The sequence below is a fragment of the Rhodospirillum sp. A1_3_36 genome (assembly GCF_047263945.1).
Lineage (GTDB): Bacteria > Pseudomonadota > Alphaproteobacteria > Rhodospirillales > Rhodospirillaceae > Rhodospirillum.
Genome location: NZ_JBLAVB010000001.1, coordinates 918,836 through 976,506 on the forward strand (window position 1 = coordinate 918,836; position 57,671 = coordinate 976,506).

Below are 57,671 nucleotides of genomic sequence, written 5' to 3' on the forward strand. Positions count from 1 at the left end.
CGATTTCATCGCCGTTTCCAGCGGCGTCTGGACCCACCCGGAAGGCCCCGCCGCCGCCGTCAAAGCCTTTAACGCCCTGTTCGAGGCGGTCTACGCCGAGGCCCAGGCCGCCCTGTAAGGGGGGATCGGGTGGCCAGGATGGGGGAGGCGCTCCCCTTTCGTCTCTCGATCCGGCTGCCGCTTATCCGTCATTCCTGCGAAAACGCGAACAAACGAACGTGTCTGTATTTGGCTCTCAAGTTTTTTTACGTCGTCATTCCCGCGCGCGCCAAGAGATGCACGTTTCTCGAGTTCACTGTGGCGCGGGCATAACGTTTTGTTTTTACTCGTCATTCCCGCTTACGTGCTAAGGGATGCACGTTTCTCGAGTTCACTGTGGCGCGGACGTAACGTTTTGTTTTTACTCGTCATTCCCGCGCACGCGGGAATCCAGGGTGGGAAGAACCAGCGGCGGCGATTGACGCATCCTGACGCGCTAAGCGCCAATACCAGAGAAATCAACCCTGGATGCCCGTTTTCACGGGCATGACGAAACAAAAATGATCAGTCCTAAATAAAAGATATGTGCATCCCTTAGCGTTTTCACGGGCATGACGATAAAGCGATTGAGATGAAGGAGAGACGTTGCAGGTTGGGCTCTCAGCGTCCGCGAGGGATGCTTCCATCCCCCCTCAAGAAGGGCAGAATCCGATGACAGATCAGTGGAACGTCGATAACAGGCTGTATTTGATGACTTATTCTGCGCTTTCATGGAAAACTGAGGAGAATTTTGCGTCGCAATCTCAATACAATACCCTCCATCAGTGGAATTCGGCTCAAAATCCCAGCCTTGCGCAATCCCTTCCAGAGGGGTAGGGTGAACACCCTTCCGCTTATCCACGCGGACTGAAACCCAAAGAGGGTTTTTCTGTTCTCTTTCGGGACAGGTGAACACCCTTCCGCTTATCCACGCGGACTGAAACTCGACCGCGGCGGAGTTGGCGCGGATACCCGCGGTGAACACCCTTCCGCTTATCCACGCGGACTGAAACGTGGCCGTAGCGCATGCCCTTGTACACCACTAGGTGAACACCCTTCCGCTTATCCACGCGGACTGAAACTCGATGGCCTTGGCCGCGGCGGTCAGATGGTTGCTGGTGAACACCCTTCCGCTTATCCACGCGGCCCGAGACTTACGCTTACTCCACCGAGCACGCAGCCACGAAAAAACCCCCGGCCATGATGACCGGGGGTTTTTTCGTGGGGCGGAGCGGACCCGCCTAGACGCCCACCGCAGCGCGGTAGAGGGCCAGGATTTCCTCCTCCTCCGCCAGCTCGTTGGGTTCCTTTTTACGCAGGGCAACGACCTTGCGCATAATCTTGGCGTCGAAGCCATTGCCTTTGGCCTCGGCGTAGACCTCTTTGATGTCGTTGGCGATGTTCGCCTTTTCCTCTTCCAGGCGCTCGATCCGCTCGATGTAGCTCCGCAGTTGGTCTGCGGTGATGCCCCCGATGTCGCCGCCGCCGCTGGCTTCGGCATGCCCACCTCCGGTGGGGCCGGCGGGGATATCGTCCTCAAGCACGTCCATGCCCGAATTCTCCAAAGTCTGTATCACGGAAAACCGTCCTCCCGGTCCATTACACAAGTCAGGCAAACGGACGGGTGCGGAAGGTCGAGCAAAGTACACGGGCCGTCCGCCCCCCGCAACCCCTCGGGTGCCGAGACCGCCAAGCCCCTGATATGCACCCCCCTTCCCCGTCCCGCCAAGCCCCGCGCGGGCCGGGTCCCCCCAAAAAGAAAGAGACTCGGAACAGCCCCAGAGTCTGAGCTGGGTGCGGAAAAGTCCGGACTCTCCTCAATATCGTCATTCCCGCGCATGCGGGAATCCAGGGTGGGGACAACGGACCTATGCGGTGGACGCGACCTGAACAGGCTTCACGGACGACACCGAAATCAACCCTGGATCCCCGTTTCCACGGGGATGACGAAGAAAAACACCGTGTCATTTAACTTCGGAGCAGCACAGAGAAACGTGCATACCTTAGCGCGAAAGCGGGAAAACACAAAACCTGGGTCACTGCCTGCGCGGGGGCGACGGTAAAAAGTCTTTCACCCCAGGCTCTTAAACCAGTGCCGCCCGCCCCGCCTGGACCACAGCGGCCTCCAACCCCGGCAGCAGGTCCGAAGACAGGCGCCGGGCCTGCCAATACAGGGGCGTGTCCAGGAACCGGCCGGGGATCAGTTCGACCAAATCCCCCCGCGCCAGACCATCGGCCACCAGGGGCAAGGGGTTGAGCCCCCAGCCCATCCCCGCCAGCGCAGCCTCGACAAACCCCTGGGTCGAGGGCAGCCAATGGGTGGGATAGGACACCTCCCGCCCCAGGACCGACGCGATCCAGGCCGCCTGGAGTCCATCCTTGCGGTTATAGGTCAATCCCGGCGCACGGCTCAGACTGTCGGCGGTCACGCCCTGTGGAAAATACCGCTCGACAAAATCCGGCGAGGCCGTGGCCAAATAGCGCAGGCTCCCCAAAGGCGTGGAGCGACAGCCCTGGACCGGCTCCGCCAGCGCCGTTACCGCCGCGAGAACCCGCCCCTGGCGCAACCAATCCGCGGTATGCGCCTGATCGTCCACGGCGATATCCAACAGAAACCGGTGCTCCCGCGCGAAAGCGGCCACCGCCCCAAGGAACCACGTCCCCAGGCTGTCGGCGGGTGTGGCGAGGGCGAGCGTGGGCCACTCCCCCTCCCCCAGGCGGGCGCCGGGCAACTGCGCCATCAGGTCCCGTTCCAGGATCCCCAGGCTCTCCATATGGCGGTGGATGGCCTCCCCCTCCGCCGTGGCCCGGCACGGCTGGCCCCGGACGACCAACACCGCCCCCAGGCGTTCCTCCACCTGCTTCACCCGCTGGGAGACGGCGGAGGGGGTCACGTTCAGCACCCGGGCCGCACGGTCGAAACTCCCCTCGCGGATCACGGCGGACACGGCCTGAAACCCGGCGTAATCAAGCATGGCATTAGCCCTCCTTCATTAACTTAACTGATCTTAATTTGGCTAATGCGTCAAGGGAGCCTAAGACATCCTCCTGTTTGACCGGACTGTGGAGGCCCTTGGATATGGACAGCGCGTTTCCTGCGGGATTTGGATTGGGGTTGAGCCTGATCCTTGCCATTGGGGCACAGAATGCCTTTGTGCTGCGCCAAGGCTTGCGCAATGAGCATCTGTTTGCCGTCTGCGCCGCCTGTGCCCTGTCGGACATGCTGCTGATTACCCTGGGGGTATCGGGCTTTGGTGCCATCCTGGCCTTGGCACCCTGGATCGACCCGGCCTTGCGCCTGGGGGGCGGGGCTTTCCTGCTGTGGTACGGGACGCAGAGTTTTCTCTGCGCCTTCAAGGGGAGCGGCGCCTTGGTGGCGGCGGGAGCGGCCCCGGCGCCCTTGGCCAGAACCATGGTGACCTGTTTGACCCTGACCTGGTTGAACCCCCATGTCTACCTGGACACGGTGGTCTTCCTGGGCACCCTGTCCACCCGTTTTCCCGGTGCGGAAGCCCTGTTCGGCGCCGGGGCGGCCACGGCCTCCCTGGTCTTCTTCTTCACCCTGGGGTATGGCGCGCGCCTGCTCGCCCCGATCTTTGCCAAGCCCGTCGCCTGGCGGATCCTGGACATGGTCGTCGGCACCACCATGTGGGTCATCGCCTTTGGATTGGTGATCGGTCCTTATACCAAGGTGCGATGAGTTTGATTGACCGCACCTTGGAAGCGGCCAAGTGGCCGCCCCATTGCCTTCGCCATACGAATGGGGAAAAGCCCGATCGTGCACTTGCCCTGCGGCAAGCAACTGTCCTGTACTGGGGAACGGACAACCGGTTTTCCGCAACCTGTCACCGCTCAGCCTTGACCATGCCCACCCTCTCCCCTTAACGTAAACGTCAATCTCGAGGAACGCTCCTCACCATCAAAAAAAGCAGTCATGGGAGAAAACGGACATGGCGCTCGATCCGAGCCTGGGGTCCTACGAGGCCATCGCCCAGGGGTTCCAATGGACCCTGCCCCCCCGCTTCAACATTGGCGTGGCCGTCTGCGACCGCTGGGCCTTGGATCCCGCCACGGCCCAGTCACCGGCCCTGATCGTCGAGACTGCCGACGGCGCCACCCAAGTCACCAGCTTCGCCGCTTTGAAGACGGAAAGTGACCGGCTCGCCAATGGATTGACGGACCTGGGAGTGACCCGAGGGGATCGGGTTGCCATCCTGTTGCCCCAACGTCGGGAAACAGCCGCCGCCCATCTGGCGGTCTACAAAATGGGGGCCATCGCCGTGCCCCTGTTCACCCTGTTCGGCCAGGATGCCCTGACCTATCGCCTGGGCAATTGCGGGGCAAGCGTTGTGCTGACCGATGGGGCCAACGCCGTCCGCCTGATGGAGGCGATCGAACCCCTCTCCCCGCAACCCAAGGTAATTGTCGTCGATCCGGATGGTCCTGCCGGCACCATTGATCTGGCCGAACTGCTGGCCCGCTCGACCTCAGCCTTTACACCGGTGGATACGGCAGCCGACGATCCGGCTCTGATCATCTACACCTCTGGCACCACAGGAAAACCCAAGGGCGCGCTGCATGCCCATCGGGTGCTCTTGGGCCACTTGCCCGGCGTAGAGATGCCCCACGACTTCTTTCCCAGGGATGGAGACCTGTTCTGGACTCCCGCCGATTGGGCCTGGATCGGTGGGTTGCTTGACGTTCTGCTTCCCGCCCTGTTCCACGGCAAGCCGGTTCTGGCCCACCGGGCTGCCAAGTTCGAAGCCGAAGCCGCCCTGGACCTGATGGCCCGCCACAAGGTCCGCAATGTCTTCATGCCACCGACGGCCCTGCGCATGATCCGCCAGCTTCCGGACAAAAAGGTCCGGGGTCGGGTCGCGCTCCGCTCCCTGGGGTCGGGCGGGGAAACCCTTGGTCGGGATCTGCTCGATTGGGGCAAAACCATCCTGGGCGTGACCATCAACGAGTTCTATGGCCAGACCGAGTGCAATCTGGTGGTGGCCAACAACGCCGCACTCTTCCCCACCCGACCCGGCGCCATGGGCAAGGCCGTGCCCGGCCACCGGGTCGCCATTATCGGTGAGGACGGTCAGGAGAAACCGGACGGCGAATTGGGATTGGTAGCCATCGCCCGCCCCGATCCGGTGATGTTCCTGGAATATTGGAACAACCCGGACGCCACCGCCGAAAAGTTCATCGGCGACTGGCTGGTCACCGGGGACATGGGCCACCGGGATCCGGAGGGGTATTTTTGGTTCAAGGGGCGGGATGACGACGTGATCACCTCCGCAGGTTATCGCATCGGTCCAGGCGAGGTGGAGGACACCCTGAGCACCCATCCCGCAGTGGCCCAGGTGGCTGTGATCGGCGTCCCCGATCCGCAACGAACCGAGGTGGTCAAGGCCTTCATTGTGCCCAAGAACCTCCGCGTGTTGGAGGATCCGGAGCTGTCGGCCCGGCTGATGCGGGAAATCCAGGACTTTGCCAAGGCCCGCCACGCCGCCCATGCTTATCCCCGCCAGATCGCCTTCCTCGACGCTCTGCCCACCACGGCGACGGGAAAAATCCGCCGCAAGGATTTGCGGGACTTGTCATAATCCCGTCGTCTCACGTCCCCCGGCATCCCAGCCAAACAAAAAGGCCGCGTCCCCATGAGACCATCGGGTCGCAGCCTTTTTTTACTTGATCACCCGAGCGCTCCACGCACCCGCTTTTCCAGCTTGCTTCGCTGCCCGATCAAGCAGCAACCTCAACGGCCCGGACCTCGGTGATCACGAAACCATCGGCTGAGGGATAAAGACGGGAGGCCAGACGCCGGGCCTGCTCCGCGCTTTCCGCAACCACTTCCTCATGCTGAAGTTCTGCCCAATGGGATCCCAGATCCCCGTCGAGTTGTGCAGACGCCTCGTCCTCTCCATCCAGGACGCCACCGCAATCCCGAAGCAGAGCCCGAACCATAGCGTTATAGACACCAACACTATACCGGTTCGCGTTGGATCGCCGCCGAGTGGCTGCGATCCCACCACACCCTTCCATGACTTTACCTCCCAACGCCCTTCGGGCGCTTTGTCTCCCAACGCACGGAAGGCCCCCTTAGCTGGGTGGTCTCTTCCGCAAGGGCTTTTTTACCCACGATACTGCTTTTCGGCTTTTCCAGGATGCCACTTGGTGGCGAAGCCCACTTCACCCGTGCCATGGCCCCTTGCTTGGACCCAACGCCATTGCGTACTGATACTTGCATAGCCACCACACCATATAAACATTTAAATTGGGACTATGAAAAAAAGACCAATGATTTCAAAGTATTGATGGTGCACTGCAAAACGCACCGGTTGATGGCCTTTTCCCCACTGCCCCCCGATTGGGAGTTGACGGTTTGTATCAGGCCTTCGATGACGGTGGCGTGAATTCTTCCGGAAACCGGCCCCCCTCTCTCAAGCAAGGTTCTCTGATACCACACCCTTGGCTCGCCGCCCCAGGGTTTCCAGGGTTCTGACCAACCGGACCTCTCCAGAACGACTTTGCGGAAGGCCCAGTCGCAACCAACTGGGGTGACCGATGAAGGGACGGGTCAGGATGCCGTGACCGGCCAAGGCCTCCCACCACCAATAGGCAGAGCCGACGCCATGCGGCCAGGGAGGAACCTCCACCAACTTGAACAAATCCGTCCCCCCCAGAATGGTAAAACCTGCCGTGGAGAGGATCCGTTCCAGGGCACCAGCCCTTCGTCGCAGGCGGCGCAGCTGGGCAGCACGCCAGGGCATATCACCCTCGGCCCTGGCACCGATTTCCAGGGCTGGGCCAGACACAGCCCAAGGGCCCATGCGCCGGGTCAACGCATCAATCAGGCCCGGCGGTCCTGCCACCCACCCCATGCGAGCGCCTGGCAAGCCAAAGAATTTCCCTAAGGATCTGAGAATCACCAACCCCGGCGCTCCCGCATGCGTCAACAGGGACAGGTCCGGGGTGAGCTCGCAAAAGGCCTCATCGACGATCAGAAGGCCACCGATTTCGGCTTGACGCCGCGCGGCCTCCAGCAGACGCGGGGGAGACCATCTTCGTCCGTCGGGGTTATTGGGATTGATCACAACAAGAACCGGAGCCCTCCCCTCTCCTACGAGTGGATCGGCGACGGGTTCGACGGTGAACCCCGCCGTGTTCCAGGCTTCCCCATGGCCACCATACCCCGGATCGGGCACGAGAACAGGCCCGATCGGCTCGGCCCCGCCTGTGGGAAATTGACAATAGGGCAACCATTGAAGGGCCACCTGTTCGCCGGCAACGGGCAAGACACCCGCATCCGTTGGCAGTCCATGGACGGAGCGGACCACCCGCTCAAAAGCAGCAACAGCTCCCTCATCAGGTAACTGAGTCCAGGAGCTTGGAGAGAGTCGTGCAAATGGATAGGCGATGGGGGCAATCCCCGTAGACAAGTCCAACCACCCCTCAGGCCCCGGATCCCCGAACCGCTCCGTTGCCAGAGACAAGGCACCGCCGTGCCAATGGAACCGGGTATCACGCATATCCTGGGAAGCCTCCCTTCGGGCAGGGAAAAGGCCGAGTGATAAATCCATCATCAACGGGTCAGGGGTATCAGGAGAGGACAAGGAAAACCATAATTCTGCCCTGGATCATATGGTTAGAGTGGAATGGACGGAAAACCGCGCGACACACTGTGCCTCATTCCGCTCCCGTTCTCCATCCCCCTATGGCCAAATCCTCGATCATGAGGCGCCCTTCCTCACCCCCATCACCGCACAAACGATTGGCGACAATAGCCCGCATAGCATCCATGTGCTTACGAATATGCACCAGATGGTCCGTGCTGGGCCGACCATCAAGGGCTTCAAGAAACCGACACAGCTGATTGCCAATTCGGGTCATCAAGTCGAAACCGAAGCTGCCTCCTTGCCCCTTAATATCATGGGATATGCGGAAAATCTCTGGGAGCAGAACGTCATACTTGTTGGGATCGGCTTCCAACTCGTGGAATATCGCAGCAAGAACAACCAGATCATCTGCCGCCCAACGCAGATAATCTTCCCGCATATCCTTAATCATGTTTTCAGCCATTTCGATGGTCTCGTCCTTGACATCATCAAGCGGGCCTTCTTGCGGCGATTGCTCCGGCCGATCGCCCCGATACCCGTCCCGATCTTGTCCCACCACCAAATCACCCTTGCCAAATTTCACTTCGGTCGGCACCATAATTCCGACGCATCATCCAAAATTTTCCTTGATGATCGTTGTCTCTCACCTCCCATATCCTGGTCAAGCCCAAGGTATACAATGGGGCGAGAAAGCTCCGTTCGAACCATCGATTTTCCTCATTTTCCGCCCATCGCCAGACATCAACCCGTGACCAAGAACCAACTCGTCGACGCACTGAATAGTAATAATTTTTATAATGTTTGCGGTATTTTATTCCCTTCTTATTTCCACATCTCTATGGTACTCACGCATCGTCAGGAGTGGGACAAGGGCACTTCATATTCTTCCGAGTCAGATCACCATAATTCAGTTTATTATAACGGCACGCCAACGATCTGGCGGTGTCAAATGGTATGGTTGAAGTCATGACCAAGAAGAAACCAGAAGATTGTAACGGCGTTGACACACTTCAGCCAAAGAACGCCAGACCAATTCCAGAAGAGGAAAATTCGTTTACGGATAATAGAGACACTGGCGCTGGCACTGGTCTAGAAAATGACGAGTCCACCTTAAATCAATTGGCGACCCTATCGATTTCCGACACTCTGATGTCGGCGCCGTCCATCAACCGCTGGAGCAGGAGACAGGCCTTTAGCCTCTTCGTCCCGATCATCGACGCCCTTGTGATCATTGGCTCGGCCTTCGCCTCGCGGCATGTCCATTATCTGTTCATGCCTGAAGCCACCCATGGTGTCGTCAATGCCCTTCCCCTCGGGGTTCTGGGTACGATCCTCCTATGGATCGGCATGAACAGCACGCATCAATTTCGCTTCGTGGAGCTGGCCAAGGCCACGCGATCGGTGGTGAGTGTGGTTCTGACCTGGGGCGCTTGCCTGGTGGTCATGATGGCCTTGGGCTACATGTTCGACTACGGCGACAAATATCCGCGATCCCTGACCATGCCCTGGTCAGCCGCAGTGGCGGTTTTGCTCGCAGCCAACCATTTTTCGGCGGCCATGGTCATTCGCTGGGCCACCCGCTTGGGTATCTTCCGCCAAAGAGTGGCCATTGTCGGAGCGACGCCCAGGGTGATGGATCTATTGGCTCGCTTCACAGCGTCAACTCAATCCTTACATTATGACGTGGTGGGTATCTTTGATGACCGGATCAACCGTGTTCCCAAGGTGGTTGGGGGGATTCCTGTGGTTGGCACCGTGCCCGATTTGATTTCCTATTGTCGGCGCAAGTTGCTTGACGTCATCGTCATCGCCCTTCCTTGGGCCGCAGAGGACCGGAACGTCCAGATCATCCGCCAGTTGCGTGAATTGCCCGTCGACATATCCCTGGTGCCTGATATGGATATGAACCTGTTACCACCCCGGGGCATTCTCTGGCTGGGGGGCATGCCCACGGTCCTGGTTAACCGCCGCCCGTTGTCCGAACAACAGATGGTGGTCAAGTGGTTTGAAGATAAAATAATAGCCTTCGCTGCCCTTCTTATCACCGCGCCCATCATGGTGGTGGCGGCCATCCTGGTAAAAGCCACCAGCAAAGGCCCCATCCTTTTCACCCAGGACCGCTTCGGCTTCAACGGTCAAGCGATCAAGGTGCTGAAGCTTCGGACCATGTACACCGGCCTGGGGGATTCCTCCGGTCGCCAGCGTACGGTGAAGAACGATGCACGCGTCACCCCCGTTGGCCGCGTTTTACGCCGTTATTCCATCGATGAGTTGCCGCAGATTTTCAACGTCCTAATGGGTGATATGTCCATTGTTGGCCCCCGCGCCCATGCGGTGACCATGGCCGTGGGCGAACGCTATTACTACGAAGCTGTGGCAGAATATCAATCTCGCCACAGAGTCAAACCCGGAATTACCGGTTGGGCGCAAGTCAACGGATCGCGGGGCGAAGTGGAAACTCAAGAACAGGCCGAAGAACGCTTGCGCCTGGATATTTACTACGTGGACAATTGGTCCATGGTTTTGGACATAAAGATCATTTGGCGTACTGCAAAGCTGATCTTAAGCGACCCGCAGGCCTATTGATCTTCCCACCGATCCGGAATCAGGGGCCCGCAGCTCTTTGGAACGCCTCCAATGACAGATACTTCTGTGACCCTGACCCTGATCACCCCCTCCTATCGAGGGGACTTCCCCCTATTTGAACGTCTTTCCAAAAGCGTAAAGCGTCACGCGGGACCGGGCGTTCGACATATGGTGATTGTCCCCCCCGACGACCTTGATCTCTTCCGAACGGCCTGCCACTCCCGAACCATCCTGGTCTCGACAGAAGACGTTATCCCTGTCCGCTTTCATCGCATTCCGCGCCTGCTCAACCCCCTGCGCACGCGCCAAGACCTGTTCCTGCGCCCCGGCATTTGGATACCGGTGCGGGGCTGGATATTACAGCAATTGGCCAAGTTTGGAGCCGCCATCACGGCACCATCGGAGTCCATCGCCTTCGTAGACAGTGATGTCATGTTCGTTCGACCCGTGACCGAGGACAGCTTCAAGACACCCGATGGGCACCTGCGACTCTACTACGAGAAGGGCGTCTGCGGCCATTTTCCGACCCATCAAAAGTGGTACCACAACACCGCGAAACTCCTCGATCTTTCCTCCGTCACCCCTTTCTGGGGGGATAACTATATCAACGACCTTGTCACATGGAAGCGAAGCCACGCACAAGCGACGCTGGACCGGATCGAAAAGGTTACCGGCCAACCCTGGTGGAAACCCATGGCGGCCAGTCGAACTCTATCCGAATACACCCTATACGGAGTTTATGTGACCAACGTCCTTGGGGGGATCGACGATCAAACCCCCACAGACGCATTGCTGCACCACACAAGCTGGTACGGCGATGTCCATACCAACGAAGGTCGGGCGGCTTTCATCGAAGCTTTAGGCCCCGACAAGCTGGCCGTTTCCATCCAGTCCTACGAGCATTTGGATATTTCAATCCGCAATACCCTGCTCGATGCCCTGCAAGCCCGGGCCATTGAGCAGGATGCGATCCAGATGCCCCAAGGCGTCGGGAACTGAGCGCGCGCCTTTCCCCTAAAGACAAGGCCTGGAATTTTTTTCTAGATCAAAATTCTAAACGGACATAGAGTGCTCCGCAATCAAGTTGGGTTGGGTCGCTTCCCGACCACGGTACACGATAGGGGGTATTGTCTCGTCACGGGGCTTTGCCCCGTCCCCCACTGGGGCCGAAAGGCCCCGGACCCCAAGCCATAAAAAAAATGGGGGTTTGGGGGCATCTGCCCCCAAATGGGCTTGGGCTATCGCCCCAAAAAACACGAGACACTGTCGTGTGCCCTGCATCACGACCAAACTTGGCCTCGAAGATACCCTAGTTCCGGGAAGGCAGTCGGTCGAAGGTTGTTGTCATGGTGAGCGGCATGGCCGTGCCCGGGGGCATTTGCAGGGCCAGGACCACTTCTGTCACATGCAAAGCCATATCCGTGGGGAGCTGATCGGGACCACCGTTCAAATGGCCTGCCAGAACCGCAATCCCCCGGGAGAAATCCATCAAATGTCCTCCCCCTTTGGGTCTGCTCGCCACGACGGGACGGACCGGCACCAGGGCGCGGCCCAGCATCAGGCCGGGAAACCAGCGATTCAGTTTCTTCTCAAATTTGCGAACAACCTTGTGCTTGATCGAGGCTCCAACCGGCGCAATCCGCACCGGCGCATCGTATTCCCAAACATCATGAACCCAAGCCGTCGCCGTCTCCCCCACCACCCGCAGAGATCGATCCTGGGGCGCAATTATACTACTGGTTAAACGAGCCACCATCCCGTTGTCGAATTCCAGTAACCCGATGGACAGGTCCGGAGAATGGAGGGTCACACCGATATCCTTCCCCTTATCGGGCAAGCGGCAGGCGTTGAGGGAAGTCACCTTGCGCACGGGGCCGAACAAGTAGACCAAAGGGACAATCTGGTAGCCCGCGTGCTCCATGGTGCATCCCACTTCGAATTCATCACGCGACGGCCAGGGAGCACCGGAGATGCTCCGCCAATTGACGTGGTCCAAAGCCGGGATCATGCCGTCATCCATTTCCGCCTGGGCCAGCAGGGCACGCCCCACCCACCCCTTGCGCAGGGCCTGGGCCAGAGTCTGAATAGATTCCGACAGGTGATTGCAGGGAGCTGCGGCCAACAGACACCCTCTGTCCCGAGCCAGAGCCGCCAGCTCCCTAGCCTCCTCAAGGGTCATGGCCAAGGGTTTTTCCGAATAGACATGCTTGCCCGCCTCCAATGCAGCTCGGGAGACCTCCACATGGCTTCTGGGGTTTGTCAGATTGACAACGATGGTCACCTTCGGATCGGAGAGCAGAGCCTCCAGACTGTCATAGGCCTTGAGGCCATGATGGTCCGTGAAGGCCTTCAGGCGCGCCGGATCCCGGTCATAGACCCCTTCCAGAGTCAGCTCCGGATGGTCCCCCAGGGTTTGCATATACAGGTCAGCGACATAGCCCCCACCGACGAAGGCTATTCCTGTGCCGTCCCGCGCCCTGGTGGGGAGGATGCCCTCGGCCTTCACCCAGGCTGCGGAATCCGTGATACCTTCTTCCATTGGGATGGCACCGGTCCAGCCCAACTCCCGCGTCACCTTGTCGGATTTATAAACGGCCTTCCGCTTGAACAATGCCATTTCCGACAGGGCTGGAACGCCCAACAGGAATACCTCAGCCCTTTGCCTAATCTTAGGAAAGCCCTTGCACAGGGCTTTCAAAGGCAGACCCAGGCCCAGTCGCACCATCAGCGCTACCGATGAGACCTGCCCCAGGGGAGGACGGCCCAGGGCCATATTCAAGGCCCGAAAATAGGCATTCCAGCTAGGGTTATCCGGACCGGTGACCGTATAGGCGCTTCCTGGTGCCACAGGCGCGGTCCCAAAGGCATTGGCAATGGCTGAAGCGCAGGCCTCGGCCATATCCCGGGCGTGGATCAGGGCGCAGATGCCCTCTCCCCCCGATCCGAAGGTACCCCAACGGCCCGAGGCCAGACGTTTGGCCAAGGATGTGACCCACAGGTCACTTCCCGGCCCATAAACGATGGTCGGCCGCAGGATCACCACATCCAGCCCCCCCGCAACAGCGTCGCGGCAAACGGCCTCGGCTGCGGATTTGGCGGCGGCATAGGTCCCACCCTTGGTCCCCACCAAAGGAGTCTCCTCGGTCACCTCCCCCTCGGCGGCCCCATACACGGCGATGCTGCTCACATGGACCACCCGGCGCACTCCCGCCGCCTGAGCGGCGGCGAGCAGGGTCCGGGTGCCCTCCACCGTGACCCGTCGATCACCGACGGCGCAATGCACGACCGCATCGACGCCAGCGCAGGCCTGTGCCAAGGCATCGGCATCAAGGACATCGGCAAACACGGGCAGAATGGTCTCTCCCTCCGGTGGTCGGCCAACCCGGTATCCGGCGCGCACGGTCCAGCCCTCCCGCTTGGCCAACTCCCGGCTCACGGTGCTTCCCAAGAAACCTGCGGATCCGGTGACCAATACTGTCACCATATCTTGCTCTCCCTGCCGTTCTCCCTCGCAAAGGTCATCTGATAGAGTGGGATCCGCTTCCGCCAAAACAGTTTCCCAAGGGCCCGTGCCACCTTCACCCGAGCCTTCAAGCGAGGCCTGCCGGGACCGAAGGTCAGAAGCAGGGCCAGCACTCCCCAGACGAGGGCCTGGATCGTCCCCTTCACCGCCAAGGTCAGGGCAAGCCCCGCCCTTTCCGGCGTATTCTTCACCGCAGCGGCTGCGTAAACCTGGGCACCGCTATAGGCCCGCGTCAGCAGATAGCGTTCGCTCATACGCTCCCAGGGCACCCCTTCCAGGGCGAGGGAGTCCGGTGCCCAATGGATTTTTGCCCCCGCCGCTTCTGCACGCATGAACAGATCCAGATCTTCACCGCCGCAGGCCCCAAAGGCCAGGTCGAAGGGCCCGCCTCCCTCCCCCTCCAACCAGGGGGACTTCCGCCAGAGACTCAACCCCGTGCTGGGCGTAAATCCAGGGGTACGCCGGGGGCGATGGATGGCCAAAGCCGTGCCCCGGTCCAAGGCCGCCCGGCGGCTAAAGATCTCATCAACCAGAGGGTTGGAGACGGCGGCCCCGGTCGGGTCCACCGCCTCGATCCGCCCAAAGACGATGTCGGCGCCGGTCTCATCCAATACGACCAGTGCCTGGGCAATCGCATCGGGCGCCAAAGCCTGGTCGTCATCCAGAAACAGGACCAGGGGGGCCCGCGCCTCGGCAAGGCACCGGTTGCGCGCGATGGAAATATTGGGCGGAGTGGCGACGAACCGTCGGGCGGGAATGTGGCTTCCGGCAAAGACGGTCTCGACAATGGTCTGGGACTGCCCCGTCGGTCCATTGTCGACAACAATCACCTCCAGGGCAACGTCCAGGGAACCGCCGTCCAGAGCACGTTGGTCTCGCACCAAGGTCAGGCATTCCTCCAGGGGAACCCTGCGGTCATAGGTGCAAACCAAAACAGACAGGTCGGGCCGAGCAGAAATCAAGGATGCTTTCCAGACTCATCGGACAGCGGCAAAGCCTTCCCGCCCGCTGCCGAGATCGTCCTGGCCTGGACCCGAGCTTGGGTCAAGGCCACTTGAACAGCCACACCCAAGGCAGCCCCCAGACCACCTGCGAAAAAATCCCCCCAGGATCCGTCACGCTCCGGAACAGCAGTTTGAAGCAATTCTGCTCCCCCCCCTATGACTAAAGCCAGGATCAACGCCCAGGGCCAGCGCAAGCCCCGGATCTCCCCCAGAGCAAAGGCCAGAGCGGCATAGCCCAAGACATGAACCATTTTGTCGATGCCGTACTCACCGGGAGGCCCCATCTGCGGCAGAAGCGACCCCACCAAGGCAGACACCATCAGCAGACCAGCAATCAGGGGGGGCAGCCATTGGGGAGGCTGTCGGAGGAGCAAACGAACCAGGGTCATCGAACCTCTCCCCAGGCAGAAGTCGGCATCCCCCGCGATAAGGCGATATCGGGCATGGTCCAACGCTCCGCAAAAAGAATATAAAGGAAAATAATGAATCCAAGAAAATGTACCCTGCTGAGTACAGCACTTTCCATCAGGTTGTATAACAGAAATAGCATCATCAGGCTAAAAATCTGGGCATATCCGATCCATTGAACACGGCGCCAGCCATCCCTGACCAACCCCAGGCCTGCCAGCACAAGGGGACGGACCATTCCTATGGCGCCCCCGAGCATGGCAGGAAGCCCGGCTTGGACCCAAAGATCGAGATAGCCATTATGGGTTTGGTTGATGATGCCCTCGCCCACGAACCGCAACCAGCTGTTGGCATGCCGCAGGGGGTCATGGGCCTCTCCCACGTCCCAGAAGGCGCCATACCCCGTACCCAGGAACGGCCTTTCAGCGATCTGATCCAGGGCAAAATCCCAGATATCGGTCCGCCCCGTGAAGGTCGGATCTCCGAAAACCAACTCGAGCACATCCGGCAGGGTCCAGCCCTGGACTCCAACGGTGAAGACAAGCAGGGATACCGCGACCCCGGCAAACAGGATCAAAACAATCCCCCGCCCCCGCTCCCAGGCCAACCCAGCAGAAAGGGGCAGAAGAAACACCAGATAAATCCCGACCAACGCCATGGAGGTTTTGGATTTGGTCAGAATCAGGAAGACCACCGTCAGCCCCATCAGGCCGACCACCAGGGCCACTCCCCAAAGACGGCGCAGGGAAGGCAGGCAAAAGGACAGCACAATAATGGCCAGCAAGCAAACGCCACCCGCTTGGTTTTTTTGCAGATGCATGCCCCGGGCCCCTTCGTCGCTCATTGCCAAGTGGGGCACCAAGGGAACCGAGATCAAATCAATGAGAACGACGATGACCAAGAGAGCGGCGATGATCTTGGTTGTCCGTTCAATGTCGTCTGCCCAGGCAGCCACCCCCATCGCTGTCATATAGCCAATCACCAGAAAACCGACCCGACGCAGACTCAAACCGGGCATGTCAGACCAGCCGATGGACAAGACCAACCAACCAAGGGTGAGCACCATCACCCAGTTCCGTGTCAGCATGAGCCGCACCAAGGGCCAACGGACAATCAGCAAGGGCATTGCCATGGCGAACAGGCTCATCGGAAGCAGGCGCAGCATCGCATTCCCCTGGGACGTATCCCCACCAAAGCCCCCTTTAAAAGGCGCGGAACCGCAGATGGCATAGGCAAGCCCCAGGAAAAGCGTCGCATCGGCCAGAAGGCGCAGGGGATCGCCCCAGCCGATGCCCCCGATGCCCAAACGTCGGCCCCCTGAGACCAATCCGGCCTCCCCCTGCTCCGTCCCGTCGCGTCGCGTCGCGCCCCCCACCACCTTATCTCCTTACCGCAAGCCATTGGGGCAGAAGAATGGGAAGGCGCAGCAAAATAGGCGTGACAACACCCAAACGTCGCCAAGCCACCCAGGCCAGACTTGCCTTCCACAGGAGCACACAGAGCAGTGTCGCAATGGCTGCCCCCTCAAGTTGGAGGGAAGGAATCAGCAGAAGATTGGCCACGATATTCAACACCCCAGCTCCAACATTAATCAACCCGACACTCTTTTCCTGACCGGTCATCATCAACAACTCGGTGGCCGGTCCCATTGAGATGTCATAGACACTCGCCGTGGCAAGCAACATCAAGGCGATATATCCCGCCTTCATGTCTGCTCCGAACAGCCCCAACAGGAAGGGCCCAACCACCAGGAAGCTCAACCAGCCGATCAGCGCCGGCACAAAGGCGATCAAGGTCATGGAATCCAACAACTCCTGTAGCCGCGTCACATCCCGATCCATATGAGCCGCAGCGAAGCGGTGCATGCCGACGCCGACAACCGCAATCTGGACGAAACGCATCAACATCGCCACGCGACGGGCCACATGATAGATGGCCACCATGGCTGGAGTGGTGATAGCCCCCAGCATCAACACATCCGTTTCAGACAAAACGATGAAATAGAGCGGTGTGATCATCATGATCATCGACCGACGCACCCACAGGGGAAGCAAGCGTGTTACTTGGCGGAAGGTCGCGCGAGACCGTCCCGCCATGGCCTTGCGCCAGACCACCCGCAGAAGGGGGAGAGCGGCAAGCCAAGCCCCAAAGGTGGATGCCGCCAACGCCAGCTCCGGCGAAAGAGAGGCCCCCGCCAAGAAGACGCCACCAATAAAAATGAAGCTGGCGATCTTTTGCCAAACCTGTTCGCAATAGGCGCTGAAGGTGGATTCCTCCAAAGCCCGATTGGCGCATGTCAGCAAACTCACTGCGGCTGTACCGATGCCAAAAATCAAAACGCCAAATAAGGTGAAACCGTCAAACATGGTCCCGCCGTAAAGGTGCACTGCCAGCCAAACCCCCAGCGTCGTCAACCCTGGCCCCAGGACAGTAATGGCAAAGGCTGTCCAGAGGTAGCCCACCATCCGCCAGCCCCGCGCCCGGATATACCGCTGAATATAATAGGACGTCGCCACAGGCATCCCCAACCCGCCCACCAGCGAGGAGAAGTAGACCGCAGACATGACATAGACATACCGCCCGTAGTCCGTGGGTCCCATGATGCGGGTCAGCATGATCGACCACCCCAGCACCAGGATCACACCCAGAACCCTGGCAGACAGGTCAAGCCCCCCTTTCCCCAACAAATACCGCCGATCCGACGCACCATCTCCCATCAGGTTGCGCAGACGGTCCAACACCCCACGACCAGTCATCCCATTTGCTCCAAAGCGGCGGTCACGTCTTGGTAACGGTTGTGTTTTTCGCGAATCGCCATACCTTCGATACCTACACGAAAGCGCGGCGTGGGGCGAGGGGATGACGGGGCCTACTCCATCGCCGCGAAAAACCGAGGAAGCATGCGGACTTTAAAACGCTTGATGGGGTATGGGAAACCGCGCTCCCCACGAATAAATCGGTTCCGATACAACCGATTTGACTCCCTGCGTCTTCTGTCTGCCATGTTGGGACTGACAGCCCTGCTTTCGGCCTGCGGCGGACCGAGCTTCGACCAGACCACGGGTAAGGATCCGGTTTATATCTCCGATTTCTCTGACGAGGAACGGGACGCCATGCGTGAGACCCTGGTCCAGAGTCTCCAGCGGGGCCGTGCCCAGTACATGCCGCGCATCGGCGACCAATTGGAAGTCCTGTTCCATGCCCGCCCCGCCACGGTCAAAAAATACGACTTGCAGGTGGGAGACCAAGTGTCGATTACCTTCCCCGGCGACGCTGCCCTGAATACGACGGCAAAGGTCCGACCCGACGGCTGGATCAGTCTACCCGAAACCGGCGAAGTGATGGCTGCCGGACGGGATGTCCGGTCCCTGAATGCTGCGGTCCGCGCCAAGTATGCTGAAGTCTTCCAGCGCAGCGACCCGACCGTCGCCCTGGAGGGCTGGGTCCTGCCCGAGGATCGCTTCATCCAGGACATTCAATCCGTCACCCAAGGCCGGGCCAAGGTCATTCCCATCACTTCGGACGGGAAACTGGCCCTGCCCTATTTGTCTCCGATTCAGGCCACGGACAAATCCCTAGACAAGTTGACGGAGGAAGCCAACACGGCCTACGCTCGGTCGGGGCTGAACATTGGCGTCAGTATTTTGCCCAAGCAAACGGGGGGAGATCGTATTTTCGTTTTTGGTGAAGTGCGTAACCCGGGCATGGTGGAAACCAACAGGCCGCAAACTGTCTTGATGAGCATCGCCCGCGCCGGGGGCATCGAAACCACGGGAACCTTGACGAATGTGCGCGTGCTCTATGTTGACGACCAGGGCCAACCCCATTTGCGGCGGGTCAACCTTGCCAATGTGCTGACCAAATTGGCTTTGGAGGAAGACATCACCCTGCCGGACAATGCGATCGTCTACGTGCCCCCCTCCAAACTGGCCCAGGCTGGGCGCCTGATGGATCAGGTGCTCCGCCAGATCCTTTTCTTCCAGGGTTTCTCAGGATCTTTTTCCTATGAGCTGTTCAAACAAAGCGGCACCTAAGGCTCCGGTGCACCACACCCCGTCAGGCTTGGGCTTGACCGCCCGGCTCTCTCTGAGCTTGTTCCTGAGCCTATGCCTGGGTCTGGCTCTGGGTTTGACCTGGGGACTCCCCGTTCTTGCTCAAGGACAAACCGGTGAAAAGGCGCCCGCAGCCCAACTGGGGCCCTTTGCTTCGGAAAGCAGCTTGTTGAACGCTTGGCAGACGTTTTCCCGCAAGGCGCCCGGCGAGACAGGATTGGACTGTACCGAAGGCAAGACGCGGCGGATTCTGCTTCCGGCAGACAGCACCTCCCAGGCCCACGCGTTTTGCGCCGCAGCCGATTTGGCCCAGGTCCCCTGTGCCGTCGTGCCCATGACCTGCAAGGGGCAGGTTCGACCGGTAACCATAACGACCTCCGCCGACACCCGAACCACCCCCAGCCCCCAAACCGCCCCACCTGCCCCCAAAGCTCAGGATTTGGCTCCAAACTTGACCTCCCCGGGGGAGAACGCCTTGACCACGGTAAAGCCCCCCCCTCCACGGGAAGCTTCTCCCATAAAGACATCGACACCAAGGGTCTGGGTATCTCCCTTCAACCGCACGGTTCCTCCCAAAGGGCTTGGGATGACTCCGCCTGAGGGATATCGGCCCCTCAACGCGTCGGCACCGACGACAGAAGCAAAGCCTGTCACAGTCCCGAAGCCCCCCGACGCTGTCACAAAAAAGGACACAGCGCTTGAACCCAAGCCAAGTGCCACCGTCGCTCCTCCTCCCGCGGTCGAGGCAGAAGTGGAAACGCGCGAGAACCCGGACCCTACTCCCGCCCCGGCCCAAACCCAGGCCGCATTACAAGCGGCCAACCGCCCCGCGCTCCGCTCTTCAGACGCTGAGACAGAGACCAAAGCCGCCCCCCAAAGCCCCGTACCGGATAGAGACCCCCTGCCCGATGGGGTGCCCATTCTCAAATCCAGGACGCCGAAGACGCTCATTCCGTCCACGGCGGCCACCCTTTATGAAGGTCCTGCGGCAGAGAAGAGCGCCCCCCTCCCCCCCCTAGAGCGCGCAGCGGCGGCCCCCCCAAAGCAATCGATCCCCGAGCCAACGGAACCTGAACCGACGTCAAAGCCGACTCCCGCTTCGATCCCCGAAACAACGGAACCTGAACCGGTGCCACAGCCGGATCCCGCTCTACCCGCAAAAACTACGGCTTCAGTTGCAGACGAAACAACACAAGCCCCTCCTGCCAATCCCCCATCGACCGAGGGCAACCAAAATCCCATGGCGGCTGCCACGGCTGCGGTACAGGCCCAGAACTACGCCCTGGCCGCTCAGCTTCTGGAGCCCCTCGCGGAAGAGGACGACCCCCTCGCGCTGTATAACCTCGCGATGCTCTACGCTGCGGGACTGGGAGTGCCACGCGACCTCCAACGGGCCTTCATGCTGACCGAACGGTCCGCGCGAAAGGGCTTCCTGAGTGCCCAGAATAATCTGGGCGTGATGTATCTGAAGGGAATTGGGGTCACGCCAGACCGAGAACAGGCCCTACACTGGTTGAATGTGGCCGCTGCCAATGGCAACCCCCTGGCCAAGCGCAGCTTGGAAGCCCTGGAAAACCAAAATGCCATGCCGAGTGACCCAAAATAACCCTCCCCCTCCTCGGCACTGGGCTTTGCCACGTCCCCCACTGGGGCCGAGAGGCCCCAGACCCCAGGCCATTATTGATAAAAGAAAAATGGGGGTTTGGGGGCATTGGCCCCCAAATGGGCTTGGGCTATCGCCCAAAAAAACGAGACACCGTCTCTTGTCCCGTCATTCACCCTGAATCTATCCTACTCTGGGACCTCCCCAAAAGCTCGGTTTTAAAGAAGACCCAAAAGATCCGTGGGGCATCGACAAGATAGCGACGCCACATGCGACGAGGGTCGCTGAGCAGACGATGGAGCCACTCCAGGCTCAGCTTTCGCATCCACAGGGGCGCGCGGGCCTTGGCACCGGTCAGGAATTCAAAGCTGGCGCCGATGCAGAACCCCACTCCCATCCCCTTGCCGGTCCGCGCGACAGCATCGGCCACAATCTCCTGACGCGGGGATCCCACCGCGAGAAAAACGAAGGACGCCGGTGTATCCAGGATGAACTGGACACATTTTTCCACTTCCGCAGGGATCTGCGCGAACCCCATGGGAGGATCGTAATGGCTCAACTGCCTCAGGCCAAAGCGGATGCGCAAAGCCTCGGCAATGGCATCCGTTCCTCCAATCAAGGTCACCGGATCATCAGGTTTGACATGTCCCCGCAGAAAAAGCTGCGCGGTCAGATCCGACCCCGGCACCGCAGGGAGAGTCAACCCGCGTAATCTGGCGAGTTTGGCAATGATCTGGCTGTCATTCAGGCACAGCCAAGCGCCCTGGTAAAGGCTCCAGACGTCCGTTCCGGACCGGTGAAGCCGTTGGACATGGTCCACATTGGGCGTGACCAAATAGACGAACGAATCATGGGCCACACCCTTGGCCACGCACTGATCCAACGCCTGATCCAGGGTCAAGGCATTGAAATCAAGGCCAAGAAAGCGCTGCTTTGGCGGTTCCGCCGAACCATGCATCTTGCTGTCGGTCCGGCCCTCCCCGTCCGCCCCCCCTTCCCGTTGCTGGTCCAGTCGGACACCGGTATCCAAGATTACAATCCCAAAAGGGCCAAGAGCGATCGACGCAAACGAACCCGAGCCGGTTGGCCATTGTACAAACCCTCTGGCTGTTGGTCGAGGCCTACATGCACAATGCCGAGCCCCTCCCGATCGTCCAAAACTTGCGGTAGGACGGAAAGCCCGCCGCCTTCTTTGGCGATGACCCGACCTCGCACCAGACGATTCGTCCCGGCCAGCCTTACGTCCAATTGGGTTCCGGTGGACAGATCCGTCAAGTCCTTGATGGGGAACAGGGCTTCCACCAGAAGCCCTCCCTGGGGTGCGTCGATCGGCCCCAGGGACATCAAGGGATCCCCGGCAGCCACCACATCGCCCGGGGAAACGGCCAGAGAGAGCACAGAGCAGGCACAGGGACTCAAGACCGGACTTTGGGCCTCGGCATCGCCACCGGTCGGAGACAAACGCAGAACAATAGTCTGCACCCCGACCAGATCCCCCGGCGCGGCGAGCACCTCGACAACGGTTCCATCCTTCTTGGCGGCAAGGGTCTGGCCACCGGGTAAGGAAACTGCGGCGAAGGCACTTTCCGCATCTGGCAAAAGACGGATCAGTCCAACCAGACCGACAACCACCAACGCCACCAGAGCCAGAACGCCATAAATCAGCTTAAGGTTAGGCCGCCAGGATAGCCGCCCTCCGGAGTACCAAGTCCCCTTGTCTGCACCTTCTGCTCTTACCCTGGCGGTCGCAGCGCCGCCCCCCACCCGACCATGGGCAGCACCCCTTAGCGGGCCCCCCTCATCCAGAGACATCATGGCCTCCCACGCGGGAGCACGCCCAGACCGATGGGAGGCGAGCAACATGCGGAGGACCTGGATTTGATCTGGTGTGACGTCGATGAACCTGCAGCCCACCCGCTCACCGGTCCGCCGGGCGACCTCGGCCTGAAACTCGGCGGCCATTTGCGCGCCCCGCAAGTGAAAACGCGCATGGAAGCGGAAGCGTTGTCCCACGGACAAATCAAAGGAGGTCGGGTCCAGGGCGAACCCCGTCATCGACCAATCCTTGGCCTTGTAAATCTTGCGCTGAAAAATGACATCCAAGGGAGCGGTTATCCGCTCGTGCCGCCTTTTCCCTGCCGCATCGAATTCTGAAGAGGAGCCGACGGTGGAGCTGCCCTGTCCGCCAACCGCACCGTTCTCCTCCAGACCTTCATCCGGTCCCCGGACTGGTGCGTTCATGGCCTGAAACTCCCCGCTCGACTGTCCACGCCAAGCATCAAAGCTCAAGGAAGATCCCGCATGGATCGACCTGGACCTTGACGTGCCTTTGAGACAGAATCATGCTATCTCAATTGGATGGCAAGATGAAATCCCATCCTTCGCAGAACATGCTGCGGCGCGACACACCATAACGTCGGAAGCGTTCCGCGTTTTTCCAGGATAATCATGGGGTCCATGACAACGCAACACGCCCATATCGGACTGGTTCCGACACCAGTGGCTGTTCAAAAGCTCTTTTACCCGAGGAGCCTGTGCCTGTGACCTCCCCCTTGCCTACGGTTCCCCAATCCATGGGACCTCAAAACACCTCCCTTCCCCCCACCCGGGCGGGATACGGCCCCATGGGAGACGCTCCCCCTGGCGGGCACGGCGGCTACGATTTGATGGCCGATGTGAAAGCGGCGCTGAAGGCTTTGAATCGCAACCGCTGGCTTATCTTTGCCGTCGTTGGGGTCGGGGTCATCGCGTCTGCGGCTTTTTCCCTGACCCTCCCCTCGCGCTATATCGCCACCGCCTCGGTCCTGGTCCGCGACGATGGGCGGACTCTGCTCGACCAAAGTGGGGGGGACAGCAATCCCTTCGGCAACGACATTCTCCTGGAAAGCCAAACCCAAATTATTCGGTCCCGGGTCGTTACCGAGCGGGTGATCGAGAACATGGGGTTACTGTATGACCCCCGGTTGAATCCGGAGCTTGGCTGGAAGCCCGACCCCAAGGCAGCGGGGGGGGCCTCTCGGGAAACGATGATGACCCGAGTGACGGAAAATCTGCGGAAAAACCTTCACGTCGCCCCGGTTGGCCGATCGAAAATCATCGACATATCGGCCACAGCCTCCACCCCGCAGGAGGCTGCTGATATCGCCAATGCCGTGGTTCAGGCCTATCTGGAACGGCAAGTGGAAGAGAAGGTCCAGGAGAATGAGGCCCTGATCTCCGCCCTGACCGAGCGTATCACGGAATTGCGCAAGAACGTGGCTGCCCAGGAGGAAAAAGTCGCCACGTTTCGCAGCAATGCCGGATTGGTGGAAGGGGCTGGCCTGCAAGCGGTCAGCGCCCAGATCGCCACCCTGAACGAGAACCTGACGGAATCCCGGGCCAACCTCGCCTCGCTCCAGGCGCAATTGGCAGAAATCGAACGGGTTCTGGACGACCCCGACGCCGACGTTCCCACCGCCGCAGCGAATTCCGAGATCATGAGCGCCCTACGCCAGCAAAAAGCCCTGGCCATGGCGAATCTGGCGGGCGCCCAAGCCCGTTACCAACCGGGACACCGGGCGATCCTCTCGGCCATGGAGGTCGTCCGGGCCTTGACAGACCAGATGCGGAACGAGACCCGATCCATCCGCGCCGAATTGGGCCTTTCCGTTCAAAGCCTTCAGGCACGGGTAGGATCTCTCGAAGCGGCCTTGGCCAAGCTCAAAGGCGAGGAAGGCCGCCTGAGTGATGCGCAGGTCGAACTGCGTGCCAAGGAGCGAGACGCCGATTCCGCCCGCCATATCCTGGAAGACTTCTTGAACCGCCTGGCCCAGGTGCAAGAAGTCAGGGGGACAGAGCGAGCCGACGGTCGGGTCGTCTCTTCCGCCATTCCCCCTGAAAACCGGGCCGCACCCAACCGCAAGATAATCGTTGTCGGCGGGGGTATGGCCTCCCTGTTTATCGCCCTTCTGCTCGTCCTGTGGATGGAGCAGACCGACACCCGTCTGATGACCCTGGAGCAAGCGGAAACCTGGCTCCAGGCGCCGGTTTTGACCTTGGCGCCCAGGTTGACGCCGGAGCAGGTCGCGGCCCTGCCCCCCCAGCTTAACATTGTCGACAAACCTGCCTCACCTTACAGCGACGCGATCCGCGCCCTCCACCTGGCCTTGGCGCCGCCCGACAGTTCGGAAAAGCCGGGGATCATCCAGGTTACCTCACCCAACCGGGGCGAAGGCAAAACCACAATGGCCGTTTCCATTGGCCGCGCCCTGGCCCTGGAGGCCGGTTTGCGCACCCTGGTCGTTGACGGGGACCGCAACGCTCCCATGCTCCATCTGGCCACGGAATGCTCGAATGACTTTGGTCTGGTCGATATGGTCAGAGATGGGGCAGAGCTGGAGCGGGCGATCCAGAAGGATCCCACTTCGCCCCTGCACCTGCTGCCCATGGGACCCATGCAGGGGGGAAGTATGCGTCTGCAAGACCTGCAAATGCGTGGATTGGCCCAAACATTAAGGGAAAAATACGATGCCGTGCTCATCGATAGCCCCGGCCTGCTAGCCAGCGCCGATGCCACCGCCTGGGCGGCCATCAGCGACAAGATCCTCCTGATCCTGGACACCGGTCATACCCGTCAGGCCCAGGTCACCGGTTCACTGCGTGCCCTGCGTGGCCTGCGCGGTCGCCTGGTCGGCGCAGTCCTCAACCGTGCCGACGACAGCACCTGATCCTGATAGGAAAGCCCCCAGATGGACGCGGCCCTCCTTGACGCCCTCCCCCTTTTCGGACCCAATCCCCAGGTTCTCGCAGAATTCGAGATGAAGGAGAACTGGGGAAACGGCTATTGGGGCGAGGTCACCGTGACAGCTCCGGGCAAGGATGGAGCGTCAAGCTGGTCGCTCACCCTCTATTTACCCCAAGGGTGGACCGTCTCAAAGAGCTGGGGGGCCGTCGTCGACCGGGGGACGACAACCGGATCCCTCATTGTCCACCCCGAGGCGGGAACGCCCCCCATTCCGGCCCATGGGCATATCACCTGGGGGATGGTGGTCAACAAGGTCGAGCCCCGCCAAACCGTGGACAAGGACCTCACCCGTCTTGCCCCCTTACCCAAGCAGACCACGCCTCCGGGCCCCTTTGCGCCTAGCTACATGGGGTTCAACATGGGATCCTGGTGGAAGGGTATTTTTGGCTCCAAAAAGGCGCTGACTGCCCTGACCGAACTGGCAGAGAGCGGCGCCAATGCAGTCGCCATCGTGCCCACCCAATACGTCAAGAACATCCATGCCTCTCACATTTTCCGGAACCAGAAGACGGAAACGGACGACAATATCCGCACGATGATCCGCAAGGCGAAGGCGCTTGGCCTCCATGTCATGCTCAAACCCCACGTGCACCTCGAAGATTTCGGTCTGCACCAGCGCATCGAACCCGATGACTTGGATGCCTTCTTCAACGACTTCGAAAACGTCATGGTCCATTACGCCACCCTGGCGTCGGAGGAAGGCGTGGAACTGATGTCCTTGGCCGGAGAGCTGGTGGGCCTGACCCGCCCCGCCAATCGGGAGCGCTGGCTGAAGGTCATCAAGGCCGTGCGCGCCGTCTATGGGGGCAAGCTGACCTATGCCGCCAATTGGGGAGAGGAGTTGCAGGTACCCTTTTGGGACGCCCTGGACTACATCGGCGTGGATATGTATGCCCCCATCACGAAGGGAAGCGACCCAACCTTGGCCGAAGCGGTGGCCGGGTGGACCCGGAATCCCACCAACAGTGTCACCGCCGAGGTCTGGAACGGCCTGCCCATCACCGAGGCCATGCATCGCCTTTCCGTTCACCAAGGCAAAAAGATCCTGTTTACGGAGCTGGGCTACCGGTCCATCGACAAGGCGGGCACAGGCCTTGGGGACAGTGCCCGGCAGGTGACCGTTGATTTGGCCGAGCAGGCCCTCCTCTACGAAGCGTTCTTTACCGCCATGACAGAGGTTCGGGCCGATTGGTTGGCAGGAATCTTCTTCTGGGACTGGGATCCAGAACCCTATCGGGGCGTTGACCAAATTCCGAACATCGACGACTTCGACGTGGCGGGCAAACCTGCCATGGATGTATCAAAGACATGGTTCGCCATCCTTGGTGAGGACTCGAAACCACAATGATACCAAGACCAGACCACCCTCCAGTCGTCACGTCCCAAACCAACGACAGCACCGGGATCCAGGTCAGCATCCTCATCCCGACCTATAAGCGGCCAGAGCTGCTGCGCCGTGCCCTGCTGACCTGCGCCGAGCAGTTGGATGTGAACTTCTCCCATGTGGAGATCCTGGTCGTAGACAACGATCCGGAGGCCTCGGCACGACCTCTGTTGGAAGAGGTCAAGGACGGCTGGCATGGACCTACCCTCCTGACGTTCCATGAACCCCGGCCGGGGATCAGCCATGCTCGCAATACCGCAGTGGCCATGGCCCAGGGCCGGTATCTGGTGTTCCTGGACGATGACCAATATCCGACCCACGGCTGGCTCGCCGCCCTGTTGAAAACCGCGAAAGCCACCGGAGCCGGAGCGGTCTTCGGCCCTGTCACCCCCCACCTTCACTGCGCCGACGGGGACCCCTTGATGCCCCTTTACAAGACCTATTTCTCCCGTGCCCTGGGGCTGGAGGACGGTGAGGACATCACCCCACTGGTGGCCCAAATGGGCACACAGAACAGCCTGTTCGATAGGGATATCGCCCCCCTCCCCTCCCCTCCCTTCGATTTCGACCTGGGCAAGGTGGGCGGTGAAGATAGCGTCCTGTTGCGCCGTCTGGTCGCCAAAGGCACCCGCCTTGCCTGGTCGGCAGAAGCCTTGGTCTCCGAGACTGTTTCCGAGGACCGATGCACCCTGAGCTATCTCCGCAAGCGTCGCTTCCGGGACGGACAGATCCGGGTCCTCGCCTGTACCCGGCTCGGACAACGCAACCTGGGAGAGGTACTCAAATGGATGGCGGTCGGAGCCGCCCAAGTGGGGGTCCATGGCCTGGGCTGGTTGCTGACCTTTCCCATGAAACGCCAAGCCGCAGGGCACCTCGCCAACCTGTATGGCGGGCTCGGCAAACTTTTCTGGGGCCAACGGTTTCGCTTCGACATGTATGGCGACTAGATTGCGATGAAATTACGCCTGTCCGACCAAATTCACAGTACATGACAGGGGGAGTTTCCCCCTCACGGGGCTTTGCCCCGTCCCCCACTGGGGCCCAGACCCCGGGCCAAAAAAAGGGGGTTTGGGGACATTTTCCCCCAAATGGGCTTGGGCAATCGCCCAAAAAAGACGAAACAAGGTCATGTACCGTAGACCGAATTTCATAAACGTGATCTAGCCTCATATGGTTAGAGCGCCGAGCGGAAAACCGATTCCCACTTTTCCGCTCGATGCTCTAGACCGACCTTATTCGTATTCGTGCGGCCTTCGGCCCCCCCATCCATTTACCGGCCACACTGGATCGTCGTTTGAGATTACAAGGGGTACCATGACGAAGAAGGCACTCATCACTGGCGTCACCGGACAGGACGGTGCCTATCTCGCGCGCCTGCTGCTGAACAAGGGGTATGAGGTCGTGGGAGGCTATCGCCGGAAGCCTACCCTGAACACTTGGCGGATGCGAGAACTGGGCGTCGACAACACCATACGGATGGTCCCCTTTGATGTGTTGGAATTCGACGATATCCTGAGCGTCCTTCAGGATGTGGAGCCCGATGAAATTTATAATCTCGCTGGCCAAAGCTTCGTGGCAGAATCCTTCCGGAAGCCCCTATTCACCTCCAAGGTGAACGCAATCGGAGTCATTCGGTTGCTGGAGGCCATCCGCATCTTTAACCACAAGATCCGATTCTACCAGGCCTCCAGCTCCGAGATGTTCGGCAAGGTTCAGCAGACTCCCCAAACCGAGGCGACCCCCTTTTATCCCCGTAGCCCTTATGCCGTGGCAAAGCTCTATGCCCATTGGATGACCGTGACCTATCGGGAGAGCTTCGGTATCCACGCCAATTCCGGCATTTTATTCAACCATGAAAGCCCCCTGCGCGACTTGAACTTTGTAACCCGTAAAATCACCGCCAGCATGGCTCGCATCAAGTACGGCCAACAGGATGTGCTGGAACTGGGCAACCTGGAAGCAATGCGGGACTGGGGCTTCGCAGGGGATTATGTGGAAGGCATGCATGCCATGCTGCAACAGGATAAACCCGACGATTTCATCCTCGCCACCAATGCGACCCACTCGGTGCGCCATTTCTGCGAAGCCGCTGCCCATGCCTGCGACTACGATCTGGTTTGGACAGGCGAAGGTATTCACGCCAAGGGGATTGACCGCAAGTCCGGCAAAATCCTTATCCAGGTGAACCCCCTGTTCTACCGCCCTACGGAAGTGGATCTGGTTGTCGGCAACCCAAAGAAGGCCAAGGAAAAACTGGGCTGGGCGCCCAAGGTGGATCTGCCCGCTTTGGTCGCCATGATGACCGAGGCCGACCTGCGCCGCGCCTCCGCTGGTGAGCTAGAGTGAAACTGGATCAGCTTGACTCAAGCTGATCCAGTTTCATTCCCGTAATACCAAGCGGCGCGGGTTGAAACCCACGCCGCTTTTCTTGCGTTCAAACGCCAGGCGGACTTTTACGCGCCATAAGGCGCGGCGGCCACTTGGCCGCTTCCAAGGTACGGTGAGGCAAACTCACCGCACCTTGGTATAAGGCACCTCCTCCACTCGCCCCTCTTGGGGGGTCACGCGGCGGTCCATGCGACGAGCAAGCTCCGGGTTATGGGTGGCGATCAGGGCCGCCAAGCCCTCGCCACGTACCAGCTCCAAAAGCGCCTGGAACACCCGGTCCGAGGTATGCGGATCCAGGTTCCCCGTGGGCTCATCGGCCAAGAGCAGTTTGGGGCCATTGGCCAGGGCCCGGCAGATGGCAACCCGCTGCTGTTCACCGCCGGAGAGTTGTCCCGGGCGATGCCCCGTTCGGTCTTTGAGCCCCATCTTTTCCAGCAGATCCTGGGCGCGGACCCGGGCTACTTTGCGAGACTTTCCGGCGATCATTTGCGGGATCACCACGTTCTCCTCGGCGGAGAATTCGGGCAGCAAATGGTGGTACTGGTAGACGAAGCCTATGTGGTCCCGGCGGAGGGCAGTCCGCTTGTCATCGGCCAATGTTCCGCAAGGGATCCCGCCAATGGAAACCTCGCCCGAAGTGGGCTTTTCCAGTAGGCCGCAAATCTGCAGCAAGGTCGACTTACCCGAACCCGAAGGCCCCACCAGGGCGACGATCTCTCCCGCGTTCACGGTCAGATCGGCGCCACGCAAAACCTCCAAGGTTTCGCGCCCCTGGGTGAAGGTCCGCGTCACCTCCCTCAATTCAAGGGCAACGGTGGAAGCACCCGTCGTCATACTCTTACTCATTGCGCAGGGCCTCCACCGGATCGACACGGGCAGCCCGCCAGGCCGGATAGAGAGTCGCCGCGAAGGACAGACCCAGCGCCATCAGGGTCACGTTCAGAACCTCGTGGAGATCCATCTTCGCGGGCATGGTGGCCAGGAAGTAGATCTCTTCATTGAACAGCTCCACACCCAGCAGGCTTTGCAGGAACTGGCGGATGGCCTCGATGTTGTCGCAGAACAGCACGCCCAAGAGCAGCCCCACGACCGTGCCGATCACGCCAACGCTGGCGCCGGCCAGAAAGAAGATGCGCATCACTGCCCCCCGGGAGGCTCCCATGGTCCGCAGGATGGCAATGTCTCTGCCCTTGTCCTTCACCATCATGATCAAACCACTGATAATATTGAAAGCAGCGACAATGATGATCAGGGTCAAGATCAGGAACATCACGTTCCGCTCCACCTGCAAGGCATTGAAGAAGCTGGAGTTGGTCTGACGCCAATCGCGGATCCGCAAGCCCTGCCCCACGGGGGCACCGGCAATGGCAGCGGTCACTTCGGACACCCGATCCGGCCGTTCCACGACCACCTCCAAATGGTTCACCGCATCCACGGGGACCTGGAAATAGGTCTGGGCAGCCTCCAGCGGCAAGAAGACATAACTGCTATCGTATTCACTCATGCCGATGGAGAAGATCGCCCGAACCGTATAGCTCCGCACCCGGGGCACGGTGCCCATGGCGGTCACCTTTCCCTTGGGCGAAACCAGGGTAATCTTATCGCCCAATGACAAGCGGAAATTCGAGGCCAGGCGCGAGCCGATCATGATGGCATCCTGACCATGCAAATCATCCAACGAGCCGGAAATAACCGCATTGGCGAGGTCTGGACGCTTCTTCAGATCATCGGCCCGGACGCCCCGCACCAAACCACCCTGAGAGCGCCCCTCGGCGGTCAGCATCACCTGCCCTTCGACCGTTGGAGTCACGGAGACCACTCCGGGCACGTCCCGCACGACCTTGGCCACGTCATCGAAGTTCAAAAGGTTGTCGTATTGGCCATAAATGGACAGGTGACCGTTCAGGCCGAAAATGCGGTCCATCAGGTCAGCCCGGAAGCCGTTCATCACCGCCATAACAATAATCAGGGTTGCGACACCCAGGGCGATCCCGGCCAGGGAGAACCCGGCTATGACGGAGACAAAGCCTTCCTTGCGCCGGGCGCGCAGGTAGCGGCCAGCCATCATGCGTTCAAAGGCTGAAAAAATCATGGGCGCGACAATCCAGTACGAGCGAGGGACTTGCGGGCCTCGGGTGCCTTAAACAGGTCCCCGGATGCGAAAGGGGGCGCCGGGTCATAACCGATAAGCTGTTGGATAGCTCGGGCGACGTCCTCCCCGGCCACCTTGGCCGCGATGGACAGGGCCGCATCAATCCCCGCAGCCGCCCCCGCAGCGGTGGTGATATTGGCCGAGGTGACCATATGGACGGGCTTTACCAGGGCGCCAAACCCGGCCAGCAGGTCGAGCGCCCGCCAATGGGTGGTGGCCTCCTTGCCCTGGAGCAGCCCGGCCCCGCCCAAAATCAGGGATCCTGTGGAGACCGCCAGACAGTGGCGGCAGTTGGGCACCACCTTCTGCAACCAGCCGCGGATCAGCGGGTCATGGGCCAAATCATCGGCCCCGGCCCCACCGGGGACGATGACGATATCCGGCATCGCGGCCTCGACAAGCGTATGGTCGGCCCGCAGGGTCAGGGCACCGCCCCGGGAATGCACCTGGACCTTCTCCAAACCCACGGTCCAAATCCGGGCCTTGGGCAGTTTCCCAAGAACATCGAAGGGTCCCACTGCGTCGAGGGGCGTGACTCCGTCATAGACCAGGAGAGCGATATCCATAACCCGCATGCCTTTACATACAAAGGGCATATACAAAAAGGGACGTTATCCCAGAACCTTCTGCAAGGCGGCGTCCAACGAGAGTTCGTCCCGCTCGCCGGTCGCCCGGTTCTTCAATTCGACCAGCCCCTTGGCCACACCCTTGGGCCCAACGATGATCTGCCAGGGCAGACCGATCAGATCCATATTGGCGAATTTGGCTCCGGCGCGCTCGTCCGTGTCGTCATAGAGCACTTCCGACCCATGGGCGAGAAAGCGGTCGTAGATGTCGGCGCAAACGGCGTCGGTCTCGGCATTCCCGCTCTTCAGGTTCACCAACCCCGCAGCGAAGGGCGCCACTTCCTTGGGCCAAATGATGCCGTTATCATCGTGACTGGCCTCGATGATTGCCCCGGCCAAGCGGGAGACACCAATGCCATAGGAGCCCATGTAAACCGGCGCGTTGGTGCCGTCAGGCAAGGTCACCGTCGCCCCCATGGGATCGGAATACTTGGTGCCAAAGTGGAAGATATGCCCCACCTCGATCCCCCGGGCCGAAACCAGATCCCCCTCCGGCACCCCATGACCTTCGACATGCATCTCGTCGGTGGCGGCGTAGAGGCTCGTCCAGTCGTCAATGATGGGCTGGAGGTCTGCGTCGTAATCCACGTCCTTGGGCACGGGCTTCTCGAGCAACCCCTTGTGGCAATAGACCGCGCTTTCGCCGGTTTCGGCCAGGATGATGAACTCGTGAGAGAGTTTGCCGCCAATGGGACCGGTGTCTGCGGCCATGGGAATGGCCTTCAGACCCATCCGCTCGTAAGTACGCAGATAGGCCACGAACATCTTGTTGTAGGCGTGTTTGGCCGCTTCGTAGGAGGTATCGAAGGAATAGGCATCCTTCATCAGGAATTCACGGCCGCGCATGACGCCAAACCGGGGACGGACCTCGTCCCGGAACTTCCATTGGATCTGGTACATATTCATCGGCAAGCTCTTATAGCTGCCGACATTCTTGCGGAAGATATCCGTCACCACCTCTTCATGGGTGGGGCCATAGAGCAGGTCGACCTCGTGCCGGTCCACGATACGCAGCATTTCCTTGCCGTAATCGTCGTAGCGCCCGCTTTCCTTCCAGGGTTCAGCGGACTGGATGGTCGGCATCAGGATTTCCAGGGCGCCCGTGCGGTCCTGTTCCTCCCGCACAATGGTCTCGATGCGGCGGAGGACCTTCAGGCCCAGCGGCAACCAGTTGTAAATGCCCGAAGCGTGCTGGCGGACCATGCCCGCGCGCAACATCAACCGATGCGAGACAATGGAGGCCTCGGCGGGATTTTCCTTCAGGGTGGGCAGCATGAAGCGAGATAGGCGCATGGGTTGGGATTCCAAGGGACGGACGTGGCAAAAAAATGGCGGCGAAAGAACACCGGCGAAAGAACACCGACAAATGAACGACGCCGTTAGACCGGAGGTTCGGCCGTCAACGGTTCGAGTGAACGAAAACCGCAGGCAGCGAACCGCACTCTATCGTTTGTTAGACCGCTTTCCAAGGGGATCCCGCGCCCCGGTTGACCATCACAGGCCCCGGGCGCGACAGGCTTCGCTGAGCGCGGCCTGTTGGGGATCCGTCAAGGGCCGCCCATCCAGCTCCATACGCCCCGTCCCAATGTCGTAGGACAGCTTGCCTATGGGGACCGACGAGTCCGCAAGACCATTCGGCGCCGCACGCCCCATACGGTCGTAAGGGTCGATGGCCAAGGTCATGGTGAAGCCTTTCTTCAGCCCCTCCGTCCAGGCGGACCGATCCTCCAGATCCGCTGGAACAACGGGTTTTCCATGGACATCGACACCCGAGCGATAGGCCACATCCGGCCTGGGGTGGTGAGCCGTCAGACGCCGACAATCCTCCGCCCAGACGGTGACGGATTTGGCTGCCATCGCTGCCGCAGAGGGCGGGCGCGGGGGGTCTTGTGACGTCAACACGGCCGGCACTGAGGGAGATAGCGGAGCTTCATCGGGGGCCCCTCCCAACGCAGGAGACTCTTTTGTACGGAGCTCACCGGGTCCCGTTTCGATGACAGGGTAAGCCGGAGCCGGCGAAACCGAGGGAGGATGCCCCCCGGTCACCTCAGCGCCCCTTGCAGAGGCACATGCCGCAAAGGCAAGCCCGAGAACGAGAACGAGTCTCGTCGAATGTCGTCCGCATATCCATCGCATTGCTATCACCCCATCCCGATTCAAGAAGTCCAATCCTCCGAGAGTCTTCATGCCCACAAAGAAAGTAGAATACTAACATACAAGAAAACCCATACTACGATAACCCCTCAAACCTTCTCCGCCACCTTCCGAATTCAAAATATATATTTAAATTCAACGAATTAATCTCAAGCCACCCCACTGTCAAATCTGTATGTCGGACACAAAGGCTATTCAAGCATAACATGAATCAATACATAGATGGGTCACCTGACCTGTCCTTTTTACCAAGGGATTTTTGCACCGCACAAATAAATCCTTTCTAAATTTGACACTAGATCCTCAATTTTCGCGTGACTCAGGAGAGGTGAATGCGTAAGGTGCAGTCACTTGATCAAAAAGGGGGCAGCCGTGAAACAAACTCGTTCCTCGACGGCCCAAGTTTAGGGAGTTCACCACCCCGATGAGACATTCAAAGGGGTGGTACCAAGAGACGCCAATAAAGGACGAAAAATTGTCCGCTGGCACCAAGGACGAATAGAATAAAATGACGTCGGACAGCGGCGCAAAGACAAATGACATGGATCGACAATAAAAATAAGGATCCAGTCAAAGGGCAGGGAAACTCATTCAGGGCACAAGGGTAGGGCAAGGTCTCCAAGAGACCTTGCCCTTATTCTTTGTGGGGAAAAAGGGGTGATCTCGCCCCCGCACCTTGGAAGCGGCCAAGTGGCTGCCGCGCCTTATGGCGCGTAAAAGCCTGCGTGGCGTTTGAACGCAAGAAAAGCGGCGTGGGTTTCAACCCGCGCCGCTTGGCATTAGAGCATCAAGCGGAAAAGTGGGCACCGGTTTTCCGTCGTGCCCGCGAAAACGGACCACGGTACATAACAGGGGGTACTTTCCCGTCACGGGACTTTGCCCTGTCCCCCCTCTTTGGCGAGGCTGGGACCGTACGGCCCCAGACCCCGGGCTCTCATTAACAAAAGAAAAATGGGGGTTTGGGGGTATTGGCCCCCAAATGGGCTTGGGCACTCGCCCAAAAAACGAAACACTGCCGTGTACCGTGAAACAGGCATCCAGGATTGATTTCGGTGATCACACCGCCGTTGCTGGATTGACCTCCCTCATCTGTCCCCACCCTGGCTTCCCGCATGTGCGAGAATGGTCTCGTAATTCACACGTCACGCGCCACGGCCTAAAGAGGGAAAGTGGCGTCAGGGTGTTTCCCGCAAGAACCCCGCCATCACCTTTTTCATCCCAGCCTTGTCGAAATTGATTTCCAACCGTCCATCCGAGACATCCACCACGGTGCCCGCGCCAAATTTATCGTGGAAGACCCTGTCGCCAGGCATATGGGTTGCCTCATTGCGCCGCTCCGCCACAGCCCAGGGGGCTCCGCCATCATCGGGCGACCGACGCCCCCCGCTTCGGGGATCCGCCCAGAGGCCCGGCCCCCCCATGCGACCCCAGCCACCGGGGGCATTCACATAGCCTTGGGCACCGGATCCATAGACCCCGCCCGAACTTTCCCTTTCGACCACGCCAGGGGGCAATTCATCCACGAACCGACTGGGCAAACAGGACCGCCATTCATTGAACACCCGTCGACTGGCCACGAAGCTGACGAAGACCCGCTTGCGCGCCCGGGTCAATCCCACATAGGCCAAGCGCCGCTCCTCCTCCAACCCCTCTGCCCCGCCTTCGTCCAGGGCACGGCGATGGGGAAAAGTTTCCTCCTCCCACCCTGGCAAGAACACCGTATCGAACTCCAGCCCCTTTGCCGCATGCAGGGTCATCAAGGTCACTGCGTCTTCGGTGGCCCGGGCCTCGTTGTCCATGACCAGGGAGACATGCTCCAGGAATTCCTGCAGACTATCGAACTCCTCCAACGCCGACACCAGCTCCCTCAGGTTTTCGACGCGGCCTTCGGCTTCCGGCGACTTATCCTTCCGCCACATGTCCATATAGCCGCTTTCGTCGAGCACCGTTCCGCACAGCTCGCCGGGATCCATGGCGTCGGCCAGGGAGCGCCAACGGGAGATATCCTCGATAAAGGTCCGCAGAGCCTTCCGGGCCTGGGGCCGCAGGTCGTCTGTTTCGATGGCCCGGCGCGCGGCTTCCATCAGGCTAACCCGCTCCAGGCGCGAGGCCATGTTCAGAGTCTGGATGGAGGCATTTCCAAGACCCCGCCGCGGCGTGTTGATGATCCGCTCAAAGGCCAAACCGTCGTCCGGTTGGGCGATCAGCCGCAGATAGGCCACCGCATCGCGGATCTCCTGCCGTTCGTAGAAGCGCGCCCCCCCGATGATCCGATAGGGGGTCCCGGTGAGGATCAACCGCTCTTCGAACTCCCGGGTCTGGAAACCGGCGCGCACCAGGATAGCAATGCCATTCAGGGGATCTCCCGCCCGCTGACGGGCCTCGATCTCGTCAACCACGGTCCGGGCTTCTTCGTCCCCATCCCACAGGCCCTTGACCACGACGGGATCACCGGGCACCTCGGCAAAGGCCGCGCGCAACTCCTTACCCAGGCGACCGGTATTGTTCCGGATCAGACCCGAGGCGGCTTCCAGGATCACAGGCGTGGAGCGGTAATTGCTTTCCAGACGGATCACCGTCGCGCCAGGGAAGTCCTGGTCGAACTTCAGAATGTTTCCCACCTCGGCGCCGCGCCAAGAATAGATCGATTGGTCATCATCGCCCACGCAGCAAATATTGCCATGCCCACGGGCGAGAAGGCGCAGCCACAGGTACTGGGCCACATTGGTGTCCTGATATTCGTCTACGAGAATGTAGTGAAACATGCGCGAATATTCGGCCAGAACGTCAGGGTACTTTTGAAAAATGGTCAGACAGTGCAACAGGAGATCACCGAAATCGGCAACATTCAGGATTTGCAAGCGCTCCTGGTAAAGCTTATAAATTTCAAGCGCTCGCCCACCGGCGAAGGCCCGACCGACATCATCCCGGCCCACGGCATCGGGCGTCAAGCCCCGGTCCTTCCACCGCTGAATGATCCCCATGGTCGCTTGGGGCGTCCATTTCTTCACGTCCAGCCCCTCAGCATCCATAATCTGCTTCAGCAGACGATTTTGGTCATCACTGTCCAGAATCGTGAACCCGGACTTCAGCCCCACCAGTTCCCCATGGCGACGCAGCATCCGCACCCCCAGGGCATGGAAGGTGCCCAGCCAGACCTGTTCCGCCGCCGGTCCCATCATCTGTCCTGCCCGTTCGCGCATCTCGCGCGCAGCCTTATTGGTGAAGGTCACCGCTAATACATTCCAGGGGCGAACCGGACGAGTCGCCAAAATCTGGGCCAATCGCGTGGTCAGAACCCGCGTTTTTCCGGTGCCCGCGCCCGATAAAACCAAAACCGGACCCTCCGTCGTGGTGACGGCTGCCCTTTGCTCCGGATTCAAAGCGGCCAACCAAGGAGGGTCAGCCGAAATGGGGGGGTGCGGCGGCTCGTCGTCCAGTGAGAAAGGATCGTCCATGGTATCCAGGTGTGGTGTGAGGAAGAAATGTCTCCTCACAAAATAGGGCACCACCCCCACAGATGGAAGAGTGCTCGCCAATGGACTTGCACCAGCTAGCCTGATCGCTATCCTGTGTCCCCCAACTGCCACGCCAATCCCGAAGCGGGTGCGGCCAGGATTCCAGGAGCCAAAAATGGCCGCCTCAGGCGACAAGCGTCAGCATCCGGGACGGATTCTACAACGGATGTTTATGGAACCAAACCACCTGGGCGTGAATCAATTGGCCCGCGCCTTGAAGGTTCCGCCCAACAGGATCAGCGCCATCTTGAACGGCCAACGGTCCATCACGGCCGATACCGCCCTTCGCTTGGCTCGGTTTTTCGAAACCACGGCCCTTTATTGGATGAATCTCCAGGCCCGCCATGACCTGGAGGTCTCCGAACAGGTCCTGCGGGAGGAAATCGAGACCTCCATCAGCACCCTGAAGGACCACAAGACCACCCCCCTGGACGACTCCCCGTTGGAGAATGAAGCGGAAGGCTAGAGCGAAATGAGGAAAAATGGGCGCCGGTTTTCCGTCCTCATTCCGCTCCAACCATATGATGTAGATCACGATGAAATTCGGTCTGTTTGACCGAATTTCATCGTGATCTAGAGCTCCCCACCGACCGTCCTCTCACTCCTCCCTGGCCAGCTCTCCCTTCAGCCAAGTGTAAAAACTGGCGATATCCGGATCCTCTCGCCGCTCGGCGGGATACACCAGATGGCAAGCGCTATGAACGCCCTCCAGCCGCACCGGAAAGGGAATACGCAACCGCCCCATGGCCACTTGACGCGTCACCAGGGGCCGGGGAACGAGCGCGACCCCCAGGCCATCCAGGGCCGCTTCCACGGCCACCGTATCATAATCGACCACCAAACCCGGATCGGGCATGGGGCCCTCAACGCCAGCAGCCTGAAACCAATGGGACCATTGACCCGAGCGGTAGGAGACCTCCACCAGAGGCAGTCCGAGAAGGACCTCTGGACCGGAGCCACTGTCGACCAATAGGTCTGGGCGGCAAACGGGCACGATCACCTCATCGAACAGATGGTGGGCAATCAATCCGGGGAAATGACCACTGGCCGAATAGCGCAAGGCCACATCCACGTCAGTGACGCGGAGGTCAACCCAATCCGTGGACATGTCCAACCGCAGTTCGATACCCGGATGGGCCAGTTGGAAGCGCGGAATCCTTGGCATCAACCAGCCCATGGCATGGGAGGGTGCGGCACTCACCGTCAGACGCCTAAGATCGACGCGGCGCGTCAAACGAGCCGTCGCCGCTTCGATCAGGCGAAGCGCCTCCCGCACGGACGGCAGGTACCCCTCTCCAGCGGCCGTCAGGCGAACCTGACGGGTGGAGCGTTCGAACAGGGGGACGCCCAGTAACGCCTCCAACTGGCGAATCTGATGGCTTATCGCCGAAGGGGTCACGTTCAGACGATCGGCAGCCCCGCGAAACGTCCCGATGGTGGCACAGGCTTCGAAGGCGCGCAGGGCGTTGAGAGGCGGCAGGATCATGACCCCTCCATTGTGCAAAATGGCTCATCATTCTACTGAAAAAAGCGCGTTGGCCCTATCGGGCAAAGAGACCTAGTTTCTTGGAGAAATACCTCGGGACCGGCCATTGAAAGGGTCGAACAGTCCTGATGAATTCTCACCAACGACTGGAGGGTAACATGGTTTTGCCTTTGCCTTATAGACCCCACCCAAAGATCACCCCGCAAGCCCGCAAAGCCCGGGCCAAGGTGGTTCGTGCCTTCGCGCGGTGGCTTACCGGTTGGGTTCCCCCCCTCCGCTTGATAGCGTGGCCATCAAAGCCCGGTTCTGGGCGCGCAACAAATCCGCTTCACGCAGAATCCCCAGAACCCGTCGGCTATCCCGGTCATCGACCAGAATCAGGCAGTCCGCTTCATCCTCTTCGAGGACGGCCAGGGCTTGGGACAGGCTATCCCGGAGCGTCACCACCTGGGGATCGGGACTCGCCACCTCTTGAGCGGTCCCCTCTCCCTCACCTCGGGCTTCCCCCCATCGCCCCTCAAAGGTCGTCGCCGTAACCACCCCGGTTGGCCGCCCTTCCCCATCGAGGATAAAGACCCGCGACACAGGAGACAGCCGTAGGGCCTGAGCCAAGGTTTCCCAGGGGGCCTCACCGGCGACGCTGGGGCAAGGCAGGCGCGGCAGGTCTGCCAGAGGGATCCCGTCACACAGGCCTCCTCCCCCTTTGCCCTGCCCCAGGCGAATGCCCTTGCGGGCCAGCTGCCAGTGAAAGAAGGACGCATGGCCGGTCGCGCTTTGGACGATGCCCGAGGCGATCACGACTGCGACCACAACCCCGATGGTCAATTCGTAATCGCCGGTGAATTCAAAGATGATCAAGGTCGTAGAGATGGGCGCGCCAAGGACGGCCGCCGCCATGGCCCCCATGCCAATCAGGGCATAGGCCGTCTCTCCCGAAGACAGGGCCGGGAACAGGGAGGTCGCGGCGATCCCATAGGCTGATCCCATCAAGGCCCCCAGGGTTAGGGAGGGACTGAAAACCCCACCGCCAAACCCCCATCCCAAACAGACCATGGTGGCGAACATCTTGGCCACCAGCACCGTCGCCAAGACCTGGAACCCATAGGCCGCTTTCAGGGCCTGATCGGTTGTCTCATACCCAACGCCCAGGATCTCCGGCAACCACAGGGCAATCACCCCCACGGCCATACCGGCAACCAAAGGCCGGACCGGTTGCGGCAAACCTGAGCGCCCCGCCAGGGTCTGGGACAGGAAGATGCCCCGCATGAAGACCAAAGCGGCCACCCCCGCCACGACTCCGAGACCGGCGAAGGCCGGGAACTCCCAAAAGGAGGTCAACGTCATGCCCGGCAGGGAAAAAACCGACTCATGGCCAAACCAAATGCGCGAAACCACCGTACCGGCCACACTCGCCACGACAACAGGAGCAAAGGCGGACAGGGCGTAATGGCCAATGATCACTTCGTTGGCGAACAGCGCGCCGGCGATGGGGGTATTAAAACTGGCCGCCACGGCGGCAGCGGCTCCGCACCCGAGCAACGTTCGCGCCATACGCTCGCCCAAGTGCAGACGCCACGCCACCAGAGCACAGAAAGTCGCCCCTAAATGTACGGCAGGCCCTTCTCGCCCGACCGAACCACCGACGCCAATGGACAGCGCACTTCCCAGGGCCGCAAGCAGCCCCTTCCGTCCATCCATACGCCCCCCGGCGAGCGCCATATCTTCGATCACATGGGCAACACCCAGGGGTTCGCGCCCCGGCATCGCATAGCGATACAGCAAACCAATCAGAAGCCCGCCAAGGGATGGGGCCAGGACCACCACCCAGGGCGACGATTCCCGGGCCAGGCTGGCCAAATAGTCGTGGTCACCGCCATAAAGGACGCCCTGAACCAGACCAATCACCTCCCGAAACAGACAGACCCCCAAACCCACCAGGGCGCCCAAAAGCACCGCCAACCCGCCAAGAACGAGTTGGTCTTCCCGCAGCAGGGAGCGAAACCGAACAAGAAGGGAGGGATCAGGTCCGGGGGACCCTTTCCGGAAAGACTCTGTCATGGGGAAAACTGTACCCCAGCGGAGAGACGGCGAAAAGAGAGCCTGTTGCGTCGATCCGCCCTATACCTTTAGCCAACGACTTCCTGTTCGGCCATCCGCTTCAACTCCACCTCAATCTGGGAGACAACACGGTTCCGTCCCTCCCTCTTCGCCATATACAGAGCCTCATCGGCGCGCTGAATGAAATTGCTCATACCTTCCCCCAGCTGGAACTGGGACACACCGATAGACAGGGTTACCGTCCCCAAATCCTGATTGGTGCGCTTGTTGGTCACACGTTTTGAAGCCACGTGACGGCGAATAGCCTCGGCCGTGGCGATCGCATCGCGTACCCCGGTTTGGGGCAGGATGACAGAGAATTCCTCGCCGCCGTAGCGGGCCGCAATATCCTGCTCCTTGACCCCTTCCTGAATGGTTTTAGCGACCAGACGCAACACTTGATCGCCCATTTGATGACCATAGCTGTCATTGAATTTCTTGAAGAAATCGATATCGATCATCAACAGGGATAATGGTGTGTCATCCTCCCCTGCAATTCGAGTCTGTTCTCTCATCTGATTGTCGAAAACCTTGCGGTTGGCAATCCCTGTCAACCCATCGGTTAAGGCTTCTCGACGGACATTATCCAGATCTTCCCGCAGCTTATGCACTTCCTTGGAGGAAAGAGAGAGCTCCTCGGCGAGCTTATTATTGACCCTCATCATCCGTTTGGTTTCAGCCATCATGGTGGAGACCATGGCCTCCAAGGCCTTGGGATCACTGTTCACCATCTGGCCGGAGAAATCTTCCAATGTCCGGTTGTAGCGTTCTGTCCCCTTGTTGGCCGCAATGAACATATTGAGCATTTGTTCCAAGGTGGTTTCCAACTTGACCCCGGCATTTGTCACGCCTTCGGTCTCGTCGGCAGAGGTGAAAAACCGTTCAAAGATCTCCGTATTGACGTCCTCGGAGAACTCCACCTTGCTCGAAATTGCTTTTTCAAGGTGACGGCGCAAATCCGGGTAGTGGTCCGAACAATACCCGTACCAGATCGTGAAATTCCTGGGATTCGCAGGAATTCCCTGGGCAGTCATCTGCTCCATGGCCTGCCTGGCAATCTCTGACGCCTGCTCTTTTGTTTCCGCGTATTCCATCACTGCGCTACCTCGCCTGTCCCCTAGGCATCGTCATACCCCATAGCAACACGTTGGGAAACCAAAGACCTGCTCCCATTCGTGATCATACGCGACAACTCCAATTAAATTTTACTAAAACACTGAAAATTCACTCACACTGACCAACAGATCCTTCGGAACAGACCGTTTGCCCATCAATCCATGTCGCTCCCGAAAGGTCCGCGTGCAGCAGATCGGCGCCAACGAGTCTCGCTCCGGTCAAATCGGCGCCGCGAAGAGAAGCCTTATAAAACTTGGCGCGCCGCAGGTCCGTGCCCTTGAGGCTGGCGCCGTCAAGAACCGCACGGGAAAAATCCGAGGTGTTGAATTCTCCCCCATCCAGGATTGCACCGTTCATCTTGGCGCTCACGAACTTTGCCCGATAGCCCTTGGCGCCGGACAGGACCACCTTGGTAAGGGTCGCCCGAAGGAACGAGGTATCGCGCAAATGGGCACCAGAAAGGTCAGCCTTGTCAAAGCTTCGCCCATCCATGGGGCAGCGTGTCCAGTCAACGCCGGGGGCTGCCACATCCGTGCAGGCCGCCCAGGCAGAGCCTCCTGCCAGCATCACCAATCCGACAAGCCCCGCCGTCACCACACAAGTGCCACGGCGTCCGGCCCACGTCCCTCTTGCGTACAAACTCATTCCCCTTTTCATCACCCAAAGGCCCCGGCATACCGAGCCCCATCCCCCTTCGCATCCCGCGCGGGGGCTTCTATAACCGTTATATGGTAAAGACGGGGGATAAGGGAACCGACAGAAAGCGGAGGAATTGGGAAGAAAATCTGAAAAACGAGTTCCCATTGCACCGGATCGGTCAGCGGCGTAAGCTTGCAGTATAACGCTCCGGCAAGGCTGAAAGACTTGTAATGGACTGTTATCAATACCCAATAACCGCCTTGATGGCGCATATTTCCCTAGTCAGCCTACCAAGGTGGCCACGAAGAATCGAACGGTGGAAGAACCGGACCAGCGGTCCAGTCTTTCCGATCGCCGATCAAGGGAAGGAGACAGGATCATGCCTGGAACCAAAGCGCAGCAAGCCCTCGTCCAAGCCGAACGCCACGTGATCACCGGAGAGAGCCAACAAGCACGAGAGGCCTTCCGCCGGGCCCGCATGTTCTACCATCAGGCCAATGACCCAGATGGGGAGGCCATCGCCATGACCCGCCTGGGCGAAGTGGATTTGGCCGCCCATCGCCTCGAGGAGGCAGAAACCAGCCTGAGCGATGCCCTCGCCCTCTTCAGTCCGGAAGCCGATCCCAGCGACCGGGCGCTCGCCCTGCATTTGATGGGAGAACTGAAACGGCTGGAAGGGGACACCGGGGGCCGGGACCGGCATTGGGAACAGGCTCGCCTGTTGTATCAAGACGAAGGCAACGCCATCGGCGAGGCCCGGGTCCTCCGGGCCCAAGCGCGCGTCGCCCGGGAAAGCAAACAGGAGGACCGGGCCCTGGACCTTTACGCAAGAGCCCTGCGGATCCACGCCGTGAACGGTCACACCTTCCACAAGGCCATGATTCTGCGGGAAATCGGCCAATACCACCGCGGCCGAGGACGCGTCGACCTGGCCCACGAAGCCCTGGAGCAGGCAGCGGATCTGTTCAAGATCAACGGTGACCGCCTGGACGAAGCCTGGAGCCGCCTCGATATGGCCCGTATGCTGCGCGATTTGGGAGATCTGGAAACCAGCCGACGGAGCCTGACGAATTGTGTTCGCCTGTTTGCCTACGCCGGTGACCTGGGGGGAGAGGCCGAAACCCTGCTGGATCTGGCCCGTATGGACGCCAAGAGTGCGCCCAAGGCCGCAGAACGGATGCTGCGCCAATCGGCGGATTTGGCCCGCCGGGCCGGACTTGCTGACCTGTCAACCCAGGCGGAAGAGGAAGCCTCCAAGCTGACGGCAGCCTGACGGCAGCCTGGTGGTCGGGGCCCCCGACCCAGGGCTCCCCTTCACAAGGAAAGGTGGCATCCCCTATGACCCACCATCGAAACACCCCCTCCGAGCCAGGCGTCCCCGCCGTCTTCGCTACCCTGGTCACCGACAATGAAGAGTGGTTGGTGCACCGAATCCTCTTCTACGCCCGGGAGTTGGGATACAGCCAATATGCCTCCGCCCAGATGGAGGCATGGCGGGCGTCGATATGCGGTCTTTCCGGTCCCTTGGTGGCTGCCATACGGCGCGGCGATCCCATCGCCTATCCCACCGTGGACGAGGCCCCCGAGGCCAGTCCCGTGGCAGCCTTCGGCGTGGCTGAGGCCCGCCTGCACCGGACGCGCGGCGTGTCCCTGCCCCTCTTCCTTGGCTTGATGAAGCACTACAGGCGCTCCTACCACGGTTTGGTGGACGAATGCGGCGGCCCAAGGAATAATGCCCCAAACGGGTCTGGGCCTCTGCTCTCATTGGAGGAGGCCTTGGCCTGCCATGCCTATATCGACCGCTTTTTCGACCGGGTCGAGCTGGCCTTTTGCTCGGAATGGACAAGCCAGGACCACTCCCATCAACTGGAAGAGTTGCGCGACCGAAATCGACGTTTGACCAGTGAGAAGAATAAATTCCTCACTATGGTTGAAAGCAGCCCCCTTCCGGTTCTGTTCATCACCGCAGACGGCGTGGTCGATCACCGCAATGGCGCGGCCCGTCGCAGCTTTGGCAACCCACCGAAGGACAGATGGCCCCACCCTGAGGACATTGCCCTGCTCACCGCGCCGGACCACCCGCGCAAAACAGACCAGATCCTGCCCACGGTCCGGGGGGATCGGCATTTCGTGGTCCGCACCCTGGCCATGGCCGACCTGTCCGACCAATTCTCAGGCACCTTGATCATCTGCGACGATGTCACCTTGGAAAAGGATGTGGAACGGCGCCTGCGGGACAGCGAACACACCCTACGATCCATGACCGACGCAGCCATGGATGGCATCATCATGATTGATGGCCAAGGGCAGATCCGCTTCTGGAATCGCGCCGCCCAAACCATCTTCGGCTACGAGGAAAAGGAGGTCCTGGGCGCAAGGGTCGACGACTTGCTCGCCGCACCCGACACCAAAGCCCAGGCGAATGGCAGCCTCCTGGTTTTCCTTAAAGATGGCAAGACCCCCGTCCCAGACCGCGCCATGGAGATGGAAGCCCGCCACAAGGACGGGCGCCGGATTCCCATCGAATTGTCCGTCGGCCCGGTCGACCTGGAAGGACACCACCATGCGGTCGGAGTGGTCCGGGACATCACGGAAAAGAAAGAAGCCCAAATCCGCCTGACCCAGGCCCAAAAAGCCGAAGCCCTGGGCAATTTGGCAGGCGGCATCGCCCATGACTTCAACAATATGCTGCTGCCCATCATCGGCTTGACCGAACTGACCAGAGAGGACCTGCCCGAGGACCACCCAGGACGGACGCGACTGGGATTCGTACTGGAAGCCGCCCATCGGGCGGCGGATCTGGTGAAACGCATCCTGGCTTTCAGTCGCAAGGACACACCGGAAAAACGCCCTGTTCTGTTTGGGGATGTTCTGGCACGGGCGGAAGAACTGCTGCGCTCCACCCTGCCCAGCACCATCCACCTGGTCACCGCCTACGACTGCCTTGGGGGACAGATCCTCGCCGACCCTGCCCAATTGCAGGCGGTCATCATGAACCTCGCCTCCAATGCCCGGGACGCCATGGCGGGGCGCCCAGGCACCCTGACCCTATCGCTCTCCGAGCAATCCCCCCCTGAGGGCGCCCCGAAGGGGAAGGGGGCCAGTGCGACGGAGACCGCACGCCCTTGGTTCCGATTGCGGGTGGTGGACACCGGTCATGGCATGGATGCGGCCACCCTTGTTCGGGTCTTCGACCCCTTTTTCACCACCAAGGACGTGGGCCTGGGAACAGGGCTCGGCCTCTCCATGGTTCAGGGTGTGGTCGCTGCCCATGGCGGGGTGGTCCGGGCAACCAGCGCTCCGGGAGAGGGGGCCACCTTCGACGTTTACCTGCCTCGACTTGTTGACAATCCCCCCTCATACGAACAGGCCGGAAAAGGAGCGCCAATATGAGTCTGGGCGAATCAATGGAGCTGATCCTGGAACGCTTGGGTCACGCCCTCTTCGGCAGTGGACGGTCAACCGAAGAGAAAGCCCCCCTGTATAAACCACCCCCGAAGCCCAGTTCCTATGTCCGCTTGGAGGATACCCGGGACACCTTGGTGCGAACCATGCTGCGCTCTCATGAGCCCGTGGCCGCCAGGGTACAGTTCCTTTGCCTGGACAAGATCAAGGTCGAGCTGGGGACCCACTGGCCGGAAAGCTGGAAACGCCTGTCCGCAGTGGCTGAAAAGATCATCGAAGGATATCTGGGACCCGAAGACTTTTTCACGCCCTACAAGGACGAGGGCTATTTGGTGTTCTTCGCCAACCTGCCCGAGGAGGCCGCCCGCCTGAAGAACGCAGTGATTGGCCGGGCCATCGCCCAACATCTGGTCGGGGCCGATCTGGCGGACAGATTCATCGACGGCAAAGCCGTGCGGAAGGTCACCGGGGACAGCATCCTGCTGACCGACAATCCCTCCATCGAGACCATGGGGGAATGGATCGCCATGGGCCGTCCCACCGACGAAGGCCCCCCCGGGACCACCCGGGACAGGGATCCCGGCTGGCATCAGCCGGAGACACCGGAAGCCCTTCTCGACGCCTTGGCTGAGCGCACCTCCTTCTTCTACCTTCCCCTATGGAACGTGGCCCGAAACATTCTGTCGAACCATCTTCTCATGCCCGCCCGGGCGGGAAACGGCCCCACAGAGGTCCTGATGGGTATCAACGTCCTCCCCAACCGTGCCGATACCGCCCAAGTGGCCGCCCTGGACATCCTCTGCCTGCGCCGGGCGATCGCCGACATGAAGGCGATGACGGAAGACGGCACCCACTCCCTGGTGACGGTCCCGGTTCACCACAACACCCTGGCCGAAGGAACCCTACGCAAACGATGGCTCGCCGAATGCCGCCAAATACCGGACCAGAACCGACGATACTTAATCTTCGAGTTCCTGGGACTTCCCCCCGGCGTATCGGGCACGATGCTCCTGGATATGGGGACCTGGGTCAGCCCCTATTGCCGGGCCACTCTTCTGCGTCACCCCCCCAGCCATGGCCCCGCGCCCGACCTCCACTTCTCCGCAATCCACGCCTTGGGCGTCACCCACGCCCTTCTGATGGAACCCGAAGGGCCGGACGCGGAAACCCAACGCCTGGACGCCTTCGTCGAACAGGCCGAAAAAAGCGGCATGAAAAGCTATGTGATCGGCTGCCCCTCGGTCAGCTCGGTCACCTTGGCCGTCGCAGCCGGGTTCACATACATCAGCGGCGATCCCGTCTTCGAACCCATCGCTGGCCCCAAGGACGCCCGGGGCTTCACCCTGCGAGACCTCTACAGGAGCGCGGAGAAACAAGGGCGCGAGGAGGTTTTCCAATGATCGAGTTGCACTTCCCCTGGACTTCCGATTACGAGATCGGCGACGATCACATCGACAGCCAACACCACCGGTTGATCGATTTGGCCAACCTGCTGTTGGAAGCCTCCCACCGGCATCAGGAGGAGGCCGTCGTACATCAGGCACTGGAAGCCCTGAAGGCCTATGCTGCGGAGCATTTCGCCGAGGAGGAGGCCTTCTTCCGGAAGATCCACAGCCCCCTTCTATCGGAGCATATCGCCCAGCATCGGGCCTTAACCCAGGAGATTGAGGCCTTCCGCCTGGACGACACCTTGGGCTTCATCGCCCTGGGCGAAACCGTGGCGATTTGGGTCCGTGACCGCCTTGTTCCCCATATGATCGTCGACGATCAGAAAGCCCTGATGGCGGGCCGGACGTAACTTCGCCTGCACTGCCGACACTCATTCTCCCACCCGGATCTCCCGCAGGGCCGCCTGGAACAGACTCCAGTGCTCCGGATCACAGAAAGCGGGCAAGGCGGTCTTGGCCTTTACGGCACGGATCAAGGCAACGTTTTCGGGCAGGGTCGGATGGACGTTCCAACGCATCCAGGCCGCGCGCTCCGCTTCCACCAGGGCCAGTGCGGCCGTATGGCTGGGGATATGCCCGGTGAAGATCACCGGCGCCCCACATCCCGTCCACCGGGCCGCCAGTTTCAAGGAGAGGGAGGTTTCCAATGTGGCACCCGCAACCAGAGTCACCCGGTCCGGCTGATCCACCTCCGGAGCCTCCCGGGCCAAGCGGGCCAAGGTCGACGCGGCTTCGGGCCGGATAACGCCTGCGCCAAGGGCTTCCTCTCCGGCCGCGAGGCGATGGGCCATAGCCCGCAAATCCGGACCGAGGGCGGGCAAAGGCAACCCCCGCGCCATCATCTCCAGGGCGATCTCCAATCCGCGACCGGCAACTGGCACCGGTAGAAGCACGGGCTGCCGGGCAAGCACATTCATCAAGGCCTGAACCCGCGTCCCCTGGGGCACGCTCTCCACGCCGTAGGAGGCATCGACGATCACGCGCTCTGCCTCCGGCGGTGTGTCCCAGGGGTAAAGGGCCGAATGGCTCACATGGTCTCCCATGTAGAGAACGGTCCTCTCCCCATCGCTCAAATGGATCCAGACCCCACCCGGCGCATGGCCGGCGCGGCCGGTCGTCACCAAAACCCCCAGCAGGTCCATCTGACCGGCCAAGGATAGCGGGTGGCAGGACACACCGAACCGCTCTGCCACCACCGCCGCAATCGGCTCGGTGGCAAAGACAGGCGGCCTGCCGAGCCTGTCCAGCAGATCCAGACCACCCAGGTGATCCGTATGCTGGTGGCTGAGCAGCACCGCATCCACCGGACCATCCAGTCTCGATAAATCGGGCCGGGCGGGTGCCGTCCCCGCCCCGGCTCCGAGATCCAGAAGAAACCTCCGCCCGGCCAATTGAACCAGAAAGCAGGCCGGATATTTGCGGCCCACACCGCAAACGGCCGTCAGAACCGGCGGGTCGGACTCTTGAGTCATCGGCATCACCATTATCTCATTGTCCCTCTTCCAGGGCGTCGCGAAGAGAACCATAGCGAGCCAGCCCCTGAAGGGATTCCCCCCGGTCCACCGTGGGCAGGGTCAGCAGCAAAGCATTACAAAGTGCCATCGGTATGGTCATCGATTGGGATTCCCCCGGCGTCCCCCGGGGTGCCGCCAGCAGCACGTCAGGCAGAGGCCGCAGCAGAGGCCCCACCATGTCCGTCACCGCCACTGCCCTGACACCCGCCTGCCCCGCTTCCGTCAGAATCCGGGGCAACATGCGCGGCAGCATACGAGAGGCGAAAACAAGCAACGTATCGCCGCCGCCCAAGGTGGTCAGAACCGCCGCAGCCTGGCGGGGTTGCGCATCCACTGGCAGGACAATTCGCCCGGCCCGGCGTAGCCGCTCCACCATAAAATCCCGCAGCAAGACCGATGACCCCTCCGCAAAGACCGCAATCCTTCGGGCAGAGGCCAGAAGTTCCGCTGCCCGGGCTATATCCTCCTGATTCACATGGTCGAGCAGCCCCTGCAGCATCGCCCGCTCCCGCTCCACCACCGATGCCAGGATCCCATCGGAGGTGACCGAGCCGATGCGCCGTTCCACCAGGGTACGGGGGGGGTCGCCCAGCATCAGATCCTCCCGCAGGGAGGCCCTCAAATCCGGATATCCCTCGAACCCCAGCTTCTTCGCCAAGCGCACCAAAGAGGCTGCGTGGACCCCTGTCCGCGTGGCCAGCTCCGTTGCCGAAGACAGGGCGGCCTCCGTCGGATTGGCCAGCAAGGCATCGAGCAAACGCCGATCCGTGGGCGTCAAACGGCCCTTATGCTCCTGGACGATACGTTGCAGGGACATCTGGTCTTCCTGTTCCATGGATTGCGCTTTGATCTGGAATCATATGGTTAGAGCATCGAGTGGTATGATCCCTTTGGGTTCCCTCCGCCAAAGCGCGTTTTTATTATACAATACTAGTTTAAAGCTTGGTTGCAGTTCTATGAATTTTTGCAAGATCCGTTGCAAGATTTTCCGGACAAATCTAGGGTCCCTCCAACCTTCCGGAGCGAATCGACCTCTGGAAATTTCGATTTCACCAGTCGCTTTTGGATCACGGGAGAAGCCAACCCATGCGATGGAATGCCTTTCGCGCTGCGGTCACCGCCCTGGCGTTGACCGCCCTGACACCCGCTGCCCTGACATCGGCCGCCCAGGCCGCAGAGGAGGACAAGCTGGTCCTCTACACCTCCCAGCCCTCCGGGCAGATGGAGGACGTGCTGGCCCTGTTCAAGGAGAAGCACCCCGAGATCGAAGTGGAGATGTTCCGCAGTGGCACCACAGAGGTGCTGAACAAGCTCCAGGCCGAGGTGGCCGCCGGTGCCCCCCAGGCGGACGTTCTGCTGATCGCCGACAGCGTGGCGATGACCGCCCTGAAGAACCAGGGGCTGCTCCAGCCCTATAAGGGCGCCGACGTCTCCCTGCTACCCGAAGGGCAATACGACGCTGAAAAGTATTTTTTCGGCACCAAGCTGATCACCACCGGCATCATCTACAACACCGCTGCGGGCGTTCCCAAGCCAGAGTCCTGGATGGATCTGCTGGCACCGGAAGCCAAGGACCAGGTGATCATGCCAAGCCCGCTTTACTCGGGCGCCGCCGTCATCCACGTTGGCACCATGGTCAACGATCCGCAATTCGGTTGGGACTACTTCGAGAAGTTGGCGGCGAATGGTGCCGTGGCCGGCAAGGGCAATGGTTCCGTGCGTGACGCCGTGGCCCGGGGCGAGAAGGCCTATGGGGTGATCATCGAATACATGGCCTTCGACCAAAAGGCCAAGGGGTCGCCGGTCGACTTCGTCTTCCCCAAGGAAGGCGTGACCGCCATCAACCAGCCGGTCGCCATCCTCAAGACCGCCAAGAACGTGAAAGCCGCCCAAGCCTTCATCGACTTCCAGTTGTCCAAGGACGCCGCCGAGCAATCGGTGAAGCAGGCTTACTTCCCGATCATGAAGGGCGTCACCCCGCCTGCGGGCTATCCGTCCATGGATGACCTGAAGATCATCGAAGCGGATTCCAGAACCCTGTTGGACAGCACCGATGACACCAAAAAGCGGTTCGCCGAAATCTATGGCGGCTAACCGATCCCCTTCACGCGGTCCGGCCGGGAGTGGAAACACGCCCGGCCGCTTTCCGTTAGGCTGGCGGCCCTTTGGCCGCTCGGGCTGGCAGCCCTTTGGCCGCTCGGGCGGCGCTCTGGACGGTCAGCGGATCCTGCTCGCGGTCATCGCGGTCTACGTGGTGGGTCTCTGCGCCCTGCCCTTGCTGCGCCTGTTCACAGAGGGCACGGGCGGTGACCTTTGGACGGCCCTTTCGGATCCGGCGACCCTGGCGGCGACCCGGCGCACCGTCGTTGCGGGACTGGGAGCCACGGCCCTATCCGTGGTCCTGGGAGGATCGATGGCCCTGCTGGTCGCCCTGACCAATCCACGCCTCAAAACCCTGTTGGTCTTCCTACTCCTCCTCCCCATGCTGATTCCGGCCCAAATTTCCGCCCTGGCCTGGCTGGAGTTAACCGGCCCGTCGAGCACCATCCTCGGCCCCCTCGGCCTCGCGCCGCCACCGGGCACCCGCAATTGGCTCTATTCGCGGGAGGGGATCATCCTGTTGATGGGCATCGAGCATTCGACCATGGTGTTTCTGGCCGTCCGCGCAGGACTGCGCGCCCTGCCCGGCGATCTGGTGGAGGCCGCCCGGGCCGCAGGCGCCGGTCCTTTCACCATCCTCTGGCATATCATTCTGCCCCTGCTCCGCCCCTCTCTGGTGGCCGGGGCGGCGCTGGCCTTCGTCGCGGCCATTGGTAATTTCGGCATTCCGGCCCTGCTTGGCATTCCCGGGCGCTACACCCTGCTCACCGCCCTGGTCTACCAACGCCTTTCGGGCTTCGGGCCCTCCGTCCTGGGCGAGGTCGCCGCGCTCTCCCTGATCCTGGCGGCCCTGGCGGGCGTTGGGTTGTTGCTCCAGGCCATTGCCAAGGGCAAGGGACGGGTGGCCATCGCCTCGGATGGAACGACGATCGCTCCCTATGAGTTGGGCCGGTGGCGGCTGGCCGTCGAAGCCCTGGTCTGGGTGGTGCTGATGGTGATCTCCGTCATCCCCCTGTTCGCCTTAATCGGCGCCTCCTTGATCCCAGCCCTCGGGGTGCCCTTGACGTTTTCCAACGCCAGTTTGACCAACTATGCCACCGCCCTGGGAACGGGAGCCGTGCGCCGCTCCTTCCTGAACAGCGCCTGGTTGGCGGGGGCTGCGGCCCTGGTGACGCCCCTGGTGGCGGTCCCCCTGGCCTACGCGGTGGTCATCCGCCAGTCCCGCGTCGCGCGGATCCTCGATACGCTAGCCGACATCCCCTTCGCCCTGCCCGGTATTGTTGTGTCCATTGCCTGCATTCTCACCTTCCTGCCACCCCTGCCGGGCCTGGGGGTGAGTTTATACGGCACGGCCTGGATCATCCTGTTCGCCTATTTGGCGCGCTTCCTGGCGCTCGGTCTGCGCCCTGCCGTGGCGGGCATGGCCAACATCGATCCGGCGTTGGAGGAAGCGGGCCGCATCGCTGGCGTCGGCCCTCTCCGCCGGTTGACGCGCATCATCCTGCCCATGGCGGCGCCCACGGCGGCGGCGGGCTCGCTGTTGATCTTCATGAGCGCCTATAATGAACTGACGGTCTCGGCCCTGCTGTGGAGCACGGGACATGAGACTATCGGCGTGATGATCTTCAACCTCTATGACGAGGGGGAGGCGACGGCGGCCTCGGCAGCTTCGGTGCTGTCGGTCCTGGCGACCCTCGCCGCAGCGGGTGCGGCGTCGCTCTTAGCCCGTCGCCTTCCCAAAGGAGTTCTCCCATGGCAAGCGTAACAATCGACCGGGCGACCAAACGCTTTGGCGAGACCCTGGCCCTGGACGGTGTCACCCTCTCGGCCCAGAGCGGAGAATTCCTGGCCCTGCTCGGTCCCTCGGGCTGTGGCAAGACCACCCTGCTCCGCCTGATCGCCGGGTTCGAGGCCCTGACAGACGGGGAAATTCGCGTTGATGGAGACCTCCTGTCCTCGGCCCACCACCATGTCCCCACAGAGAAGCGACGCATCGGCATGGTCTTCCAGTCCTATGCCCTCTGGCCCCATATGAGCGTCTGGGACAACGTGGCCTTTGCCCTGAAGGTCCGCCGCCTGACGCCCGCGGCCCTCACGGCCCGGGTCGCCGAGGCCCTGGAGATGGTCGGCCTGGGGGGCCTGGGCGCGCGCCGTCCCGCAGCGCTTTCCGGCGGCCAACGCCAACGCGTCGCCCTGGCCCGGTGCCTCGCCATGGATCCCCGGCTGGTCCTGCTGGATGAGCCCTTGGCCAATCTGGATGCCCATTTGCGGGAATCCATGCGCGCCGAGTTCCAGGATTTCCACAAGCGCTCTGGTGCCACCATGATCCATGTCACCCACGACCAGGCGGAGGCCCTGACCCTGGCCGACCGGGTGGCGGTGATGATGGGCGGCAGGCTGCGGCAAATCGCCACCCCAACGGGGCTATACCGCTGCCCGGCGGACGAGGACGTGGCCCGCTTCATCGGCCGAGGCTCGGTCCTGCCCGTCGAGGTGCGGGAGGTGGCGCCTTGCGGAACCTGTCAGGCGACCCTTGCGGGCCGACCCATCCGCGTGCGGCGGGATCCCACAAGGGCCACAACCGGACCAGGCCGACTCTGCCTCCGAGCCGAGGATCTGCAGATAGACAGCGGAACGGAGAGCCTGCCCGCCCGCGTAACGGGCGTCCGCTTCCAGGGGGACCGGCGGGAGGTCGATCTGATCCTCGAGGCCTTCCCCGACGAACCCCTGCGCGCCTGGACCGCCTGGGACCACGCCTTGGAACCGGGTGGAGCGATTGGCGCAAAAGTGGTGGACGGCTGGGTTTTCGGGTAACGGGCAGCCTCGCACGGCCCAATCCGAGACACCATAAGTCAATGTTATTATTTGACATTTATCCAATTATCAAACTAAGATAAGTCAACTTCTCTTAGTTTTCACGGGTCTGCCATGCTTGAAATCGAGGAAAAGGACGTCCTTCGCAGCTTGAGGCGGGACAACCCCTGGTGGGACGCGCGTGACAGAACATCGATATCGGCAAGATATCGTCATCGGCGCGCCTACTACGACGGCTTCAAGACGCTTGCGTTCAATTGGGAAATCCACCGATCCATCATTTTGATGGGACCGCGACGGGTCGGAAAGACCGTCATGCTCCATCAACTGATCGACGAGGCTTTGACGGATGGATTTCCACCAAAGGGGATCCTGTTCGCATCCATCGACACCCCTCTGTATAGCGGCCTCCCCCTGCAACGGCTTGTGGACCTATTCGAGGACCAATCCGACCTGGAATCAGACGGACGACGCTTGGTGATCTTCGATGAAGTTCAATATCTAAAGGATTGGGAAGTCCATCTGAAAGTCCTGACGGACCAATATCCGAACACCCGCTTCATCGCCTCCGGATCGGCCGCCGCGGCCTTGCGCCTGAAAAGCAATGAGTCCGGAGCCGGGCGTTTCACCGACTATTTTCTCCCTCCGTTGACCTTCGCCGAGTTTCTCGACTTTTCGGACCTTGAAGAGGATCTCATTGAGGAGCCGGACGAAGGAAGGAAATACGGCACCAAGGATATCAATGCGCTGAATTCCGCCTTCATCGACTATCTGAACTATGGGGGATATCCGGAAGCAGTCGTCTCTCCCGCTGTTCGCGCCGATGCGCAGCGGTTCCTGGGTCGGGATATCATCGACAAGGTCCTGTTGCGCGACCTGCCCAGCCTCTACGGTATCCAGAATATTCAGGAACTCAACCGTCTGTTCACGACCATCGCCTACCACACGGGACAGGAAATCAGCCTGGAAAAGCTGGCCTCCAGTTCAGGCGTGGCCAAACCGACGATCACCCGATACATGGAGTATCTAGAAGCGGCCTTCCTCATCATCCGAGTGAAGCGGGTCGACAGTGCGGGACAACAGTTCAAACGCATGGTGAATTTCAAAGTCTATCTCGCCAATCCATCAATGCGCGCCGCGCTCTTTGCTCCCGTCGATGCCGATGATCCCGCCATGGGAACCTTGGTCGAAACAGCTTACTTCAGCCAATGGCTTCATTCTCCCGACTTACCGCATTTGTACTACGCCCGCTGGAAGGAGGGGCGGACCGATATGGAAGTCGATCTCGTCTATGTGAGGGAGCAACACCCTCCGGACTGGGCCATGGAACTCAAGTGGTCCGACCGTTACGTTAACAATCCCAATAATCTCAAGGGCTTGATTTCCTTCGCGCAGAGAAACCCCAGTCCTGTATTTGAGGCAGGAGCGTCCTCTCGAACACAGTTTCAAGAAACCGAGGTGTCCGGAGTCCACATCAGCCATCAGCCAGTCGCCGTGTTATGTTATGCGGTGGGCAAGAATTCAACAAAACAAAACGCGGGATCCGGAGCTCACTTAGCCTTCCGGCGAGGATGATGGGACAACGCCTTGGAACCAGGCGCGAGACGTAACGGTGGTGGAGGTCTGGGCATTCAGGTAAAAATGCCTCCCGGTGAACATAGTCCACAGTGCTACCATCCACGGACGTTAATTCCGGAGAGGATTACATGCGGTATTTCAGAAGCCCGGAGGCCAACTCCCTTTTGGCGTTTTGTTTCAGCGTGGCTCTGACGCTGACGGCCGCACCGGCAATCGCGGAGACCACCGGAGCCCCACTCGGGCACCTTTTGACCGACCCAACACAATGGGCGATCCAGACCGGGGACTATGCCAATCGGCGCTATTCCAAGCTGGACCAAATCAACCGGAATAACGTCGGCGACTTACGCGTGGCCTGGACCTTCTCGACCGGCGTTTTGCGGGGGCATGAAGGTGGGCCCTTGGTGGTCGGCGATACCATGTATGTGCACACCCCCTTCCCGACCACCGTTTACGCCCTGGATTTGTCCCAGAACGGTCGGATCAAATGGAAATACGCCCCCCACCAGGATCCAGCCGTGGCCGAGGTCATGTGTTGCGATACGGTGAACCGAGGTGTTGCCTATGATCAGGGCAAGATCCTGCTGCAACTTCCCGAAGCCCGCGTCGTGGCACTGGACGCCGAAACCGGAACCGAGATCTGGAGCACCCAAAACGGCGAACCGACCTTGGGCGCAACCAGCACCGCCACCGTTCTACCGGTGAAGGACAAGGTGATCGTCGGCATTTCCGGCGGTGAATATGGCGTCAGGGGCTATCTGACCGCCTATGATCTGGAGACCGGCAAGCGGCTCTGGCGGGCCTACTCCATGGGACCGGATGCCGACATGCTCATGGACCCGAAAAAGACCACGCAGTTGGGCCGTCCCGTCGGCGAAAACTCCAGCCTGTCGAGTTGGGAAGGGGACCAATGGAAGATCGGTGGGGGACCGACCTGGGGCTGGTACTCCGCCGACCTGGAGGAAAACCTCGTCTATTACGGCACCGGCAATCCCTCGACCTGGAATCCGGATCAGCGGCCCGGGGACAACCGTTGGGCAATGTCCATCATTGCCCGGGACATCGACACGGGCGTGGCGCGCTGGGTCTATCAAATGACCCCCCACGACCAGTGGGACTATGACGGGGTCAATGAAATGATCCTGACCGAGCAGACCATCGACGGGGTCCCCCGGAAACTTCTGACGCACTTCGACCGCAACGGCTTAGCCTATGTCCTGGACAGAACCACCGGCGCCCTTTTGCGGGCGGATAAATATGACCCCACCGTGAACTGGACCACGGGTGTCGACATGGACCCGGCGAGCCCAACCTATGGGAGACCGGAGGTGGTTGAAGAATTCTCGCCAGAGGCCAACGGCGAAGACTGGACAACGGAAGGCATCTGCCCTGCCTCTTTGGGAAGCAAGAATCAACAACCGGCGAGCTACAGCCCCAAGACGCAGCTTTTCTATGTGCCGACGAACCATTTGTGCATGGATTACGAACCGTTCTACGTCAAATACGCCGTCGGCGTCCCCTATGTGGGCGCAACCTTGTCGCTGTATCCGGCGCCGGGCCACGGGGGGACCGGGAATTTCATCGCCTGGGACAATACCACCGGCACCATCCGCTGGAGCATTCCGGAAACCTTCTCCGTCTGGTCAGGCTCCTTGGCGACGGCGG

The 57,671-nt window shown here is 60.6% G+C and carries 46 protein-coding genes and 1 CRISPR repeat array (2 of these 47 running past the window's edge); of the genes, 22 read left to right on the top strand and 24 right to left on the bottom strand.

The window, feature by feature from the left end; translation table 11 throughout:
- Positions 1-118, top strand: partial view of a thiamine phosphate synthase gene (thiE, locus tag ACLIRY_RS04035; protein WP_413204051.1) — the 3' portion only. Its footprint begins 548 nt before the window's first position; 118 of the gene's 666 nt are visible here — the last part of the coding sequence; its start codon lies off the left edge, out of view; the stop codon is at positions 116-118.
- A gap of 737 nt (positions 119-855) precedes the next feature.
- A CRISPR array of direct repeats spans positions 856-1,172; the repeat unit is 37 nt; unit sequence GGTGAACACCCTTCCGCTTATCCACGCGGACTGAAAC.
- An 87-nt stretch (positions 1,173-1,259) separates the two neighbouring features.
- On the opposite strand, the gene ACLIRY_RS04040 is transcribed toward thiE, so the two are convergent.
- Positions 1,260-1,595, bottom strand: coding sequence for a DUF2312 domain-containing protein (locus ACLIRY_RS04040; RefSeq protein WP_413204052.1), 336 nt, complete (start codon positions 1,593-1,595; stop codon positions 1,260-1,262).
- A gap of 507 nt (positions 1,596-2,102) precedes the next feature.
- Positions 2,103-2,993 (bottom strand): LysR family transcriptional regulator ArgP, encoded by an 891-nt coding sequence (locus tag ACLIRY_RS04045; protein WP_413204053.1) that lies wholly within the window; start codon positions 2,991-2,993, stop codon positions 2,103-2,105.
- 104 nt (positions 2,994-3,097) lie between these two features.
- Here ACLIRY_RS04045 and ACLIRY_RS04050 point away from each other — a divergent pair, with 104 nt between their 5' ends.
- The 3 genes from ACLIRY_RS04050 to ACLIRY_RS04060 all read left to right on the top strand — a co-directional run bounded on the left by ACLIRY_RS04050 (position 3,098) and on the right by ACLIRY_RS04060 (position 5,615).
- Positions 3,098-3,718 carry a LysE/ArgO family amino acid transporter gene (locus tag ACLIRY_RS04050; protein ID WP_413204054.1) on the top strand — a complete coding sequence of 207 codons (621 nt, stop codon included), beginning with the start codon at positions 3,098-3,100 and terminating at the stop codon, positions 3,716-3,718.
- Entirely contained in the window at positions 3,715-3,903 is a 189-nt protein-coding gene (locus tag ACLIRY_RS04055; RefSeq protein ID WP_413204055.1) for a hypothetical protein, read from the top strand. Before ACLIRY_RS04050 ends, ACLIRY_RS04055 begins: the two co-directional genes overlap by 4 nt.
- 65 nt (positions 3,904-3,968) lie before the next feature.
- Positions 3,969-5,615 (top strand): acyl-CoA synthetase, encoded by a 1,647-nt coding sequence (locus ACLIRY_RS04060; RefSeq protein ID WP_413204056.1) that lies wholly within the window; start codon positions 3,969-3,971, stop codon positions 5,613-5,615.
- 139 nt (positions 5,616-5,754) lie between these two features.
- On the opposite strand, the gene ACLIRY_RS04065 is transcribed toward ACLIRY_RS04060, so the two are convergent.
- The 3 genes from ACLIRY_RS04065 to ACLIRY_RS04075 all read right to left on the bottom strand — a co-directional run bounded on the left by ACLIRY_RS04065 (position 5,755) and on the right by ACLIRY_RS04075 (position 8,226).
- A complete protein-coding gene (locus tag ACLIRY_RS04065) occupies positions 5,755-6,054 on the bottom strand; it encodes a hypothetical protein (protein WP_413204057.1) in 300 nt (99 codons plus the stop codon).
- 398 nt (positions 6,055-6,452) lie between these two features.
- Positions 6,453-7,541 (bottom strand): aminotransferase class I/II-fold pyridoxal phosphate-dependent enzyme, encoded by a 1,089-nt coding sequence (locus ACLIRY_RS04070; RefSeq protein WP_413204058.1) that lies wholly within the window; start codon positions 7,539-7,541, stop codon positions 6,453-6,455.
- Between the two features lie 157 nt (positions 7,542-7,698).
- On the bottom strand, positions 7,699-8,226 hold the full coding sequence (locus ACLIRY_RS04075; protein WP_413204059.1) for an Hpt domain-containing protein: 528 nt from the start codon (positions 8,224-8,226) through the stop codon (positions 7,699-7,701).
- Between the two features lie 551 nt (positions 8,227-8,777).
- Here ACLIRY_RS04075 and ACLIRY_RS04080 point away from each other — a divergent pair.
- Both ACLIRY_RS04080 and ACLIRY_RS04085 read left to right on the top strand, forming a co-directional pair.
- On the top strand, positions 8,778-10,214 hold the full coding sequence (locus ACLIRY_RS04080; RefSeq protein ID WP_413204060.1) for an undecaprenyl-phosphate glucose phosphotransferase: 1,437 nt from the start codon (positions 8,778-8,780) through the stop codon (positions 10,212-10,214).
- A 51-nt stretch (positions 10,215-10,265) separates the two neighbouring features.
- Positions 10,266-11,213 (top strand): DUF6492 family protein, encoded by a 948-nt coding sequence (locus tag ACLIRY_RS04085; RefSeq protein WP_413204061.1) that lies wholly within the window; start codon positions 10,266-10,268, stop codon positions 11,211-11,213.
- A gap of 310 nt (positions 11,214-11,523) precedes the next feature.
- Here the strand turns inward: ACLIRY_RS04085 and ACLIRY_RS04090 are convergent, their stop codons facing one another.
- The 5 genes from ACLIRY_RS04090 to ACLIRY_RS04110 are packed head-to-tail and all read right to left on the bottom strand — an operon-like array spanning position 11,524 to position 17,905.
- Positions 11,524-13,698, bottom strand: coding sequence for an NAD-dependent epimerase/dehydratase family protein (locus ACLIRY_RS04090; RefSeq protein ID WP_413204062.1), 2,175 nt, complete (start codon positions 13,696-13,698; stop codon positions 11,524-11,526).
- Complete coding sequence (locus ACLIRY_RS04095; RefSeq protein WP_413204063.1) at positions 13,692-14,699, bottom strand: glycosyltransferase; 1,008 nt, start codon at positions 14,697-14,699, stop codon at positions 13,692-13,694. Before ACLIRY_RS04095 ends, ACLIRY_RS04090 begins: the two co-directional genes overlap by 7 nt.
- Positions 14,696-15,130, bottom strand: coding sequence for a VanZ family protein (locus ACLIRY_RS04100; protein WP_413204064.1), 435 nt, complete (start codon positions 15,128-15,130; stop codon positions 14,696-14,698). Before ACLIRY_RS04100 ends, ACLIRY_RS04095 begins: the two co-directional genes overlap by 4 nt.
- Positions 15,127-16,524 carry an O-antigen ligase family protein gene (locus ACLIRY_RS04105; RefSeq protein WP_413204065.1) on the bottom strand — a complete coding sequence of 466 codons (1,398 nt, stop codon included), beginning with the start codon at positions 16,522-16,524 and terminating at the stop codon, positions 15,127-15,129. The genes ACLIRY_RS04100 and ACLIRY_RS04105 overlap by 4 nt, the downstream gene beginning before the upstream one ends.
- A gap of 4 nt (positions 16,525-16,528) precedes the next feature.
- Positions 16,529-17,905, bottom strand: coding sequence for a polysaccharide biosynthesis C-terminal domain-containing protein (locus ACLIRY_RS04110; RefSeq protein ID WP_413204066.1), 1,377 nt, complete (start codon positions 17,903-17,905; stop codon positions 16,529-16,531).
- A gap of 246 nt (positions 17,906-18,151) precedes the next feature.
- On the opposite strand from ACLIRY_RS04110, the gene ACLIRY_RS04115 reads away from it, so the two are divergent.
- Complete coding sequence (locus ACLIRY_RS04115) at positions 18,152-19,183, top strand: polysaccharide biosynthesis/export family protein (RefSeq protein ID WP_413204067.1); 1,032 nt, start codon at positions 18,152-18,154, stop codon at positions 19,181-19,183.
- Positions 19,155-20,807, top strand: a complete 1,653-nt coding sequence (locus ACLIRY_RS04120) for a hypothetical protein (protein WP_413204068.1) — start codon at positions 19,155-19,157, stop codon at positions 20,805-20,807. Before ACLIRY_RS04115 ends, ACLIRY_RS04120 begins: the two co-directional genes overlap by 29 nt.
- Positions 20,808-20,976: 169 nt before the next feature.
- Here ACLIRY_RS04120 and ACLIRY_RS04125 read toward each other — a convergent pair whose 3' ends face one another.
- Together ACLIRY_RS04125 and ACLIRY_RS04130 are read right to left on the bottom strand one after the other, a co-directional pair.
- Positions 20,977-21,834 (bottom strand): WecB/TagA/CpsF family glycosyltransferase, encoded by an 858-nt coding sequence (locus ACLIRY_RS04125; RefSeq protein WP_413204069.1) that lies wholly within the window; start codon positions 21,832-21,834, stop codon positions 20,977-20,979.
- A 2-nt stretch (positions 21,835-21,836) separates the two neighbouring features.
- Positions 21,837-23,045, bottom strand: coding sequence for an HlyD family efflux transporter periplasmic adaptor subunit (locus ACLIRY_RS04130; RefSeq protein WP_413204070.1), 1,209 nt, complete (start codon positions 23,043-23,045; stop codon positions 21,837-21,839).
- A gap of 332 nt (positions 23,046-23,377) precedes the next feature.
- Here ACLIRY_RS04130 and ACLIRY_RS04135 point away from each other — a divergent pair, with 332 nt between their 5' ends.
- The 4 genes from ACLIRY_RS04135 (at position 23,378) to gmd (ending at position 29,317) form a co-directional block, all read left to right on the top strand.
- Complete coding sequence (locus ACLIRY_RS04135) at positions 23,378-25,510, top strand: GumC family protein (RefSeq protein WP_413204071.1); 2,133 nt, start codon at positions 23,378-23,380, stop codon at positions 25,508-25,510.
- A gap of 21 nt (positions 25,511-25,531) precedes the next feature.
- Positions 25,532-26,935 carry a glycoside hydrolase family 113 gene (locus ACLIRY_RS04140; RefSeq protein ID WP_413204072.1) on the top strand — a complete coding sequence of 468 codons (1,404 nt, stop codon included), beginning with the start codon at positions 25,532-25,534 and terminating at the stop codon, positions 26,933-26,935.
- Entirely contained in the window at positions 26,932-27,918 is a 987-nt protein-coding gene (locus ACLIRY_RS04145; RefSeq protein ID WP_413204073.1) for a glycosyltransferase family 2 protein, read from the top strand. Before ACLIRY_RS04140 ends, ACLIRY_RS04145 begins: the two co-directional genes overlap by 4 nt.
- Before the next feature lie 367 nt (positions 27,919-28,285).
- Positions 28,286-29,317, top strand: a complete 1,032-nt coding sequence (gene gmd / locus ACLIRY_RS04150; protein ID WP_413204074.1) for a GDP-mannose 4,6-dehydratase — start codon at positions 28,286-28,288, stop codon at positions 29,315-29,317.
- Positions 29,318-29,482: 165 nt separating this feature from the next.
- On the opposite strand, the gene ACLIRY_RS04155 is transcribed toward gmd, so the two are convergent.
- The 6 genes from ACLIRY_RS04155 to ACLIRY_RS04180 form a co-directional block, all read right to left on the bottom strand.
- Positions 29,483-30,205 (bottom strand): ABC transporter ATP-binding protein, encoded by a 723-nt coding sequence (locus ACLIRY_RS04155; protein WP_413204075.1) that lies wholly within the window; start codon positions 30,203-30,205, stop codon positions 29,483-29,485.
- Positions 30,198-31,451 (bottom strand): lipoprotein-releasing ABC transporter permease subunit, encoded by a 1,254-nt coding sequence (locus tag ACLIRY_RS04160; RefSeq protein ID WP_413204076.1) that lies wholly within the window; start codon positions 31,449-31,451, stop codon positions 30,198-30,200. The genes ACLIRY_RS04155 and ACLIRY_RS04160 overlap by 8 nt, the downstream gene beginning before the upstream one ends.
- Positions 31,448-32,077, bottom strand: coding sequence for a DJ-1/PfpI family protein (locus tag ACLIRY_RS04165; protein ID WP_413204077.1), 630 nt, complete (start codon positions 32,075-32,077; stop codon positions 31,448-31,450). Before ACLIRY_RS04165 ends, ACLIRY_RS04160 begins: the two co-directional genes overlap by 4 nt.
- Before the next feature lie 45 nt (positions 32,078-32,122).
- On the bottom strand, positions 32,123-33,430 hold the full coding sequence (gene proS, locus ACLIRY_RS04170) for a proline--tRNA ligase (protein WP_413204078.1): 1,308 nt from the start codon (positions 33,428-33,430) through the stop codon (positions 32,123-32,125).
- 201 nt (positions 33,431-33,631) lie between these two features.
- Complete coding sequence (locus ACLIRY_RS04175) at positions 33,632-33,994, bottom strand: hypothetical protein (protein WP_413204079.1); 363 nt, start codon at positions 33,992-33,994, stop codon at positions 33,632-33,634.
- A 1,472-nt stretch (positions 33,995-35,466) separates the two neighbouring features.
- Positions 35,467-37,749 carry an ATP-dependent helicase gene (locus tag ACLIRY_RS04180; protein WP_413204080.1) on the bottom strand — a complete coding sequence of 761 codons (2,283 nt, stop codon included), beginning with the start codon at positions 37,747-37,749 and terminating at the stop codon, positions 35,467-35,469.
- 175 nt (positions 37,750-37,924) lie between these two features.
- Here ACLIRY_RS04180 and ACLIRY_RS04185 point away from each other — a divergent pair, with 175 nt between their 5' ends.
- Positions 37,925-38,275 carry a HigA family addiction module antitoxin gene (locus ACLIRY_RS04185; protein WP_413204081.1) on the top strand — a complete coding sequence of 117 codons (351 nt, stop codon included), beginning with the start codon at positions 37,925-37,927 and terminating at the stop codon, positions 38,273-38,275.
- Between the two features lie 132 nt (positions 38,276-38,407).
- Here ACLIRY_RS04185 and ACLIRY_RS04190 read toward each other — a convergent pair whose 3' ends face one another.
- The 4 genes from ACLIRY_RS04190 to ACLIRY_RS04205 form a co-directional block, all read right to left on the bottom strand.
- On the bottom strand, positions 38,408-39,295 hold the full coding sequence (locus ACLIRY_RS04190; RefSeq protein ID WP_413204082.1) for a LysR substrate-binding domain-containing protein: 888 nt from the start codon (positions 39,293-39,295) through the stop codon (positions 38,408-38,410).
- A 252-nt stretch (positions 39,296-39,547) separates the two neighbouring features.
- Entirely contained in the window at positions 39,548-41,353 is a 1,806-nt protein-coding gene (locus ACLIRY_RS04195) for a chloride channel protein (RefSeq protein ID WP_413204083.1), read from the bottom strand.
- Between the two features lie 68 nt (positions 41,354-41,421).
- Positions 41,422-42,486 carry a GGDEF domain-containing protein gene (locus tag ACLIRY_RS04200; protein WP_413204084.1) on the bottom strand — a complete coding sequence of 355 codons (1,065 nt, stop codon included), beginning with the start codon at positions 42,484-42,486 and terminating at the stop codon, positions 41,422-41,424.
- Positions 42,487-42,616: 130 nt separating this feature from the next.
- The gene (locus ACLIRY_RS04205) at positions 42,617-43,153 is read right to left on the bottom strand and encodes a pentapeptide repeat-containing protein (protein ID WP_413204085.1); all 537 of its coding nucleotides are present in this window, start codon (positions 43,151-43,153) and stop codon (positions 42,617-42,619) included.
- A gap of 373 nt (positions 43,154-43,526) precedes the next feature.
- Here ACLIRY_RS04205 and ACLIRY_RS04210 point away from each other — a divergent pair, with 373 nt between their 5' ends.
- The 4 genes from ACLIRY_RS04210 to ACLIRY_RS04225 all read left to right on the top strand — a co-directional run bounded on the left by ACLIRY_RS04210 (position 43,527) and on the right by ACLIRY_RS04225 (position 48,350).
- Positions 43,527-44,420, top strand: coding sequence for a tetratricopeptide repeat protein (locus ACLIRY_RS04210; RefSeq protein ID WP_413204086.1), 894 nt, complete (start codon positions 43,527-43,529; stop codon positions 44,418-44,420).
- A gap of 65 nt (positions 44,421-44,485) precedes the next feature.
- Positions 44,486-46,540, top strand: coding sequence for a PAS domain S-box protein (locus ACLIRY_RS04215; RefSeq protein WP_413204087.1), 2,055 nt, complete (start codon positions 44,486-44,488; stop codon positions 46,538-46,540).
- A complete protein-coding gene (locus ACLIRY_RS04220; RefSeq protein WP_413204088.1) occupies positions 46,537-47,952 on the top strand; it encodes a hypothetical protein in 1,416 nt (471 codons plus the stop codon). Before ACLIRY_RS04215 ends, ACLIRY_RS04220 begins: the two co-directional genes overlap by 4 nt.
- Positions 47,949-48,350, top strand: coding sequence for a bacteriohemerythrin (locus ACLIRY_RS04225; protein WP_413204089.1), 402 nt, complete (start codon positions 47,949-47,951; stop codon positions 48,348-48,350). Before ACLIRY_RS04220 ends, ACLIRY_RS04225 begins: the two co-directional genes overlap by 4 nt.
- A 21-nt stretch (positions 48,351-48,371) precedes the next feature.
- On the opposite strand, the gene ACLIRY_RS04230 is transcribed toward ACLIRY_RS04225, so the two are convergent.
- Complete coding sequence (locus ACLIRY_RS04230) at positions 48,372-49,478, bottom strand: MBL fold metallo-hydrolase (protein WP_413204090.1); 1,107 nt, start codon at positions 49,476-49,478, stop codon at positions 48,372-48,374.
- 10 nt (positions 49,479-49,488) lie between these two features.
- Entirely contained in the window at positions 49,489-50,349 is an 861-nt protein-coding gene (locus ACLIRY_RS04235; RefSeq protein ID WP_413204091.1) for a MurR/RpiR family transcriptional regulator, read from the bottom strand.
- 251 nt (positions 50,350-50,600) lie between these two features.
- Between ACLIRY_RS04235 and ACLIRY_RS04240 the strand changes: the two genes are divergently transcribed.
- The 5 genes from ACLIRY_RS04240 to ACLIRY_RS04260 form a co-directional block, all read left to right on the top strand.
- A complete protein-coding gene (locus ACLIRY_RS04240) occupies positions 50,601-51,608 on the top strand; it encodes an ABC transporter substrate-binding protein (protein WP_413204092.1) in 1,008 nt (335 codons plus the stop codon).
- Entirely contained in the window at positions 51,598-53,379 is a 1,782-nt protein-coding gene (locus tag ACLIRY_RS04245; RefSeq protein WP_413204093.1) for an ABC transporter permease, read from the top strand. The genes ACLIRY_RS04240 and ACLIRY_RS04245 overlap by 11 nt, the downstream gene beginning before the upstream one ends.
- The gene (locus tag ACLIRY_RS04250; protein ID WP_413204094.1) at positions 53,367-54,428 is read left to right on the top strand and encodes an ABC transporter ATP-binding protein; all 1,062 of its coding nucleotides are present in this window, start codon (positions 53,367-53,369) and stop codon (positions 54,426-54,428) included. The genes ACLIRY_RS04245 and ACLIRY_RS04250 overlap by 13 nt, the downstream gene beginning before the upstream one ends.
- Before the next feature lie 114 nt (positions 54,429-54,542).
- Positions 54,543-56,003 carry an ATP-binding protein gene (locus ACLIRY_RS04255; protein WP_413204095.1) on the top strand — a complete coding sequence of 487 codons (1,461 nt, stop codon included), beginning with the start codon at positions 54,543-54,545 and terminating at the stop codon, positions 56,001-56,003.
- 131 nt (positions 56,004-56,134) lie between these two features.
- Positions 56,135-57,671, top strand: partial view of a methanol/ethanol family PQQ-dependent dehydrogenase gene (locus ACLIRY_RS04260; RefSeq protein ID WP_413204096.1) — the 5' portion only. 299 nt of this gene lie beyond the right edge of the window; the window shows 1,537 of its 1,836 coding nt (coding positions 1-1,537); it begins with the start codon at positions 56,135-56,137; its stop codon lies off the right edge, out of view.

Excerpts from the sequence above, each read along its gene's own strand:
- ACLIRY_RS04060 (WP_413204056.1), top strand. The coding sequence starts at position 3,969 with ATGGCGCTCGATCCGAGCCTGGGGTCCTACGAGGCCATCGCCCAGGGG.
- ACLIRY_RS04075 (WP_413204059.1), bottom strand. The coding sequence starts at position 8,226 with ATGGTGCCGACCGAAGTGAAATTTGGCAAGGGTGATTTGGTGGTGGGA.
- ACLIRY_RS04145 (WP_413204073.1), top strand. The coding sequence starts at position 26,932 with ATGATACCAAGACCAGACCACCCTCCAGTCGTCACGTCCCAAACCAAC.
- ACLIRY_RS04065 (WP_413204057.1), bottom strand. The coding sequence starts at position 6,054 with ATGGAAGGGTGTGGTGGGATCGCAGCCACTCGGCGGCGATCCAACGCG.
- ACLIRY_RS04090 (WP_413204062.1), bottom strand. The coding sequence starts at position 13,698 with ATGGTGACAGTATTGGTCACCGGATCCGCAGGTTTCTTGGGAAGCACC.
- ACLIRY_RS04160 (WP_413204076.1), bottom strand. The coding sequence starts at position 31,451 with ATGATTTTTTCAGCCTTTGAACGCATGATGGCTGGCCGCTACCTGCGC.
- ACLIRY_RS04100 (WP_413204064.1), bottom strand. The coding sequence starts at position 15,130 with ATGACCCTGGTTCGTTTGCTCCTCCGACAGCCTCCCCAATGGCTGCCC.
- ACLIRY_RS04200 (WP_413204084.1), bottom strand. The coding sequence starts at position 42,486 with ATGGAATACGCGGAAACAAAAGAGCAGGCGTCAGAGATTGCCAGGCAG.
- ACLIRY_RS04130 (WP_413204070.1), bottom strand. The coding sequence starts at position 23,045 with ATGAACGCACCAGTCCGGGGACCGGATGAAGGTCTGGAGGAGAACGGT.
- ACLIRY_RS04085 (WP_413204061.1), top strand. The coding sequence starts at position 10,266 with ATGACAGATACTTCTGTGACCCTGACCCTGATCACCCCCTCCTATCGA.
- ACLIRY_RS04250 (WP_413204094.1), top strand. The coding sequence starts at position 53,367 with ATGGCAAGCGTAACAATCGACCGGGCGACCAAACGCTTTGGCGAGACC.
- ACLIRY_RS04140 (WP_413204072.1), top strand. The coding sequence starts at position 25,532 with ATGGACGCGGCCCTCCTTGACGCCCTCCCCCTTTTCGGACCCAATCCC.
- ACLIRY_RS04135 (WP_413204071.1), top strand. The coding sequence starts at position 23,378 with ATGGGACCTCAAAACACCTCCCTTCCCCCCACCCGGGCGGGATACGGC.
- ACLIRY_RS04070 (WP_413204058.1), bottom strand. The coding sequence starts at position 7,541 with ATGCGTGATACCCGGTTCCATTGGCACGGCGGTGCCTTGTCTCTGGCA.
- ACLIRY_RS04115 (WP_413204067.1), top strand. The coding sequence starts at position 18,152 with ATGTTGGGACTGACAGCCCTGCTTTCGGCCTGCGGCGGACCGAGCTTC.
- ACLIRY_RS04215 (WP_413204087.1), top strand. The coding sequence starts at position 44,486 with ATGACCCACCATCGAAACACCCCCTCCGAGCCAGGCGTCCCCGCCGTC.
- ACLIRY_RS04255 (WP_413204095.1), top strand. The coding sequence starts at position 54,543 with ATGCTTGAAATCGAGGAAAAGGACGTCCTTCGCAGCTTGAGGCGGGAC.
- proS (WP_413204078.1), bottom strand. The coding sequence starts at position 33,430 with ATGCGCCTATCTCGCTTCATGCTGCCCACCCTGAAGGAAAATCCCGCC.
- ACLIRY_RS04195 (WP_413204083.1), bottom strand. The coding sequence starts at position 41,353 with ATGACAGAGTCTTTCCGGAAAGGGTCCCCCGGACCTGATCCCTCCCTT.
- ACLIRY_RS04120 (WP_413204068.1), top strand. The coding sequence starts at position 19,155 with ATGAGCTGTTCAAACAAAGCGGCACCTAAGGCTCCGGTGCACCACACC.
- ACLIRY_RS04210 (WP_413204086.1), top strand. The coding sequence starts at position 43,527 with ATGCCTGGAACCAAAGCGCAGCAAGCCCTCGTCCAAGCCGAACGCCAC.
- ACLIRY_RS04055 (WP_413204055.1), top strand. The coding sequence starts at position 3,715 with ATGAGTTTGATTGACCGCACCTTGGAAGCGGCCAAGTGGCCGCCCCAT.
- ACLIRY_RS04230 (WP_413204090.1), bottom strand. The coding sequence starts at position 49,478 with ATGCCGATGACTCAAGAGTCCGACCCGCCGGTTCTGACGGCCGTTTGC.
- ACLIRY_RS04180 (WP_413204080.1), bottom strand. The coding sequence starts at position 37,749 with ATGGACGATCCTTTCTCACTGGACGACGAGCCGCCGCACCCCCCCATT.
- ACLIRY_RS04050 (WP_413204054.1), top strand. The coding sequence starts at position 3,098 with ATGGACAGCGCGTTTCCTGCGGGATTTGGATTGGGGTTGAGCCTGATC.
- ACLIRY_RS04205 (WP_413204085.1), bottom strand. The coding sequence starts at position 43,153 with ATGAGTTTGTACGCAAGAGGGACGTGGGCCGGACGCCGTGGCACTTGT.
- ACLIRY_RS04225 (WP_413204089.1), top strand. The coding sequence starts at position 47,949 with ATGATCGAGTTGCACTTCCCCTGGACTTCCGATTACGAGATCGGCGAC.
- ACLIRY_RS04235 (WP_413204091.1), bottom strand. The coding sequence starts at position 50,349 with ATGGAACAGGAAGACCAGATGTCCCTGCAACGTATCGTCCAGGAGCAT.
- ACLIRY_RS04165 (WP_413204077.1), bottom strand. The coding sequence starts at position 32,077 with ATGGATATCGCTCTCCTGGTCTATGACGGAGTCACGCCCCTCGACGCA.
- ACLIRY_RS04110 (WP_413204066.1), bottom strand. The coding sequence starts at position 17,905 with ATGACTGGTCGTGGGGTGTTGGACCGTCTGCGCAACCTGATGGGAGAT.
- ACLIRY_RS04245 (WP_413204093.1), top strand. The coding sequence starts at position 51,598 with ATGGCGGCTAACCGATCCCCTTCACGCGGTCCGGCCGGGAGTGGAAAC.
- ACLIRY_RS04190 (WP_413204082.1), bottom strand. The coding sequence starts at position 39,295 with ATGATCCTGCCGCCTCTCAACGCCCTGCGCGCCTTCGAAGCCTGTGCC.
- ACLIRY_RS04045 (WP_413204053.1), bottom strand. The coding sequence starts at position 2,993 with ATGCTTGATTACGCCGGGTTTCAGGCCGTGTCCGCCGTGATCCGCGAG.
- gmd (WP_413204074.1), top strand. The coding sequence starts at position 28,286 with ATGACGAAGAAGGCACTCATCACTGGCGTCACCGGACAGGACGGTGCC.
- ACLIRY_RS04185 (WP_413204081.1), top strand. The coding sequence starts at position 37,925 with ATGGCCGCCTCAGGCGACAAGCGTCAGCATCCGGGACGGATTCTACAA.
- ACLIRY_RS04175 (WP_413204079.1), bottom strand. The coding sequence starts at position 33,994 with ATGGCAGCCAAATCCGTCACCGTCTGGGCGGAGGATTGTCGGCGTCTG.
- ACLIRY_RS04220 (WP_413204088.1), top strand. The coding sequence starts at position 46,537 with ATGAGTCTGGGCGAATCAATGGAGCTGATCCTGGAACGCTTGGGTCAC.
- ACLIRY_RS04240 (WP_413204092.1), top strand. The coding sequence starts at position 50,601 with ATGCGATGGAATGCCTTTCGCGCTGCGGTCACCGCCCTGGCGTTGACC.
- ACLIRY_RS04080 (WP_413204060.1), top strand. The coding sequence starts at position 8,778 with ATGTCGGCGCCGTCCATCAACCGCTGGAGCAGGAGACAGGCCTTTAGC.
- ACLIRY_RS04155 (WP_413204075.1), bottom strand. The coding sequence starts at position 30,205 with ATGAGTAAGAGTATGACGACGGGTGCTTCCACCGTTGCCCTTGAATTG.